Source organism: Streptomyces sulfonofaciens (assembly GCF_014656295.1).
In the GTDB taxonomy this organism is placed as follows: domain Bacteria; phylum Actinomycetota; class Actinomycetes; order Streptomycetales; family Streptomycetaceae; genus Streptomyces; species Streptomyces sulfonofaciens.
In genome coordinates, this window is sequence record NZ_BNCD01000007.1 from 230,687 (window position 1) to 288,357 (window position 57,671).

Below are 57,671 nucleotides of genomic sequence, written 5' to 3' on the forward strand. Positions count from 1 at the left end.
GGATGGCATCGGCCGAGCGGAGGACGCACGCCTCATGAAGAGACCGCCGTGGATCATCAGCCTGGTGGTGGCAGGGCTCCTGGGCAGCGCACCTTTCGCGAGGGCCGGCGGCGCGCCGGACGGCGCCGCGACGGCGGTCGCGGCCGAGGGGGCCCAAGGGGTCCAGGGTGCCGAGGGGGCCGCCGCCACGGCACCGCACTGGGTGCACACCTGGACCGCGATGCCCCAGTTGACCGAGCCCGCCAACATGCCGCCGGCGCCGTTCACCCAGGACGGCCGGGTACTCGCCGACGCCACGCTCCGGCAGACGGTGCACGTCTCGGCCGGCGGGCCGCGCATACGGCTGGACCTGTCCAACGTGTTCGGCGGTGCCCCGCTGCCGGTCACCGCCGTCTCGGTGGCGCTGCCGCGCGACGGGCGCGCCGGGTCGGCCGCGATCGAGCCCGGCAGCGCCCACCCCCTGACCTTCCGCGGCCGGGCCTCGGTGACGGTGCCGGCCGGAGCGCAGATGGTGTCCGACCCACTGGACCTCACGGTGCGGCCGGGTGCCAACCTGACGGTGACGATGTACCTCGCCGAAGGCCAGGCGTCGAACGACATCACCTCGCACCCGGGCTCCCGCACCACCTCGTACCTGCTGGCGGGCGACCACACCGGCGACCCGGACCTGCCGGGCGCGGCCACCGCCGACCACTGGTACTTCCTCAGCGGCGTCGAAGTGCTCGGCCGTAGCGCCGCCGGCGCCGCCGTGGTGCTCGGCGACTCGCTCTCCGACGGCCGCGGCTCCACCACCAACGCCAACGACCGCTGGCCCGACCAACTGCTGGCCCGCCTCCAGGCGCACGGGGCCACCGCCGCCACCGCGGTGCTCAATGAGGCCGCGGGCGGCAACCAGGTGCTCAGCAACGGGCTCGGCCCCACCGCGCTGTCCCGCTTCGACCGCGACGTCCTCGCGCGGAGCGGTGTCACCTCACTGGTCGTCTTCGAGGGTGTGAACGACATCGGCACCGCACCGGCCACCGCGTCCGCCCAGCACACCGTCGCCGAGGACCTCGTCACGGCCTACGACCAGATGGTGCTGCGCGCCCACGCCCAGGGCATCCGGGTCTACGGGGCGACCCTCACGCCGTTCGGCGGCAACACCGCCTACGACGACCCCGACGGGTACCGCGAGGCGGCCAGGCAGGAGGTCAACCACTGGATCCGCACCGGTGGCCGGTTCGACGCGGTCGTCGACCTGGACCGCGCGGCTCGCGACCCCGACCTGCCGCGCGCCCTCCGTCCGGCCTTCGACGTCGGCGACCACCTGCACATGAACCCGACGGGGTACGCGGCGCTGGCCGGGGCCTTCCCTCTGGGGCTCTTCGCCTAGACCGCCGGTGGTCCGGTGGTCCGGTGGTCCGGTGGTCCGGTGGGGCGGCGGTCCGGTGGGACGGCGGCGCGGCGGTCCGGTGTTGCGGCGTCCAGCGGTCCGGTTGCCCGGCGGTGCGGTCGTGCACTCGTGCGCTCGTGCGGTCGTGCGGAGCCTCGGTGGTCCTGCGGTCCGGTGGTCCTGCGGTTCGCCCGGGGAGGCCGCGCGGTCCTCGCGTCGCGTCCCGGCGGACCGCGCACTGCCGGGGCGCGGGCCCGGCGGCGCGCGTTGTCCGCGGACGGCCTCCGCGACCTCCGCGGCACCGGTGCGGGAGACTCGTCGTATGCGGAGTGCGTACAGCGTGGAAACGGTAAGGGCGGCCGAGCGCGAGCTCATGGCGCGGCTGCCGGAGGGTGCCCTGATGCAGCGTGCCGCGAGCGGGCTCGCGGCCGCCTGCGCCGAACTGCTCGGCAGGGTCTACGGATCCCGTGTCGTGCTGCTCGTCGGCAGCGGGGACAACGGCGGTGACGCCCTGTACGCGGGCGCCCGGCTGGCGCGCCGCGGCGCGGGTGTCACCGCGCTGCTGCTCGCGCCGGAGCGCACCCACCCCGGCGGTCTCGCGGCGCTGCGCGCCGCGGGCGGCAGCGCACGCGAGGCGGCGGGCGGCGCCTTGGACGGCCGTGCGGCCGAGGACGGTGCGGTGGCCGCCGGTGTGGCGGAGCTGATCCGGCGGGCCGACCTGGTCGTGGACGGCATCGTGGGCATCGGCGGAAGCGGGGGCCTGCGGCCCGCCGCCGTCCCGCTCGCCGTGCTCGCCCGCGCCTCCGACGCGGTGGTCGTCGCCGTCGACCTGCCCAGCGGTGTGGAGGCGGACAGCGGCGAGGTGCGCGGCGAGGCGGTGCGCGCCGATGCGACCGTCACCTTCGGCACCCACAAGCCCGGGCTGCTCATCGACCCCGCACGCGAGTACGCGGGCGCCACCCGGCTGGTCGACATCGGCCTGCGGCCGCATCTGCCGCCCACTGCCGACCTGGAGGCGCTCCAGCACGCGGACGTCGCCGCGCTGCTGCCGAGCCCGGCCGCCGAGAGCGACAAGTACCGGCGCGGTGTCGTGGGCGTGGCCGCGGGCTCGGCGCGCTACCCGGGCGCGGCGGTGCTCGCGGTCTCCGGTGCGCTGCACGGCGGCGCGGGGGCCGTGCGGTACGTCGGGCCGGCCGGGGACGCGGTGATCGCGCGGTTCCCGGAGACGCTGGTGTCGGCGGGGCCGCCGTCGAAGGCGGGCCGGGTGCAGGCATGGGTGGTGGGCCCCGGCGTCGGGGACGACGCCGGGGTGGTGGACGAGGTGCTGGCCTCCGACGTGCCCGTGCTGGTCGATGCGGACGGGCTGCGGCTGGCTGACCGTGCGGCCGTGCGGGCGCGCACCGCGCCGACCCTGCTGACCCCGCACGCCGGCGAGGCCGCCGCGCTGCTGGGCACCTCCCGCGAGGAGGTGGAGGCCGCCCGCCTCCCGGCGGTGCGCGAACTCGCCGCGCGCTACGGTGCGACGGCCCTCCTCAAGGGGTCGACCACGCTGGTCGCCGGGCCGGACGGCGGCCCCGTGCGGGTGAACCCGACCGGTACGCCCTGGCTGGCCACGGCCGGCAGCGGCGACGTTCTGTCCGGCCTGGCGGGTTCGCTGCTCGCCGGGGGCCTCGACGCGCTGGACGCGGCGTCCGTCGCCGCCTACCTGCACGGCCTCGCCGGCCGGGTGGCGGCCGGCGAGGGGGCGCCCGTCGGCGCCTCGGAGGTGGCCGCGACGGTGGCGCGGGTGTGGCGTGACGTGGTCGGAGGCGGCTGGGCGGCCCCGTCCGCCGGCTACTGACCGGCCTCTCCCGCCGATCACCGACCGGAGCCGCGTCCGGCGCCGCCGGAGCGTGCCGCACAGCCGCACAGCCGCACAGTCGCACAGCCGCACACAGCCGTCCGTCGCCGGTGTGCCCGTCGCCCGAAGGGCCCGCACCGCACGCCGGCCCGTGTGCACTCCGGCACGCGACCCGGCCCCGCTGCTCCGTCCCCCACACACCACCACCGCGGGGGGCCGGGGGCGGACGGCAGACAACCGCGGCCCGCGCCCGTGCCCCCGCCGCCCATGACCTCGTGCCCGTGCCGCCGCGCCCGTATCTCCGCCCGGCGTACGCACCGGCGAACGCGCCCCCGCGCCCGCACGCTCGCAGCGCGCCGGCCGGCGTGGCCTCTGAGAGACTGGTGGGCGATGAGTGAAAGTGCAACGGTACGTGCGCGTGCCGAGATCGATCTTGCGGCCCTGCGCGACAACGTCCGGGCCCTGCGCGCCCGTGCGCCGCGCGCCGCCTTCATGGCCGTGGTGAAGGCCGACGGCTACGGGCACGGGATGGTGCCGGTCGCCCGGGCTGCGCTCGACGCCGGGGCCACCTGGCTGGGCACGGCCATGCCGGAGGAGGCTCTGGCGCTGCGCGCCGCCGGCATCGGTCCGGACCGGGCCCGTGTCCTGTGCTGGCTGTGGGCGCCCGGCGGGCCCTGGCGGGAGGGCGTCGAGGCCGGTCTCGACATGTCCGTCAGCGGGTCCAGGGCGCTGCGCGAGGCGGTGGCCGCCGCACGCGGCGCGGGGCTGCCGGCCCGCATCCAGCTCAAGGCGGACACCGGCCTCGGCCGGGGCGGCTGCCAACCGGCGGACTGGCCCGCCCTGGTCGGAGAGGCGCTCGCCGCCGAGGGCGAGGGGCTGGTGCGCGTGACCGGCCTGTGGTCGCACCTCGCCTGCGCCGACGAGCCAGGCCACCCCTCCATCGCCCCGCAGCTCGCCCGCTTCCGCGACATGGTCCGCTACGCCGAGCAGCGCGGCGCCCGTCCGGAGGTCCGGCACATCGCCAACTCCCCGGCCACCCTCGCCCTCCCCGAGTCGCACTTCGACCTGGTGCGCCCGGGCATCGCCATGTACGGCATCTCGCCGAGCCCCGAGCTGGGCACTCCCGCCGACTTCGGCCTGCGCCCCGTGATGCGGCTGTCCGCGTCGATGGTGCTGGTCAAGCGGGTACCGGGCGGCCACGGTGTGAGCTACGGCCACACCTACGTCACCCCGGGGGCGACCACCCTCGGCCTGGTGCCCCTCGGCTACGGCGACGGCATACCCCGGCACGCGTCCGGCAGCGGCCCCGTCCTCGTCGACGGCAAGTGGCGCACGATCGCGGGCCGGGTGGCGATGGACCAGTTCGTGGTCGACCTGGGCGGGGACGAGCCGCCGGAGGGCACGCAGGCGGTGCTGTTCGGCCCGGGGGACCTGGGCGAGCCGACCGCCGAGGACTGGGCCCAGGCCGCCGGCACCATCGCGTACGAGATCGTCACCCGCATCGGGGCGCGGGTACCGCGGGTCCACCTCCACGAGAGGTCCTAGGGCCACTTCTGGCGACTCCCGCAGAGGCCGCAGAGGCCGCAGAGGCCCGGGGTTCCCGCCGGGCCCCGTGGCCCCGTGGCCCCGCGGCCCCTGGCACCGCACCTCGCGGCGTTGTCGGGCACGCCCGCGTACACCCGGTACGGGGGCGACCCTCCGCCTTGCGACGCACGGCACCGGCCGCCGCGGGCCGATCCGGCGCGGATTGTCGGACAGGCCCTGGCCGCGGGTAGCCTCCGCCGTGATCCGGGCCACCCGCGGGTGAGGGACCGGGGCACCGGGGAACACCAGGTGGGAGGGGAGAGGAGCGGTACGTGAGCGAAAGCAGCGCGGAAGCCGTCGCGGGGGCGGTCACGGGCACCTGGCGCAGAGCCGGGTTCGCCGGTGCCGCCCTCGGCATCATCGCGGCCGGCGCCGCCGCCTCGGTGGCCATGGAACGCCTCACGGTCAGCCGCGGCATACGCAGGAAGGCCCAGCTCGACCTGGACTCCACGGGCCCCTACGGCACCCTGCGCGGCACCCCGGGCAAGGCCCGCGCCGACGACGGCACCGAGCTGTACTACGAGGTCGACGAGACCGAGCCGGACGGCGGCCCGTTGCCGCGCCGCCGGCGGCTGTTCGGACGCAGGTCCCCGGCACCCGTCACCGTCGTCTTCAGCCACGGCTACTGCCTCACCCAGGACTCCTGGCACTTCCAGCGGGCGGCGCTGCGCGGCGTGGTCCGCACCGTCTACTGGGACCAGCGCAGCCACGGCCGCTCGGGACGGGGTGTCACCCAGCGCGAGCAGCGCACCCCGGTCTCCCTGGACCAGCTCGGCCGGGACCTCAAGGCGGTCGTCGACGCGGCCGCCCCCGAGGGGCCGCTGGTACTCGTCGGCCACTCGATGGGCGGTATGACGGTGATGGCGCTGGCCGACCAGTACCCGGAGCTGGTCCGCGAACGGGTCGCCGCCGTGGCGCTCGTGGGCACCTCGGCCGGCCGGCTCGACGAGGTCAGCTTCGGGCTGCCGGTGATGGGCGCCAACGCGGTACGGCGGGTGCTGCCGGGGGTGTTGCGGGCGCTGGGGCAGCGCGCCGAGCTGGTGGAACGCGGCAGGCGGGCCACCGCGGACCTGTTCGCGGGCATCATCAAGCGCTATTCGTTCGCGTCGAAGGACGTCGACCCGGCCGTGGCCAGGTTCGCCGAACGGATGATCGAGAGCACGCCGATCGACGTGGTCGCCGAGTTCTACCCGGGCTTCTCGGCGCACGACAAGACGGCCGCGCTCGCCCACTTCGCGCAGTTGTCCGTGCTCGTGCTCGCCGGCGACAAGGACCTGGTCACGCCCAGCTCGCACAGCGAGGCGATCGCCGACGCGCTGCCCGGCGCCGAACTCGTCCTGGTGCCCGACGCCGGCCACCTCGTGATGCTGGAGCACCCCGAGGCGGTCACCGACCGGCTGGCCGACCTGCTGGCCCGCGTCGGCGTGGCACGGCGGGCGGCTACCGTGGGCGGCTATGGACCCCACACCCGTACCGGCCGCCCCTCCGGCGGCACCAGCCGCACCGGCCGCGGGCGGCCGCCCCGCAGCGGATCCGCGCAGTCCGGTGGCTGAGCCCGGCCCCGGTTCCGGCCCGACCGGCTCCGGCGGCGGCCCGGCCGACGAGGCCGTCAGCATCCGCATCAGCGTGTCCTCCCCCGAACGCATGCGGGAACTCGGCCGGCGGCTCGCCCGGTTGCTGCGCGCGGGCGACCTGGTGCTCCTCACCGGTCAACTGGGCGCAGGCAAGACGACGCTGACCCGCGGGCTCGGCGAGGGCCTGGGTGTGCGCGGTGCGGTCACCTCGCCCACCTTCGTCATCGCCCGTGTGCACCCGCCGCTCGGCGACGGGCCGCCGCTGGTACACGCGGACGCGTACCGGCTGGGCGGCGGGCTCGACGAGATGGAGGACCTCGATCTCGACGTCTCCCTGCCCGAGTCCGTGGTCGTCGTGGAGTGGGGCGAGGGGAAGGTCGAGGAACTGTCGGAGGAGCGGCTGCACATCGTGATCGACCGGGCGGCCGGCGACACGACGGACGAGGTCCGCGAGGTGACACTGCTCGGGATCGGCCCGCGCTGGGCCGGCGTCGCACTCGGCCGGCTCGCCGAGGGGTGACGGGCCGGGGCCGCGTCGCGTGCGGGAAGCCCCCTGGGGCGACGGTCCCCCGAGGGGGTGACGGTCCCCTGAGAGTGGCAGCCCCCTTGGGGTGACTGGCCGGGGCGGCGCACGGTGTCCGTAGTCGGGCGCCCGTGACCTGCGGCGCGGGTACCGCAGCGCCGGGCGCGGGCCGCACGCCACGTGCCGCGCGGGCACGGCGTGCCGGGCCGCCGACCGTGGTGCCGACACCCTGTCGGGAAGATGTTGCGCGGGGTGGTCGGCGCATGGTCCCATGGGAACGGGATCAGGTTAGGTCTACCTAACCAGCCGGCGTACGGCAGGCCCCCGGAGCCCCAGGAGGCGTCCATGTCCGCTGTAGAACGCGAGGACCGGCCGCCGCGCCCGCCCGCGGCACCGCGGACGTCCGGGGCGCCGCCGGTGCGGGGCACGGGCGCGGGCCGGGTGCCGATGGGGGAGCTGCTGGCGTCCTGCGCCGCGGCGCGCGCGGTCTCCACGCCGCCCGGGCCGCCCGTTGTCCCGGCCCCCGGCCGTGCGGGCCGCCCCGGGAGCGTCGGCCGCGGCGAGGGCGCGGGCCCGCCGGGCACCGCCGGCCGCACCGACCCGGCCGGCGCCGTGGCCCCCACCGCGCCCGCGGACGACGACGGCACGCGCGGGGCGGCGGCGTAGTACCGCGGACGTGCCCGAGGAGCCGGGCGGACCGCCCGGACCCCCTGAACGCGCGACGGTTCCGCACCCCGCGCCCCGGACGCCGGCACTCGAACCGCATGTCCACGGCCGCGAACCTCCGGGCCGCGGGGAGCGCGGAGCCGCCCCCGGGACCCCGGCCCCCGGGACCCCGGGACCTGTGGCCGTGAGCCTGCGGAGCCGACTCCGAGACCGCGGGACCCGCTGGCTGCGAGGCTCCGGGCCCCGGGGCCGCGGGGGCCGCCGATTCGCGAACGCCCGGGCCACCGGGCCCCGCACGTCCTACGGAACCACCACGACCCGCGCGCCGATGTCCGCGAAATCCCACAGTGCCGTGCCGTCCGCGCGCGTCTCGCGGATGCCGCCCGTCTTCCTGGCCGGGTCGGGCTCGGGAGTGGAGCCGTCCACCGCCGCGCTGAAGCCGATCGTCACGCCGTCGACGGCGGTGAAGCGCACGACGTGCTCGATCGGCACGCCGTCGGATCCGGTGACCACCGCGGAGCGCGACGTGACCGTGAAGGTGCCGGGTGCCGGGTCGACGGTGCTCGGCCGCACGGTGAACGTGCGCTGCACGTGGTCGCCCGCGCCGACCAGCCAGACCCGGTCGGCGCGCAGCCCGTACACGATCCGCTCGCCACTGCCCGAGTGGGCCGGCAGGGCCGCGGGGTCCTTCCTGTGCCGGGGCGCGTGGTGCGCCGTGGCGCCCGGGGACGCATGGGCGCCGGGGCCCGGCGCGCCGAAGTGGTCCGGGGCGTTGGCCGAGGCCTGGTACGCGAGGAAGCCCACCCCCGCGACGGCCGCCACCGTCAGCCCGGCCACGAATCCCGAGCTGCTCCTAGACACCTGCGCCCACCTCTCGACCCGTCCTGGCGCCCGAGCCGGAACCCTGCCCGCCGGTGCCCGGCATACTGTTATATGCCCGGTACGCCGTGTATACCCCGTACATACGACCTGTACGTACGCCTAGACGGTGACGGTAGCAGCAGGCGTGCACCCGGTCGGGGCGGGCGCCCGAGGGGCGTCGGAGCCGTAGGCTGTTGGTGTGTTGTTGCTCGCCCTGGATACCGCAACCCCAGCCGTGACCGTCGCCCTGCACGACGGCGTCTCGGTCGTCGCCGCATCGAGCCAGGTGGACGCCCGGCGGCACGGGGAGCTGCTGCTGCCCGCCGTCGACCGGGTGCTCGCCGAAGCGGGGGTGAAGCTCGCCGAGGTCACGGACATCGCCGTCGGCGTGGGCCCCGGCCCCTACACCGGACTGCGGGTCGGCCTGACGACCGCCGACACCTTCGGCTTCGCCCTCGGAGTCCCCGTGCACGGCGTCTGCACCCTCGACGCCCTCGGCTACGCCTTCGGCACCTCCGCCGCCGCCCCGGACGGCCCCTTCGTGGTGGCCACCGACGCGCGGCGCAAGGAGGTGTACTGGGCCCGGTACGAGGACGCCCGCACCCGCACCACGGCGCCCGCCGTCGACCGGCCCGCGGACATCGCGGACCGGGTGGCCGGGCTGCCCTCGGCGGGCGCGGGCGCCTTCCTGTACCCGGAGGTCTTCGCGGACGCCAGGGAGCCGCGGCACGTCCCGGCCGCCGCGCTCGCGGCGTTCGCGGCGGAGCGGCTCGCGGCCGGCGAGGGACTGCCGGCCGGCGGCGGCCGCGCGGCGTCCCCGGCGTCCGCGGCGGACGAGGACGGCCCGGCCGGTCACGGCCTGCTGCCGCCCCGCCCGCTGTACCTGCGGCGCCCGGACGCCCAGGTGCCCAAGAACTACAAGGTGGTCACCCCGCGGTGACCGCCTCGGCCCCGTCCACCCCGCCCGCCCCACGGGCGTCGACACCCCCGCACGGCGCACCGAACGGCGCACCGGGCGCCGCCGGCGCCGTACTGCGCGAGATGCGCTGGTGGGACATCGACGCCCTGATGGACCTCGAACGCGCACTGTTCCCGGCCGACGCGTGGTCGCGCGGCATGTTCTGGTCGGAGCTGGCGCACGCCCGCGGCCCGGGCGCCACCCGGCGCTACGTGGTCGCGGAGGCCGACGGGCGGCTGCTCGGCTACGCGGGCCTCGCGGTCTCCGGCGACCTGGCGGACGTCCAGACCATCGCCGTGGTCCGCGACCAGTGGGGCACCGGGCTCGGCGCGCGGCTGCTCACCGACCTGCTGCGGCACGCGACGGCGGCCGAGTGCGCGGAGGTGATGCTCGAAGTGCGCGTGGACAACACCCGGGCGCAGCGGCTGTACCAGCGCTTCGGCTTCGAGCCGATCGGCTTCCGGCGCGGCTACTACCAGCCCGGCAACGTGGACGCGCTCGTCATGCGGCTGCTGACCAGGACGGCCGAGGGCCCGGACGGCTCCGGTGCCGCGCCGCGGGGCGCCACCGACAGCTCCGCCGCCCCCGCTCGCCCAGCACCCCCCGCTCCCCCCGTCCCTCCCGTTTTCGACGTGCCACCCGTACCCGGCGCACAAGGGCAGCCCGGCGTACAAGGACAGCAAGGAACCGAGACCCATGGCTGACTCCCGCGACGAGCCGCTCGTCCTCGGCATCGAGACCTCGTGCGACGAGACCGGTGTCGGTGTCGTGCGCGGTACGACGCTGCTCGCGGACGCGATCGCCTCCAGCGTCGACGAGCACGCGCGCTTCGGCGGTGTGGTGCCCGAGGTGGCGTCCCGGGCGCATCTGGAGGCGATGGTGCCCACCATCGAGCGGGCCCTGAAGGAGGCCGGTGTCGCGGCCTCCGACCTGGACGGCATCGCGGTCACCGCGGGCCCCGGTCTCGCGGGTGCGCTGCTGGTGGGCGTCTCCGCCGCGAAGGCGTACGCGTACGCCCTCGGCAAGCCGCTGTACGGCGTCAACCACCTCGCCTCGCACATCTGCGTCGACCAGTTGGAACACGGTGCGCTGCCGGAGCCGACGATGGCACTGCTGGTCTCCGGCGGGCACTCGTCCCTGCTGCTGGCCACCGACATCACCTCGGACGTCCGGCCGCTCGGCGCGACCATCGACGACGCCGCCGGCGAGGCGTTCGACAAGATCGCGCGGGTCCTCGACCTCGGCTTCCCCGGTGGCCCGGTCATCGACCGGTACGCCCGTGAGGGCGACCCGGGGGCCATCGCCTTCCCGCGCGGCCTCACCGGACCGCGCGACGCCCCGTACGACTTCTCCTTCTCCGGCCTGAAGACGTCCGTGGCCCGCTGGATCGAGGCCAAGCGGGCCGCGGGCGAGGACGTGCCGGTACGGGACGTCGCGGCGTCCTTCCAGGAGGCGGTCGCCGACGTCCTGACCCGCAAGGCGGTCCGCGCCTGCCGGGACGAGGGCGTGGACCACCTCATGATCGGCGGGGGAGTGGCCGCCAACTCCCGGCTGCGCGCGCTCGCCCAGGAGCGATGCGAGGCCGCGGGCATCCGGCTGCGCGTGCCGCGCCCCAAGCTGTGCACGGACAACGGCGCGATGGTCGCCGCGCTCGGCGCCGAGATGGTCGCCCGGGACCGCGCCGCCTCCGACTGGGACCTGTCCGCCGACTCGTCCCTGCCGGTCACCGACCCCCACGTGCCCGGCCGCTCCGCACACGTCCCGGCCCCCGCCGCCGCGCACCACCACCACGACCACGACCACGTGCACGAGGTCGCGAAGGACAACCTGTACTCGTGACGCACCGCGCCCAGGACTGACACGGGAGGCCCGATGACGATCGCCCTGATGTGGGAGGCCCGGGCCCTGCCAGGCCGCGGCCCCGACCTGCTCGCCTGGGCCCGCGCCCAGCCCCTCGTCCCCGAACCCGCCCGCCGTGAGACCCTCACGGCCCCCGAGGACCGCGTCCTCGTCATCACCTGGTGGCACGCGGCCCCCGACACGGAACTGCCGGAACTCCCGGAACCGGGCCCGGACCTGATCGGCAGGGCGGTGCACCGGTGGCGCTTCGAGACGGTGGAGTGAGCACCGGCCGGGGCGAGCACCGCCCGGAGTGAAAACCGCCGGGAGTGAGTCCGCCGAACTGGGCACGGGACGGGCGGAACGCCCCCGACCCGGCCCCAGGCCAAGGCGGGCGCGGCGGCAGCGCCGTCAGACGGCGGGGGCCGGCAGAGCCACGCCGGTGAGCCGCTCGGACTCGCTCCACAGCCGGGCGCCCACGGCCCCGTCGAGCGCCCTGCGGGTCACCTTGGCCTCGGTGGTCGGTCCGGTCAGGCCGAAGCGCCCGCCGGGGCCGTAGTAGCCGCCTGCGACGGCATCGGGGCTGGTCGCGGCGTACAGAAGCGGCTCGGTGCCCTGCTCGACCTCCTGGAACGGGACGACGTTCACGCTCGCCATCATCCGGTACAGCGGCGACGGCCTGCCGCCTCCCAGTCCGGGTCCCGCGGTCTGCAGGTTCGTCCTGGTGGCCCCCGGATGCGCGGCGTTGCTCATCAGCCGCCAGCCGCGCTCGGCGGCCGTGTCCGCGAGGCGCCGGGCGAGTATGAGGTCCGCGAGCTTGGACTGCGCGTACGACAGGCCCGGGCTGTAGCGGCGGCGCTCCCACTGGAGGTCGTCGAAGCGGATCCGGCCGAAGTCGGCCATCTTGCTGCTCATCGTCGTCACCCGCGCCGCCTCGGCGGAGAGCAGCAGCGGGAGCAGGCGGACGGTCAGGGCGAAGGGGCCGAGGTAGTTGCTGCCCATCTGCAGCTCGAAGCCGTCCGCGGTGGCCATCCGGCGCGGCGGGGCCATCACTCCCGCGTTGTTGACCAGCAGGTCGACGGGGGTCCCCGCGGCGAGCAGACCGTCGGCGAAATCCCGTACGGAGGAAAGGTCGGCCAGGTCGATCCGGCGCACCTCCAGCGCGGCGCCCGGGTGTGCGGCCAGGATCTCGTCCCTGGCCTGCTCGCCCTTGGCGACGGTGCGGACGGCCAGCACCACCCGTGCGCCGGCCGCCGCCAGACGCCTGGCGGCCTCCTTGCCAATGCCGCTGTTGGCGCCGGTGACGACGGCGAACTTCCCGGTCTGGTCGGGGACTCGGTACATCGTGGTTCCTCCCGGGATCGTTATCAGACCGGCGGTCTGTTGTCTTCTGTTGCGCACGCTAGCAGACCGCTGGTCTGATAACAACAGACCGGCGGTCTGTAGCATGGGTCACATGCCCGCACACTTCCAGCGCGCCCGCAACGAGGAGCAGCGCGCCGTACGCAGACAGGCGATCCTGGACACCGCGGCCGCGATGCTGACGGACATGCCCGTGGCGGAGGTGAGCCTCAACGCGCTGAGCAGGCGGGTCTGCCTGGCGAAGTCGAACGTGCTGCGCTACTTCGAGTCGCGCGAGGAGATCCTGCTGGAACTGCTCGACGCTGAGTCCCGGGCCTGGCTCGACCACCTGGCGAGGGAACTGCCCACGGCGGTCGGCGCGGACGCGCCGCCGGCGACCCGCGGCGACGGTCTCGCGGCGGTGCTCGCACGCTCCCTGGCGACCCGGCCCGTGCTCTGCGACCTGATCAGTGCCCAGGCCGCCGTCCTGGAGCGGAACGTCTCGCCGGCGGTGGCCCTCACCTACAAGCGGGCCGCCCTCGCGAACGCGGAGGTGCTGGCCGGCCTGGTGCGCGGCTGTGTTCCGGAACTGGACGAGCGCGGGGCGCTGCGCCTCGCGGGAGCCGTCTTCCTGACGGCCGGATCCGTCTGGACCCATGCCCATCCGTCTTCGGCCGTGCGGGCGGCCTATGAGGCGGACCCCGCGCTGGCGGAGATGCGCCTGGACTTCACGGAGACCCTTCAGGAGGTGCTGGAGGTCTTCGCGGCGGGGTTGCTGGCACGTCGTAGGGTCGACTGACCGCACTGAGCGCGTGCGGACGGCTCCGCGCTGAGTGTGTGCGGATGACTTCGCACTGAGCGCGTGCGGGCGGCTCGCGCTGGGCATGCCACCGCTGCCGGACGGATGGGCACGGTGGTGACGGGTGTGTACCGGGGGATGCCGAGAGGCGCGGCTGGGTCGGGCGCCGTGACGGCCGACGAGTGCTGTGGCGGACCAGGGCCCTGGTCTTCGTCATCCGCGTGCCGAGGTGGCACGCGCGTGTGCTCTCGCATGGTGGAACGGTGGCGGACCAACCGGAGTCGGCAGGCCGCCGACCTGCCGCGGTGCGGTGTTCCGCCCGTGCTGCGGCCACTGGGTCTGGCCGGAGAACCGGACGGTTCCGCCGCGGGCCGTCACGCCCCTTCAGGGCGCCGGTCCTTCGGGGTGCCGATCGCGTGCCGGGCGCCGTGCGGGTGACGTCGGCCGCGTGGGAGACGTCATGCGCCTGACGTCAGGTACGGGTCCGGTGCGCAGGTCCTCGTATGTCGGACGTCCTGTGCGGGACGCCCGGTGCGGGATGTGCACCATGGTCGAGATCCAGCCGTGCGCGTCCGGTCAGACGAGCCACAGTTGGCGCACCGACTTCCCGTCCCGGGACTTGAGCAGCACCTCGTTGCCGCTGGCGGACTCCCGCTCCACCAGGTCCAGCAGCGCGACGGCACGACGGATCGTCTCGGTGATCGAGATGCCCTTGTTCTCCTTGTACCAACGGAGCTTCGCGGCGGTTTCCGCGTTGATGTTCACACTGAGGCGAGTGACTTGTGTGTCCGCCCCGTTGGCCGCGCTCGGCGTCTCGGTCGAGTTTTCAGCAGGCATGCCAGAACTCCCCTCTCCACAGTTCGACAATGTCGCAAAAGAGGTCCGGACACACGGCGATCGGGGACGGCCTCCCGCAAGCGCCTCTCGACGGCTCCCCCGAGCCTCGAAGACTCCCCGAGCGGATGTGTGCGCACGAACCACCGATCACGGTGCCTGCGCGGCGATGCCACACCCTGTGGCTGCACCGACCGGAGCGCCCTCACGTCTGGAGGCGCCTCGGCGCTTGCCGGCACCGACGCTCACGCCGGCTCACATATCGGGACTTCAGCGGACTGGTAAGTGATCCACTGCTTGCTCCTCCCGGCCCGTGCCCAACGCAACGTACTGCACATGGTGACTCCATGCGCATGTGATGTCAAGCAATTACGCACAGTGTGAGGAGCCGATCCACATCTCAGGTGGATCGGATGCACATGCAATGTGGATCTTATGTTGATAGTAGGAACATGCTGTGTGGTATTCTCCCCCAATCGGTGCTTGGGGGGCTCCTGAGCTGCGTGGCCACTCCCTTGCCGTCCGAAGGCGAGCGTAGAGGGGACACCCGCGTGGAAGAGCCGGCATCTGTGCAGAAGGGGGAGGCGCTGCCCCGGCGCGTGTTCGTGCACATCTGCTGCACGGCGAAGGTGGGCCATCTCACGCCCTTCCACGACTGGAGCAACGACCGGGGCGCCGCCCGGGTTCCCGAACCCCCGGCGTGCACCGAGGAGTTCATCGGCAGTGACGAGGAGGACCCCGGCCTGCTGGGGGAAGTGCTGCTGAGGGAGGACGAGTTGCCCGGTCCGGACACCGCGGTCTGCGGCATGAGCCCGCCCATGGCGGTGCGTGCCTGCCTCCCCGGCCCGCGGGGGTGCGCCACCCATGTGTGAGCAGGTGGGAGTCCCAGGCGAAGTGATCGTCTTAGGCGGCGGCCCGGCGTCGGGGCCCGCCCCGCGCAGGTGTTCGCGCCCACGTCCGAGGGGGTGGGCCGGCCGTGGCGACGGAACCCGCGCATGACCTGACCGAGGACGAGGAGCCGTCGGCCCAGGGCCTCAACCACGACTTCCTCCGGGACCACATCCAGGGCGCCGCTTCCGCGGACGCGGCCGGCGGGCCCGCCCACGAGTCCGCGGACGAGCCCGCCGCCCCGCCGCCTGCCCTCATCGAGGACGAACCGCCCTCACCGACCGGCCTCAACACCGAGCACTGGCTGCGGATCAGCAAGCAGCGCCATATGAACGAGACCCGCACCCGGTTGGCCACGGGACTGTTCTGGCTGGTGAGCGTGCTGGCCATCGTGCCCAGCCTGGCCCTGGTCTTCGCCCGCTGGACGCATTTCACGGCCGACGCCTACCGGGAGCTGGGCCTCGTCTTCACCCCCGTGGTGGCACTGGCCAGCGCGGCGTTCGGATTCTTCTTCGCCAGCGACGAGCGCAACCGCGACCTCTGACGCTCCGACCGGGCGGCCCGGCGCGACCGGGGCGGCCCGGCGCGACCCGGGCTGCTCGTGCCCGGACCGGTGGCTCGTGTCCGCAGCGGTGGCCCGGACCTGGACCGGCGGTCCGTGCTCAGACCGGGCGGCCGATGAGCATGGCCGGAGCGCCCGCCGTGCGGGTCAGGAAGACCGTGGCCGCGTGCGGGCCCCGGGGCCGCACCTTGCGGCGCAGCTCCTCGGGCTCGATCGCCGAACCGCGCTTCTTCACCGTGAGGATGCCGACCGCCCTCTCGCGCACCAGCGCCCTGAGCCTCTTCAGGTTGAACGGCAGCGCGTCGGTGATCTCGTAGGCCGTGGCGTAGGGGGTGGGCCGCAGCTCGTCGGCCGTGATGTAGGCGATGCTGGCGTCCAGCAGCCCGCCGTCCAGCTCCCGCGCCACCTGGGCGACCAGGTGGGCGCGGATGACGGCGCCGTCGGGCTCGTACAGGAAGCGCCCTGGCCGCCGTACGTCCACCTGTGGCGGTGGTGCGGACGACGGGGCGCTCAGGGAGACGGGCGGCGCACCGGGCGGCGCGGGCAGAAGCGTGGCGCGGCGGCCGGGCGGTGCTCCGGTGCCGAACCAGAGCACCGCCTCCTTCACCTCGCCGCCGTCCGAGATCCACTCGGTCTCGACGCCCTCGGGGATCGCCTCGTACGGGATTCCGGGCGCTGCCTTCAGCGCCGCGCACGGCGCCCGGCGCGCCGTTTCGACGGCCCAGGAGAGCGGCGGGGAGTAGTCCTCGGGCCGGAAGATCCTGCCCCGTCCGCCGCGGCGCGCGGGATCGGCGAAGACCGCGTCGTAGTGCGCGGTGTCCACCTCGGCGACGTCCGCCTCGACGACCTCGATGCGGTCGGCGAGGCCCAGCGCCTCCGCGTTGGCCCGGACCACGGCGCAGGTCAGCGGCGAGCGGTCGACGGCGAGCACGTTGATGCCGGCGCGCGCCAACGCGATGGCGTCGCCGCCGATCCCGCAGCACAGGTCGGCCACGGACCGTACGCCCAGCGCGCGGAACCGCTCCGCGCGGTGGGCGCCCACGCTCCGGCGCGTCGCCTGCTCCACGCCGTCCGCGGTGAAGAACATCCGGCGGGCGTCCTCGGCCCCGAACTTCGCCTCCGCCCGCTGCCGCAGCCGCGCCTGGGTCAGCGCCGCGGAGACCAGGTCCGGCGGGTGCGTACGGCGCAGCCGGGTGGCCGCGGCCAGCTCCTGGCCGGGCCGGACGTCGCCCACCTCGTCGAGCAGGGCGCGGCCCTCGGCAGTGCGCAGGGCGGCGAGGCTGCTCGCCGCGTGGTTCACCTCGTCGCTCACCCGGCCCATTGTGGGCCAGTCGGGCGACGGCCTACGCCCGGTGGCCCGGCCGGCGGGTGGGGGCGGCATGACGCTGGCAGGATCAGAAGCCATGCGACTTATACGACAAATAGACTACGGGTGGGGAAAGTGGTCGTGGCGGACGCGCAGCGCCATGAGCGTCCTTGCTCTGGCGGCCCTGGCCGCCCTCTCCTCGGGCTGGACAGGCCCGGGCGCCCCCTGCGCCACGGCAGGCACCGACGGTACGGCCGCCGCGCGCGCCCCGGGCGGCGGCCGTCCCGCGTGGGCCGCGGAGCGCCGGGAAGGCGTCCGGGCGCCGGTCCGGGACGCTGACGGGAGCCGGGCCCCGCACCGGGACACCGGACCGGGCCAAGTACCGGACGGGCGGGTTCCGGACGGGCGGCTGCCGGCCGGTGCGGTCACGGAGGGGCGGGCGCGGGCGCCGGTGTCCGGTCCGGCGGAGCAGGGCGGCGGGGCCGCGGCCGGCCGGTCCGCGCGGGGGCAGGAGGCCGGCGCGGTCACCGCGGCGGGCGCGGGATCCGGACGACCCGCGGGCGGCTGGGCGGCCATCAAGGCACAGCACGCCGGTGGCGCCCGGGGCGGACCGTCGGTCAGGGGAGCCTCGGGGGAGCGCGCGCGGCGAGCCCAGCGCGCGGCTGATGCGGCCCGCGAGGCCCGCGAGGCCCGGGCGGCGCGCACGGCCACGGCCCGGCACTGGCGCCTGGCGTCCGTCCCCCTTGCCGCCCCGCCGCCCCCGGCCGCAGAACCGCGCCTGCGCACGCCGGCGGATCTGCGCGTCCCCGGCCCGCAGCAGGGCCTGCCGCCGGTCGTCACCCGCATCCCCACCAGGGACAAGGTCGTCTTCCTGACCATCGACGACGGCCAGGACAAGGACCCGGACCTGATCCGGATGATGGCCGACCTGAAGGTGCCCTACACGGCGTTCCTCACCGACGACCTGATCTCCGGCGACTACCGGTACTTCGCGGCCATGCGCGAGCACGGGGTCGTGCTCGACAACCACACGCTCCACCACGGCTATCTGCGGGGCATGGGCCGGGTCCGGCAGCAGCGCGAGATCTGCGGCATGCAGGACGTCCTGGAGCGCCGGTACGGCAGCCGGCCCGAGCTGTTCCGGCCCCCGTACGGCAGCTACGACCGCACCACGCTGGAGGCCGCCGAGAGCTGCGGGATCAAGGCCGTCCTGCTCTGGAGCGAGGAGGCGTTCGCCGACCGCATGGAGTACCGGGGCAAGGGCGGCGTACTGCATCCGGGTGACATCATCCTCACCCACTTCCGCGGCCGCCGCGAGTGGCGCGGGACCATGCCCGACATGGTCAGGAACCTGCTGCGGACGGTGACCGCCCAGGGATACGCGGTGGCCAGGCTGGAGGACTACCTCTGAGCGGCTCCGGGCGCGCTGTGAGCGTGCGGACCGCGTCCGAACGGGAGGACGAGGAGGGCGCGCACCGCGTGGCGTTGGCACTCCGCTTGACCGAGTGCTAATCGCGGTCATAGTCTCGGCTCTGGCACTCCCCAATGGAGAGTGCCAATGAAGCGACGGGCAGGTCCGGCACCCGCGACGACGGATCCACCTGGTCGCCACCTCAGACAGTCAACCCCGTGAGATCTCCGAAGGGGGAGGTCGGATCGTGACGACCGCCAGCACCAAGGTTGCCATCAAGCCGCTCGAGGACCGCATTGTGGTCCAGCCGCTGGACGCCGAGCAGACCACGGCCTCGGGCCTGGTCATCCCGGACACCGCCAAGGAGAAGCCCCAGGAGGGCGTCGTCCTGGCCGTCGGCCCGGGCCGTTTCGAGAACGGCGAGCGCCTGCCGCTCGACGTGAAGGACGGCGATGTCGTGCTGTACAGCAAGTACGGCGGCACCGAAGTCAAGTACAACGGCGAGGACTACCTCGTCCTCTCGGCGCGCGACGTCCTCGCGATCGTCGAGAAGTAAGACGACACACAGCGTCGACGTGACGGAGTAACGGGACTGCTCGGTCCGGTGAGCACGAGGGCCCGGACCCGTTACTCACGCTTCCGCTTGGTGAACTGCGCCCCTGGCCCCCGTGACCATGAGAACCGGGCGCCCGGGGCGCAGTTCGTACAACCGTTTCCGAGAGGGCTGAAACGCTCCCATGGCGAAGATTCTGAAGTTCGACGAGGACGCCCGTCGCGCCCTTGAGCGCGGCGTCAACAAGCTGGCCGACACCGTCAAGGTGACGATCGGCCCCAAGGGCCGCAACGTGGTCATCGACAAGAAGTTCGGTGCGCCCACCATCACCAACGACGGCGTGACCATCGCCCGTGAGGTGGAGATCGACGACCCGTACGAGAACCTCGGCGCCCAGTTGGTGAAGGAGGTGGCGACCAAGACCAACGACATCGCGGGTGACGGCACCACCACCGCCACCGTGCTCGCCCAGGCGCTGGTCAAGGAGGGTCTGCGCAACGTCGCCGCGGGCGCTTCCCCGGCCGCCCTGAAGAAGGGCATCGACGCGGCCGTCAAGGCGGTCTCGGACGACCTGCTGGCCTCGGCCCGCCCGATCGACGAGAAGTCCGACATCGCCGCCGTCGCCGCGCTGTCCGCGCAGGACCAGCAGGTCGGCGAGCTGATCGCCGAGGCGATGGACAAGGTCGGCAAGGACGGTGTCATCACCGTCGAGGAGTCCAACACCTTCGGACTCGAACTGGACTTCACCGAGGGCATGGCCTTCGACAAGGGCTACCTGTCGCCGTACTTCGTGACGGACCAGGAGCGCATGGAAGCCGTCCTCGACGACCCGTACATCCTGATCCACCAGGGCAAGATCGCCTCGATCCAGGACCTGCTCCCGCTGCTGGAGAAGGTCATCCAGTCGAACTCCTCCAAGCCGCTGCTGATCGTCGCGGAGGACGTCGAGGGCGAGGCCCTGTCCACCCTGGTCGTCAACAAGATCCGCGGCACCTTCAACGCCGTCGCGGTGAAGGCCCCCGGCTTCGGCGACCGCCGCAAGGCGATGCTCGGCGACATGGCCACCCTCACCGGTGCCACCGTGATCGCCGAGGAGGTCGGCCTCAAGCTCGACCAGGTCGGTCTCGACGTGCTGGGCTCCGCCCGCCGCGTGACCGTCACCAAGGACGACACCACCATCGTCGACGGTGGCGGCAAGTCCGAGGACGTCGCGGGCCGGATCGGCCAGATCAAGGCCGAGATCGAGACCACGGACTCCGACTGGGACCGCGAGAAGCTCCAGGAGCGCCTCGCGAAGCTCGCCGGCGGCGTGTGCGTGATCAAGGTCGGCGCCGCGACCGAGGTGGAGCTCAAGGAGAAGAAGCACCGCCTGGAGGACGCCATCTCCGCGACCCGCGCCGCGGTCGAGGAGGGCATCGTCTCCGGTGGCGGTTCCGCGCTGGTGCACGCGGCCAAGGTGCTCGAGAACGGCCTCGGCAAGGAGGGCGACGAGGCCACCGGTGTCGCCGTCGTCCGCCGCGCCGCGGTCGAGCCGCTGCGCTGGATCGCCGAGAACGCCGGCCTGGAGGGCTACGTCATCGCCTCCAAGGTGGCCGAGCTGGACAAGGGCGAGGGCTACAACGCCGCGAGCGGTGAGTACGGCGACCTGATCAAGCAGGGCGTCATCGACCCGGTCAAGGTCACCCGCTCCGCGCTGGAGAACGCCGCGTCCATCGCCTCCCTGCTCCTCACGACCGAGACCCTGGTCGTCGAGAAGCCGGCGGAGGAGGAGGCCGAGGCGGCCGGCCACAGCCACGGGCACTCCCACTGAGCCCGCTGACGCGTAGCTGACCGAAGGCCCGGCCCCCGGCATCCGGGGGCCGGGCCTTCGGCCGTCGCACCACTCCTTCTCGCCCCGCCCGCGGACCCGCCCGGGAACCGGCGCCGCACGCCGAAAACGGGTGGCCCGCACGGCCCCGCGGACGGCCGTCGGACGGCTGCGGCCGCCGAGGCGCGGGTCAGACGGTCGCGTTCATCGCCTGGTACAGCGCGTAGAGAATCGCGGGGAGTGCCCCGACGAGGCCGGTGACCGCGGCGATCACCGCCGGCAGCCGACGGATCGACCGCAACGCCCTGATCACATAGGCGACCAGGACGAAGTAGGCCAAGGTGACGATAACCCCGGCAAGCAGCAACGCCGTGGGGCTGATGGTGTGCACAACACTGTTCTCCCTTGAGACTTTCCCAGTCCGGACATGGCGTACGGGCGCAGGGCACGGCTCGCTGCGGGTCTTGGCGGGACCCGGCCGTACCGGCGACACGTGGACATGACGGTAGCCCAAACGGATGTGGCAGGGCCAGAGTTGGCTGCGGACAGCAAGAAGGCAGGGGCCTCGGGAAGCCACTCCCGAGGATCACCCTGCTGTAGCTCGCACCCGGACTGGGAAGGTCTACGGGAGGCGATTTACCAAGACTCGCAGAGTTCGCTGGACGGTTGATATACGATCGATGGTCGTAGTCGTCAATCTCGTTTAGTCAGATGTTCCGGCCGCCGTGTCCCGGCCGCCGTGTCCCGGAAGGGGCGGCCCACATGATGTCGAGCGCCAGTGGAGAGCCGCGGTCCCGCACCGCCGCTCCCTCGCTGCGCTTTTCGGTCCTCGGTCCCGTCCGCGCCTGGCGCGACGACGAGCAGGTGTCCACAGGCTCCCCGCAGCAACGAGCCCTCCTGGCGGCTCTCCTGCTCCAGCGGGGCAGATCGTCCACGGCGGCCGAACTGGTCGACGCGATGTGGGGGCAGGAGCCGCCGGCGCAGAGCCTGGCCGCGCTGCGGACCTATGCCTCCCGCCTCCGCAAGGCCCTCGGGACGGATGCGCTGGTCAGCGCGGCGGGCGGATACGCGCTGCGCCTCCCGCCGGGGGCGCTCGACCTACAGGTCGTCGACGAACTGGGCGCCTCTGCCGAGAAGTCCCGCCTGGCGGGCGACATGCGCTCGGCGCGTGCACTGTTCCAGCAGGCGCTGGCCCACTGGGAGGGCGAGCCGCTGTCCGGTGTCCCGGGTCCCTTCGCCGCCACCCACAGGGTCAGGCTCGAAGAGAAGCGCCTCCAACTCCTCGAAGCCAGGCTGGAGGCCGACCTCGAAATCGGCGACCACCGCACGGCGGCCGGCGAGCTGACCGCCCTCACCGCCGTGCATCCGCTGCGGGAGCGGTTGCGCAGCCTCCTGATGACGGCCCTGTACCGCAGCGGCCGCCAGGCGGAGGCCCTGGCCGTCTACGAGGACACCCGGCGCCTCCTGACCGATGAGCTCGGCGTCGAACCGGGGGCCGAGCTGCAACAGCTCCACCAGCGCATCCTGCAGGCCGACCCGGTGCTCGCGGCGGCCGTGGAGCCGTCCGCCGCACGCCGGCACCCGGGCCCGGGCGTGCCCGGACAGCTCCCGGCCCCGGTGGCGGACTTCACGGGACGCGCGCAGGAAAGGGCAAGACTCAGGCAGACGCTCCTCGAAGCGCGCCGGGACCGGATGCCGGTGGCCGTCGTCTCCGGGCTTCCCGGGGTCGGCAAGACGGCGCTCGCCGTCCGGGTGGCCCAGGACCTGCGGGCGGAGTTCCCCGACGGCCAGCTCTACGGCCGTCTTGGACCCGACGGGGCACGGAGCCCCGGGCGCGTGCTCGCGGGCTTCCTCAGGGCTTTCGGCACGAGCGACTCCGACATCCCGGACGACGTGGAGGAGCGGGCCGCGCTGTGGCGGTCCACCCTGGTGGGTCGCCGTGTCCTGGTCCTGTTGGACGATGCCGCGGACATGGAGCAGGTGGTTCCGCTCCTGCCGGGCGAAGCGGGCTGCGCGGTTCTCCTCACCAGCCGTTCCCCGCTGTCGGGGGCCGGGACGCGGTTGCTCGCCCTGGACGTGCTCACGCACGAGGAGTCGGTGGACCTGTTCACCTCGGTCGCCGGCCGGGAACGCACGGCCGGCGAAGCGGCCGCGGTGCGTGACGTCGTCCGGGCCTGCGGCCATCTGCCGCTGGCCATCTGCCTCGCGGCATCCCGCTTCGCCGCCCGCCCTTCGTGGAACGTCGCCGACCTGGCGTCGCTGCTCCAGGACGGCCGCAGCACGGAACTGCGGATGGGAAGCCTGGTGGAACGCGTACTGCGCACGGCGCACCGCGCGTTGCCGCCGGCCGAGGCGCACGCCTTCGTACAACTGGGCCGCCTGGCGGACCCGGTGTTCTCCGTGGAGCACGGGGCGGCGGTCCTCCGCGTGCCGGACGAGGAGGCCGAACGGCTTCTGGAGGCGCTCGTCCACAGCTCCCTGCTCGGTTCACCCGCTCCGGGGCGCTACGCCTACCACCCGCTCGTCGGGCGGTACGCCCGGGAGCTGGCCGAGCGGGTCGGGCGCCCGGAGGGCGGAGGTCAGACGGGGGCCGGTGCGGAAGGGCGACCGGCTTCTAGCGCGGCCCGTACGAGCGGCCCGTCTTCGCGGTGATACCGCCCAGCAGCCGGCGGGGCGTGACCTTGACCAGGCCCATCAGGGTCTTGTAGCGCGCGTCGGGGATCGACACGGTCCTGCCCCTGCCGAGGTCGGCGAGTGCCGTGGCGACGACCTTGTCCGCGTCCAGCCACATCCAGTTCGGGATGCTGTCGACGCCCATCCCGGCCCGCTCGTGGAACTCCGTGCGGACGAACCCCGGGCACAGCGCCATCAGCCTGACGCCCGTACCGGACAGGTCGCGCGCCGCACCCTCGGTGAACTGCACGACCCACGCCTTGGACGCGCCGTAGGTGCCGCGCGGGACGAAGGCGCCGACCGAGGCGACGTTGACGACGGCGCCGCGGCCCCGCTCCCGCATCGGCTCGACGGCCGCGGACGTCAGCCGCAGCACCGCCTCGCAGTGCACCTTGAGCATCGTCAGCTCGTCCACGACGGGCACCTGGAGGTAGCGGCCCTTGTGGCCGAACCCGGCGTTGTTCACCAGCAGGTCGATCGGGCTCGTGAGATCGGACAACCGCGCCACGACCGTCTCGATGCCCCGGTCCGTGGCCAGGTCGGCGGTCAGCACCTGGGCCTCGATGCCGTGTCTGTCGTGCAGTTCGGTGGCCTGCTCCTGCAGCCGCTCGGTGGTGCGCGCCGCCAGCACCAGATTGTGCCCGTTCGCAGCGAGACGCCGCGCGAACGCGGCGCCGATGCCCGAGGTGGATCCCGTAATCAGAGCCGTTGTCATGCACCAAGGTTAGTGACCGTCGAGCGACCCCGCCCCCGGCGCACGCCCCCCTGGCCCAACGCCCTGCTCCACCGCCACGTACTTCCTGGCCTGCTCGATCGCCTCCGGATGCAGTGCGTCGCCCGCCGCGAGCAGCCGGGGCAGCAACCGCCGCTCCAGGGTGACCGCGCGGAACTGGAGGGCGACCGTCACCTCGTGGTCGGGGCGGTGCACGATCTCGATGGGGTCGCCGGTACGGATCTCGCCCGGCTCGATCACCCGCAGATAGGCGCCCGGCGCCGCCTCCCGGGTGAAGCGTTTGATCCAGTTCTCCGTACGCCCGTCCGGTACCCGTGCCTCCAGCTCGCCCGCGAACGTTTGGCAGGGGATGCGTCCGCTGGTCACCTCCAGGACCAGCGACGGGCCGATCCGCCAGCGCTCACCGATCCGCGCGCCGGACACGTCCAACCCCTCGGTCGTGAGGTTCTCACCGAAGACGCCGTTGGCCAGCGGCGCGCCCACCGCGTCCTGCCAGCGGTCCAGGTCCTCGCGGGCGAAGGCGTACACGGCCTGGTCGTTACCGCCGTGGTGCCGGGTGTCGCAGACGGCATCACCGGCCACGCCGCTCGTCCCGACCCCCTTGGGCCCCGGTGGCGCCACCCGGACCGGCCCGGTCACCGGCCGCTTGTCGATGCCGGTCAACCCCTCCGGCTGGCCCGTGTACGAAACGGTCTTGGCGCGGCCCACGTTCAGGGACAGAAGCTTCATGGCGGCACGCTATTGGATGCGTGTCGCGCGCATCCATACCGCGGTGTGTGGACGCCTGCTGTGCAGAAACGTTCCGTCAGAAAGGGTCGACTGAAGGGCCGGGCATACGGGGCGAGCTGGGCGGGGCTGGAGCGGCGGAGGAGACGGGAGCGGCTGCGGGAGGGGCGGGGGAGGGAGCTGCGGAAGGGGGCGACGGGCTCGGGGAGGCGGTGGTCGTGCCGGTGGCGGGCGGGTCGCAGGCAGCGGGCGGGGCGACATGGGTGCCACGGTCGGGATCATCGTCGGGGGCGGTTTCAGGGGCGGTATCGGGGGTGGCGGAAGAGGCCGACGCCGTCTTCGTCTGTACGTCGAGCGGGGCGGTGGGGGCGGCCGGGGCGGCGGAGATGGCTGGGTCGGCCGAGGCGGCTGGGTCGGCGGAGATGGCTGAGTCGGCCGAGGGGGTTGGGTCGGCTGGGTCGGCCGAGGGGGCCGGGGGGATCGGGGCGGCCGGAGTGGCTTGGCGGGCCGGGTCGGCTCGGGGGGCCGGGTGGGGCGGGACCTGAGTGAGGGGTGGGGCGGCCGGGATGACGGGGATGGCCCGCGTCCGCCAGTCGAGTGAGGTTGTGGTGTTGAACGGGGTCCGTGTGCCGCGCGGGATCGCCGTGCCGGGTGCGGCTTGCATATCGGGCGGGGGTTCGGGCGGGGACGTGGCGTCCGACGGCGGGGTGGGCAAGGCTCCCGTTGAACCCGTTGAACCCGTTGAACCCGTTGAACCCGTTGAACCCGTTGAACCCGTTGAACCCGTTGAACCCGGGCTGTCCGGGGCCCCTTCCGGTGCCGGCGGCCGGCCGCCCGGTGGCGGGGCCCCGGGGGACGCTCCCGGGGAACCGCCGCCCGCGGAGCCGGAACCGCCCGCGGATGTCGACACCAGGCGGTTGCGGGCACGCCCCATGAGCTCCTCCCGCTCGTCCTCCGTCAGTCCGCCCCACACCCCGTACGGCTCCCGGACGGCCAGGGCGTGTGCGGCGCACTCCGCGCGCACCGGGCACCGCATGCAGACTTCCTTGGCCGAGTTCTCACGCGCGCTGCGCGCCGCCCCCCGCTCGCCCTCCGGGTGGAAGAAGAGCGAGCTGTCGACCCCGCGGCAGGCCGCGAGCAGCTGCCAGTCCCACAGATCCGCGTTGGGTCCGGGAAGGCGGGAGAAGTCTGCCATTAGCTGTCCCCTTATAGCCGTTTCTGCGGCCGCTGTTGTGCGGGCGGTGTGCGCACGTGCATCTCTACTGTCTAAGGAGATGAAAATATGACTCTTTATGAATCTAGCCGCAGACACTAGCAATGGTGAAGAAAACCAGCTAAATGGGTCATGACTCTTCGTGAAGGAATTGCCAGGGAAGAGGTGGGGCCCGGTGAAGGGTCGGGTGCCGGATCGACGGGTGTATCAGGGCGGATGCCGTCCGCTGCGTCGTGTCCGCGCCCTCACGTAGAGTGCCGAACATGCCTGCCTGACCCGTAACTCTTTCGAGTGACCGTCGTTGAGAGTGCGGAAGCGGTTGAAAGAACAGAAGCGCTCGGGCAGGCGTCCGAGGGCTCAACCGCAGAGGTGACGACTCGTACCAGCCTGGAGGCTCAAGGTGACGCGCATCAGCTGCGAGAGCCGCGGAGGTCAGCCATGACATCCGTCCTCGTCTGTGATGACTCCCCGCTTGCCCGAGAGGCGCTGCGCCGTGCGGTGGCGACCGTACCCGGTGTCGAGCGCGTGACGACGGCGGCCAACGGCGAGGAAGTCCTCCGCCGCTGGGGCGCCGATCGCTCGGATCTGATTCTGATGGACGTGCGCATGCCGGGCCTCGGCGGCGTGGAGACCGTCCGGCGGCTGCTCTCGGCGGACCCCGGCGCGCGCATCATCATGCTCACCGTCGCCGAGGACCTGGACGGTGTGGCGCTCGCGGTGGCCGCCGGGGCCCGCGGCTATCTCCACAAGGACGCCTCCCGCGCGGAGCTGCGCGCCACGGTGACACAGGCCCTGGCCGATCCGACTTGGCGGCTGGCCCCGCGCCGCCTGCGGTCCGCCGAGATGGGCGCCGCGCCCACTCTCACGGCCCGTGAGATCCAGGTCCTGGAGGGCATGAGCCACGGCCGGTCCAACGCCGAGATCGGCCGCGAGCTCTTCCTCTCCGAAGACACGGTCAAGACGCACGCCAGACGCCTCTTCAAGAAGCTCGGCGCCTCGGACCGGGCGCATGCGGTAGCGCTCGGCTTCCGCTGGGGCCTGGTCCGCTGAGTGCGCCGCGGCGGGGATACGGCGTCCCCGTCCGCCTTTCGGTGGACGGGGCGACGGATGCCCGCTGCTCGTTTCGCGGCCGATGCCGCATCCTTGAGGGGTGGAGTTCCTCAGGGACCAGTCGGCCGAGCGGAACGAGCGTGAGGGGAGGGCGCAGGAGATGAGTTCCAGTGCACCTGCTCATAACGCTTCGGTGCACAACTACGGACGGGGTGCCGCGGACCAGCCGGCGCCAAGGCACCATGGACCGATGCGCGACGACGGGACGACGGGGATCGGGGCACTCGTCCACCGCGCCGTGGACGGCGACGAGCAGGCCACACACGATCTGCTGGCCCATGTGCATCCCCTGGCGCTGCGGTACTGCCGCACCCGTCTGTCCCGGCTGCCGGGTGACGCACGGCACTTCGTGGAGGACCTCGCCCAGGAAGTGTGTGTCGCGGTGCTGCTCGCCCTGCCGCGCTACCGCGACACCGGCCGCCCCTTCGAGGCCTTCGTCTTCGCCATCGCCTCGCACAAGGTCGCCGACCTGCAACGCGCCGCCATGCGCCACCCCGGCTCGACGGCCGTGCCCTCCGACGAGATGCCCGAGCGCCCCGACGACTCGCTCGGGCCCGAGGAGCGCGCCCTGCTCAGCAGCGACGCGGAACGTGCCAAGGAACTCCTGGCCAACCTCCCCGACAACCAGCGCGAACTACTGCTGCTGCGCATCGCCATGGGACTGACCGCCGAGGAGACCGGCCAGGTCCTCGGCATGTCACCCGGAGCGGTCCGGGTCGCCCAGCACCGGGCCCTCAGCCGGCTCCGGGCCCTCGCCGAGCAGTAGTCCCTGCCGAGCAGCAGACCTCACCGGGCCGGGGCCCCCGCCGAGCCGTAACCCCCGCCGGGGACGGCTTCCACCGTGCTGGAGTCCCCGCCGGCAGCGGCGTGCCCCCGCCGGCAACGGCGCCCCGGACGGCGGCGGCGCCCCTCGCGCCGCGGCACCCCGCCCCCCGCCCTCGTGGCGCGAGCCTTCTGCGGCACCCCCCTCATGCGGGTCGTCCCTCCCCTGACGCACGCCTCGTGCGGTGCGTCTGTTCCGCGGCGCACGCCCTATGGGGCCGCGCCCCTCTTGTGCACCCGCCCCATCCGCGTGCACAGGCGCGCCCGCGCACCCCGTCTGTCCCGCGTGCATCCGCAACCCCGGATGCACATCCGCCCCCGGTCGCGCACCGGCTTGCCGACGCACCCGGTGCACATCTATGCAACCCCGTCGCACCCCTGTCTGCCTCCGTCCGACGCCGCCGCCCGGCGGAGTCGGGTCGAGGGCGGCTCGGCACACAGCCCGGCTTATGCGTAGGAATACCAGTGCCCGTATGGATAACCGCACGAAGACGTCGGGTGAATACAGGATGGGTAAGTGGTGAGTACGTAGGGGTTGCGTTTACGTACGAAACTACGAAGCCCGATGATGGCTTGCACCATGGAATGAGACGGCCGCCGTGCCCGTTAGCATGGACATCCGCACCGATCAAGGCTATTGGGGAAGGTGTCATGACGTCCGACATCGACGGAGTGCCCGAGAAATTCGCGACACTCGGGCTGACCTACGACGATGTGCTGCTGCTGCCGGGCGCCTCGGAAGTGCTGCCGAACCAGGTGGACACCTCCTCTCGTGTCTCGCGCTCCGTCAAGGTGACCATCCCGCTGCTGTCGGCCGCCATGGACAAGGTGACCGAGGCCAGGATGGCGATCGCCATGGCGCGGCAGGGCGGCGTCGGCGTGCTGCACCGCAATCTCTCCATCGCCGACCAGGCCAACCAGGTCGACCTGGTCAAGCGGTCCGAGTCCGGGATGGTCACCGACCCCATCACGGTCCGGCCCGACGCCACCCTGGCCGAGGCGGACGAGCTGTGCGCCAAGTTCCGGATCAGCGGTGTCCCGGTCACCGACGCGAGCGGCAAGCTGCTCGGCATCGTCACCAACCGTGACATGGCCTTCGAGTCCGACCGCACGCGCCAGGTGCGCGAGGTCATGACGCCGATGCCGCTGGTCACCGGCAAGGTCGGCATCTCGGGTGTGGACGCCATGCAACTGCTGCGCCGCCACAAGATCGAGAAGCTGCCGCTGGTGGACGAGGCCGGCGTGCTCAAGGGCCTGATCACCGTCAAGGACTTCGTCAAGGCCGAGCAGTACCCGAACGCCGCCAAGGACGCCGAGGGCAGGCTGCTGGTCGGGGCCGCGGTGGGCGCCAGCCCGGAGGCGCTGGAGCGCTCGCAGGCGCTGGTGGAGGCGGGGGTCGACTTCCTCGTCGTGGACACCTCGCACGGCCACAACAGCAACGCCCTGAGCTGGATGTCCAAGATCAAGTCGTCGGTGCCGGTGGACGTCATCGGCGGCAACGTCGCCACCCGCGACGGCGCCCGTGCCCTGCTCGACGCCGGGGTGGACGGCGTCAAGGTGGGCGTCGGACCCGGCTCGATCTGCACCACGCGTGTGGTCGCCGGCATCGGAGTCCCGCAGGTCACGGCCATCTACGAGGCCGCGGAGGCATGCCGGGACGCCGGGGTCCCGGTGATCGGCGACGGCGGTCTGCAGTACTCGGGCGACATCGGCAAGGCGCTCGCCGCCGGTGCGAGCACGGTCATGCTGGGCAGCCTCCTCGCCGGTTGCGAGGAGTCCCCGGGCGAGCTGCTGTTCATCAACGGCAAGCAGTTCAAGTCCTACCGCGGCATGGGCTCGCTGGGCGCCATGCAGTCCCGTGGCCAGGGCCGCTCGTACTCGAAGGACCGCTACTTCCAGTCCGACGTCGCCTCCGACGACAAGCTGGTGCCGGAGGGCATCGAGGGCCAGGTGCCCTACCGCGGCCCCCTCGCCGCCGTGCTGCACCAGCTCGTGGGCGGTCTGCGCCAGACCATGGGGTACGTGGGCGCGGCGACCGTCGACGAGATGGAGCACAAGGGCCGCTTCGTACGGATCACGTCCGCGGGCCTCAAGGAGAGCCACCCGCACGACATCCAGATGACGGTCGAGGCGCCGAACTACACCACCCGCGGCTGACACCGCCCCGGCCCCGTCCGGGCGGGCCCCTTCCGGGCCGGGCCCCTTTCGGGCCGGGCCGCCTCCGGGCCAGGGCAGGCCCTGACAGGGCCAGGGTCCACCCGGGCCCATCCGGGCCCACCCAGGTCGGGTCCCCCCAGGGCGCCCGGGGCATGTTCTTCCCGGTCGTCCGGGCAGGCCGGTGGCCCTCGGGGGAGGTTCCAGGACGTTTCCTGGGCAGGCTCCTCCTCGGACGGCCCGGCTGCCTCGGCCGCGCTGCCCGGGAGCAGACGTCCCGGCGTGGCGGACCGGGGCTGCACGCGCGCGTGGCGGGCCCTCCGGAGCACGCTCCCTGGGCGGCCCTTTCCGTGCGGCGGCGGCCGGTCGGGGGATACTGGACGGCGCCGAGACGCAGAGGGAAAGGCCACACACGTGACTGAGATCGAAATCGGGCGCGGCAAGCGCGGCCGCAGGGCGTACGCCTTCGACGACATCGCCGTCGTCCCCAGTCGCCGCACGCGCGACCCGAAAGAGGTCTCGATCGCCTGGCAGATCGACGCCTACCGCTTCGAGCTGCCGTTCCTCGCCGCGCCCATGGACTCGGTCGTCTCCCCGGCGACCGCCATCCGCATCGGTGAGCTGGGCGGCCTCGGCGTGCTGAACCTGGAGGGCCTCTGGACGCGGTACGAGGACCCGCAGCCGCTGCTCGACGAGATCGCGGACCTGCCGGGGCACAAGGCCACCCGCCGGCTCCAGGAGATCTACGCCGCGCCCATCAAGGAGGAGCTGATCGGGCAGCGCATCAAGGAGGTGCGCGACTCCGGTGTGGTCACCGCGGCCGCGCTCTCACCGCAGCGCACCGCCCAGTTCTCCAAGGCCGTGGTGGACGCCGGCGTCGACATCTTCGTGATCCGCGGCACCACCGTCTCCGCGGAGCACGTGTCGAGCGCGGCCGAGCCGCTGAACCTGAAGCAGTTCATCTACGAACTCGACGTGCCCGTGATCGTCGGCGGCTGCGCCACGTACACCGCGGCACTGCACCTGATGCGCACCGGCGCGGCGGGCGTGCTGGTCGGCTTCGGCGGCGGTGCCGCCCACACCACCCGCAATGTCCTGGGCATCCAGGTCCCCATGGCGACCGCGGTCGCGGACGTCGCCGCCGCCCGGCGGGACTACATGGACGAGTCCGGCGGACGCTACGTGCACGTCATCGCGGACGGCGGTGTGGGCTGGTCGGGCGACCTCCCCAAGGCCATCGCCTGCGGCGCGGACTCCGTGATGATGGGCTCCCCGCTGGCGCGCGCCAGTGACGCGCCGGGCCGCGGCCACCACTGGGGCATGGAGGCCGTGCACGAGGAGGTGCCGCGCGGCGTGAAGGTCGACCTCGGCACCGTGGGCTCCATCGAGGAGGTCCTGACCGGCCCCGCGCACTCCCCGGACGGTTCGATGAACTTCTTCGGCGCGCTGCGCCGCGCGATGGCGACGACCGGCTACAGCGAGCTCAAGGAGTTCCAGCGGGTCGAGGTCACGGTCGCGGACTCCCAGCACAAGCGCTGAGGCGGTACCGCGGTTGCCCCGGGCGGGCCCCTGCGCCGCCCGGGGCCGTGGGCGCCTGAGGGGCGCGGTCGCGGCCCGTGCACGGGCAGCCCGGTCGGGCGGCTGGCGGAGGGCCTTGGTGCTCCCGGCGCGCCGCCCGCGGGCCACACCGGGCGCACCGGGCGGCCGGCCTCAGAGCCGCTCTGCCGCGCCCGCCGGTGTCGCGCCGCGGGTGTCCAGCAGGAGCTGGGCCTTCACCGACAGGCCCTGGAGGTCGTACGTGCGGTGGTGCTGGAGCAGCAGGGTGAGGTCCGCGCGGGTGGCGGCCTCGTAGAGCGCGTCGGCACGCGGCACAGGGCGTCCGAGGACGTCCCAGGCGGGTACATGGGGATCGTGGTAGCTGACGGCCGCGCCCAGTTCCATCAGCCGTACCGCGATCTCCTCGGCGGGTGAGCCCTGACGGTCGGCCAGGTCCGGTTTGTAGGTGACACCCAGCAGCAGGACGCGTGCGCCGCGTGCGGACTTCCCGTGCTCGTTGAGGAGCGCCGCCGCGCGCTGGACGACGTACAGGGGCATGTGGTTGTTGACCTGCTGCGCGAGCTCCACCATGCGCAGGGTGCGAACCGTGTGCGGCGGTCCGGGCGGACGCGGCGGCGCGGTGTGCCCCGACAGGTCCTGCGGGACGGTGTGGCCGCCCACGCCGGGTCCCGGCCGGAAGGCCTGGAACCCGAACGGCTTGGTCTCCGCGCAGCGGATCACGTCCCAGATGTCGACGCCGAGATCGTGGCAGAGCACCGCCATCTCGTTGACGAGGGCGATGTTGACGTGCCGGTAGTTGGTCTCCAGGAGCTGTACCGTCTCCGCCTCGCGGGGCCCACGCGCGCGTACCACCTTCTCCGTCAGCCGTCCGTAGAACGCCGCCGCGGACTCCGTGCAGGCCGGGGTGAGGCCGCCGATCACCTTGGGCGTGGTCCGGTAGCCCTCGCCGCGGTGGCCCGGGTCGGTGCGCACGGGGGAGTAGGCGAGGTGGAAGTCGCGGCCCGCGCGCAGTCCGGAACCCTCTTGGAGCAGCGGCAGCAGGAAGTCCTCCGTGGTGCCGGGGGGCACCGGGGACTCCAGGATCACCGTGGTGTGCGGACGCAGCCGGGCCGCCAGGGCGCGGCCCGCCTCGGCGACCCGGCCGAGCCCGGGGCCGCCGTCGGGCCCGGGCGGGGTGGGGACGCAGATCACCGCGGTGCGCACCCGGCCGAGCTGCGCCGGGTCGGCGCCCGGCCGCAGGCCGCCCGAGACGATGCGGCGCAGGTCGGCCGCGGTGAGGGTGCCGCATGCGCCCGTACCGCCGCCCTCCGCCGGATCCGCGGGGAAGCGGCCGCAGGCGGGTTCGGCAGGGGCGCGGCAGGGCACCGGGTCCGGGAGGAGGTCGTAGCCGAGGGTGGGGATGCCGGCGGCCACGGCGGCCTGGGCGAGGGGCAGACCGAAGGGGCCGAGACCGATGACGGCGAGATCAGCGGGCATGGGAGCGGCGTCCTTCCCGATAGCCGGAGCGGGCGGATCACGCAAGTCCTGTGGACAGAGTGGACCAGCGCAATGTCACACTAGGAGTAAATATGACCGTTGTGTCGCATTGACTGCCCGGAAATTGGGGCGTGTTGGCCGCGCGGGAGCCGGGGGTTGTCCACAGGCCGCGGATTGGTGGTGGCTGAAGTCGGGGAACGCGGTGAGACTGGACGTGGGGGATGTGAGTGCGGGCACGGTTGATGCCGTGCCGGCCGCGAGAGGTGACGGGAGGCAGCGGTGAGGACAGCGACACTGGGACCGGCGCGACGCGCCGAGTCCCTGGCGGCAATGGCCGATCACGAGCTGGACGTGCTGGTCGTCGGCGCAGGAGTGGTCGGCGCGGGCACGGCACTCGACGCGGCGACCCGTGGCCTGTCCACCGGTCTCGTCGAGGCCCGCGACTGGGCGTCGGGCACCTCCAGCCGCTCCAGCAAGCTGATCCACGGCGGCCTGCGATATCTGGAGATGCTGGACTTCGCCCTGGTCAGGGAGGCACTCAAGGAGCGCGGCCTGCTCCTGGAGCGCATCGCGCCGCACCTCGTGAAGCCGGTGCCGTTCCTGTATCCGCTCCAGCACCCGGGCTGGGAGCGGGTCTACGCGGGCACCGGCGTCGCCCTGTACGACCTGATGTCCATGGCCCGCGGCCACGGCCGCGGCCTGCCCGGGCACCGGCACCTGACCCGGCGCCACGCCCTGCGCGTCGCCCCCTGCCTGAAGAAGGACGCCCTCGTCGGCGCCCTCCAGTACTACGACGCCCAGATGGACGACGCCCGCTACGTCGCCACCCTGGTGCGCACCGCCGCCGCGTACGGCGCGCACGTCGCCAACCGCGCGCGTGTGACGGGCTTCCTGCGCGAGGGCGAGCGCGTCGTCGGCGTCCGGGTGCACGACCTGGAGACCGACGGCGAGTACGAGATCCGCGCCAAGCAGGTGGTCAACGCCACCGGCGTCTGGACCGACGACACCCAGGCCATGGTCGGCGAGCGCGGCCAGTTCCACGTCCGGGCCTCCAAGGGCATCCACCTCGTCGTGCCGAAGGACCGCATCAATTCCCGCACCGGCCTGATCCTGCGCACCGAGAAGAGCGTGCTGTTCGTCATCCCCTGGGGCCGGCACTGGATCGTCGGCACCACCGACACCGACTGGGACCTGGACAAGGCCCACCCGGCGGCCTCCAGCGCCGACATCGACTACGTCCTGCGGCATGTGAACGCCGTCCTGGCCGTCCCCCTGACCCGGGACGACGTCCAAGGGGTGTACGCGGGCCTGCGGCCCCTGCTCGCCGGCGAGTCCGAGGCCACCAGCAAGCTGTCGCGCGAGCACACCGTCGCGCACGCAGCGCCCGGGCTCGTGGTGGTGGCCGGCGGGAAGTACACCACGTACCGCGTGATGGCCAAGGACGCCGTGGACGAGGCGGTGCACGGCCTCGACCAGCGAGTCGCCGACTGCGTCACGGAGGACATCCCGCTCGTCGGAGCCGAGGGCTACAGGGCGCTGTGGAACGCCCGCGCCCGCATCGCCGCCGACACCGGCCTGCACGTCGCCCGGGTGGAGCACCTGCTGAACAGGTACGGGTCGCTCAGCGAGGAACTGCTCGGCCTGATCGCCGACGACCCCACCCTCGCCGCACCCCTCCAGGGCGCCGACGACTACCTCCGCGCCGAGATCGTCTACGCCGCCTCCCACGAGGGGGCCCGCCACCTCGACGACGCCCTCACCCGCCGCACCCGCATCTCCATCGAGACCTTCGACCGCGGTACCCGCTGCGCCCGCGAGGCCGCCCTGTTGATGGCCCCGGTCCTCGGCTGGGACACCGACCGCGTCGACCGCGAGGTGGAGCACTACGAGAAGCGCGTCCAGGCGGAGCGCGAGTCCCAGCTCCAGCCCGACGACCTCACGGCGGACGCCGCCCGGCTGGGCGCCCCGGACATAGTGGCGGGCTGACCCCAGGCCCCGCCCCTGCCCCGAGCTCCCCGCCCAGGTCCACCACCGCGCGGGACCGGCCGCCCGCTCACCGCGGACAGAACTCCGCGGTGAGCAGGGCCCGTTCCGCCGCGGCAGGCGGCACCGCGTCCGCGTCCACCCGGTAGGTCAGCACCCGCTCCCCGCCCCGGACCGCGGCGCTGCGCACATAGCTGCCCCGGATGCGGCCGTTGTGCCCCCACACCGTCACCCCGCACGGCAGCCGCTGCGGATAGATCCCCAACCCGTAGGCCCCCCCCGTGCCACCGGTGTCCAGCATCCTGGCCAGTTCGGCGGCGGGAAGCAGCCGACCGCCGAGCAGGGCCGAGTAGAAGCGGTCCAGGTCGGTGAGGGTGGAGACCACTTCGCCCGCCGCGCCCGCCACCCGGGGGTCCAGGTCGGTGACCTCCCGTCCGCCGGCGGTGTACGCGCGCCCGTGCGGTTCGGGCAGGTCCCGCCGGGCACCGGGGAAGGAGGTGCCGGCGAGATGCAGCGGCCCGATGATCCGCTGCCTCGCCTCTGCCGCGTACGACTCGCCGGTGACCGCCTCGATCACCATGCCGAGCAGCACGTAGTCGGTGTTGGAGTACGCGAAGACACCCCGTGCGGACGGCCGGTGGGACAGCGCGAGGCGGACCGCGCCGGCCGCCGCGAGCGGCACGGTGCCACCGGTGTCCGCGGTGAAGTCATGCAGCCCGCTGGTGTGGTCGAGCAACTCGCGCAGGGTGAGCAGGCGCCCGTCGTTGCCCCGGCCCCGCACCAGGCCCGGCAGGTGCTGCTCCACCGTGTCGGAGAGCGAGAGCCGGCCCTCCGCGGCGAGTTGGAGCACCACCGTGGCGAGGAACGTCTTCGTGATGCTGCCGGCCCTGAAGTGGTCGGCGCGCCGGATGCCCGGCCCGCTGCGGGCGAACCGTGTGCCCGTTTCGTCACGGACGAGCAGCGCGGCGGTCCTGCCCTTGCCCTCGCCGGCGAGCAGGGGAAGAGTGGCGACCGGGACCGCGGGCCCGGCGGCCGGGAGGCTGCCGGGGGCCAGGCCCAGCAGCACCGCGGCCAGCGAAAGGGCCCGCAGTGTCCGGGACACGGGCATCAGGGTCCTCCATCGTCGTCCCACCGGGCCCGGCCCATCATGCGGGACCCGGGCCTTCCCCGCAGCCGGGGGTGGAGACCCTGCGAAGGGAGTGGTCACGGCGTGGGGGACAATGGAGGCTCTGTCAGGGCGGGTTGCAGAGGGGACACATGTCGGAGGCTGAGCAGGCGGGAGAGACGCGCAAGGCCACGGGGACACGTCTCCTCGCCGGACGGTACCGGCTGGGGAAGGTACTCGGCCGCGGTGGCATGGGCACGGTCTGGCGGGCGGAGGACGAGGTGCTGGGCCGCACGGTCGCGGTCAAGGAACTGCGCTTCCCCTCCAGCGACGAGGACGAGAACCGCCGCCTGATCACCCGCACGCTGCGCGAGGCCAAGGCCATCGCCCGGATCCGCAACAACAGCGCGGTGACCGTCTTCGACGTCGTCGACGAGGACGACCGGCCCTGGATCGTGATGGAGCTGGTCGAGGGCAAGTCCCTCGCCGAGGTCATCCGCGAGGACGGCGTCCTCACACCGAGGCGCGCCGCCGAGGTGGGCCTCGCCGTGCTCGACGTGCTGCGCGCCGCCCACCGCGAGGGCATCCTGCACCGCGACGTGAAGCCGTCCAACGTGCTCATCGCCGACGACGGCCGCGTCGTGCTGACCGACTTCGGCATCGCCCAGGTCGAGGGCGACCCGTCCATCACCTCCACCGGCATGCTCGTCGGAGCGCCCTCCTACATCTCCCCGGAGCGCGCCCGCGGCTACCGCCCCGGCCCCGCCGCCGACATGTGGTCCCTCGGCGGGCTGCTCTACGCGTGCGTGGAGGGCACCCCGCCGTACGACAAGGGCTCCGCCATCGCGACCCTGACCGCGGTGATGACCGAGCCCCTGGAGCGTCCGAAGAACGCCGGCCCGCTGGAGCCGGTCATCTACGGCCTGCTGGCCAAGGACGTCGAGCAGCGGCTGGACGACGCCGGTGCCCGGGCGATGCTCATGGACGTCGTCCACGCTCCCGAGCCGAAGGCACCCGCCTCCGACAGGACGACCACCTTGGTGCTGCCCGGCGAGGAGCGGCGGCCGGCGGCCGGGGAGCGCCCCGACGCCCCGACCGTGCAGGAGCCGGACGCCGCCGGGCCGTCCTCGGGCGCGGCGGACAGCGGAGCCCGGAGCGCGCCGGCGGGAGAGTCGGGCAAGGCGACTGGAGACGCGCCGGAGCGCGGTCTGCGCGGTGCACTGCGGTCCGTGCGCAAAGCGGCCGCGGCGGCGACCGGGGCGGCCGCGACCGCCGTCCAGGGGAAGTCGGCGGCGGCCTCGCCGGGATCGGGCGCGGCGGCAGGACCTGCCTCGGGTGGGCCCGCTTCCCACGGGTCCGGCGCGGGTGCGCCAGGTGCGGGCGGGGCGTCCGCCGAGCGGGCCGCGACGGGGGCAGCCGCGGCGGCGCCCGGCACCGGCCCGGCGAAGGGCGCGGACCGCCGGGCGGCCCCCGGATCCACCGGCGCGCAGGGCACCGCGGCCGAGGCGGCGCGTGCGCGGCCGGGCAAGGCGGCTGCCGAGCCCTCCGGTTCCGAAGCCGCCGGGCGCTCCGGTGCCGCCCCGGCGGCACCGTCCTCCGCTTCCTCCGCGCCCCCCAGGCCCTCCTCCGGCCGCGGGCCGGACGCCCCGTCGGCTGCCGGCTCCACGGCAGCCGACGCCCTGCCCCCCGACGCCGCGCCTCCGGCCGACCGGTCCGCCCCCGGGGCGGCTCTTGCCGGTTGGCGCAAGCGCTCCTCGACGGGCGGCGCCGGGAGCGGCGGTGCCGGGACGCCCGGCGAGCAGAAGGCCACCGCGCCCGGCTCCGACGGCCGGGCGGCGCCTTCCGGGACACCGGCCGGAACCGGGGCCTCCGGTCCCGGCGCCCGCGACACGGCGTCCGCGGGCCTCGGGTCGGCGGCCCACGGCCCCGCCGCCACGGCACCGCCCGGAACGTTCGGCCCCGCCGGGCCACCCCCGTCCGGCACGGCGCAGCGCAGACGGTTCGGGCCGGTGAGGAATCCCCGCCGCGCCCTGCTGATCGCCGCGATCGTCATCGCGCTGGTCGTGCTCGGCACCGTCCTGGCCCTGACCCTGCCCGGCGACGACGGCACCCCGCGCGGCGGCAGGGACACCGGTGGCGGCACCGCGGCATCCGGCGGCGGCACGTCCGGTGGCAAGGGCGACCGGGACGGCAGCGGTGGCGGCGGCCGGAGCGACGACGGCAAGCCGGACGAGGGCCGGGGGGCGGCCAAGGGCTCGGGAGGTGGCGCGGGCGACGACGGCAAGCAGAGCGGCGGCTCCTCCGGCGGTACCGGAACCGGCACCGGCACCGGCCAGGATGCGCCCGCCACCACGTACACGGACCCGCAGGGCTTCTCGATCGGCCTGCCCAAGGGCTGGCAGCGCACCACCACGGACCGCACCGGCGTCCATTTCACCGGCCCCGACGGACAGGCGCTGCTGCTCGCGTGGACGACCTCGCCCAAGCCCAGCCCGGTGCTCGACTGGCACGAGCAGGAGCACTACATGGTCCTCTCCCAGTACAAGCGCATCCGCATCGACGGTCTGGAGTACCGCGGCTGGCCCGCGGCCGACTGGGAGTTCACCTTCGTCTCGCACGGCACGCAGCGGCGCAGGATCGACCGCGGGTTCGTCGTCGGCCCCAAGCTGGGCTACGGGATGATGTACACGGCCAAGGCCGGCACGTGGGACAGCGACCTGCGCCGCAGCACATGGGACACCTTCACCCGCACCTTCCAGCCCAAGAAGTGACCCGTCGCAGAGCCCGGAAGGCGTGTGCCGCGGTCCGCGGGCCCGTGCCGTCCGCGGCCCTGCGCCCGGTGCCCCCCGTCCCGGCGCCGCCCCGGCGCCGGGACGGGGACCGCGGGCCTGTGAACGCCGGCCGCTGCGGTACCCGGGGCGGGGGCGGCGCGGGGCCCGTGGAGCCGTGTGGGCCTGCACAACCCGTGGTGCATATGGGGCGAACGGGGCGCAAGAGGTCAAGAGGTCAAGAGCTGCAAGGAGTTGCGGGGGCCGGTCGGCCGACTGGTTCGAGGAGTTATCCACATCCCCTCGATACGGCTGGACTCCGGCACGTATCGTGAGTGCGTGCGGACCGTACGCAGTCGCATCAACACTGCGCTCGGACCACACGGCGAGCGGATGTGACCACCGATCGGAAGGGGGCGGCGCCAGTGGACGACTACGCGGGTCGGGTACTCGCCGACCGCTACCGCCTGCCCCTCCCCCCGTCCGACGAGTACGAGCTCGCCCAGACGCGCGCCTTCGACACCTACAGCGGCCAGGAAGTCCTCGTACGGCAGGTGCCGTTGCCGGAGGTGGTCGAGGCGGAGGTGCTGGACGCGGAGGGCCTGCCCGAGGGCTTCACCGGCCGCGGGCCCGCGGGCGCGCGGCGGATCGGCGGCCGGGGCGTCACCGGCGGCGCCACCCGCACCCCGTCGGACCCCGCGGTGCGCAGGGCCATCGAGGCCGCCCAGGCCGCCGCCCAGATCCCCGACCACCCGCGGCTCGACCAGGTCTTCGACGTGTTCGCGGAGGGCGGCTCGCTGTGGATAGTCAGCGAGGTGGTCGCCGCCAGCCCGCTCGCGGCACTGCTGGCCGAGGCACCCCTGTCCCCGTACCGCGCGGCCGAGGTCGCCGCCGACGTGCTCACCGCCCTGCGCGCCCTGCATGCGCACGGCTGGGTCCACCGCAACATCACCACCCGTACGGTCCTGGTCTGCGAGGACGGCCGCGTACTGCTCACCGGTCTGGCCGCCGGTGCCGCCGAGGAGGCGCTGTGCGGCTACGACCCCCGGCCCGACCCCGCCGCGGCCCTCCAGCCCACCGGCGACCTGCCTGACCCCCAGCAGGGGGCGGCCACCGGTGCCTCGGCCGAGGCGCTCTCCGGCCCCGGCGACCGCCCGGCCCTCGGCGCCCCGCCCGGCCACCCGGAGGGCCGCTTCGGCTCTCCCCCCGCCGTGGGCCCCGCCCGCCCCGCGGGCGAGCTGGGCCCCGGGCAGGGCCTGTCCGATGCCGCACCCGGCGCCCCCGCCCCCCACCCGGGGTCGAACGGCACCGATGCCAGAGCCGCCCGCGCCGGAGCCATCGCGGCCTACCGGGCGGGCGCCAGGGCCGCCGCACGGATCGGCGAGGACCAGCACTCCGACCCGCGCGGCCTGCCCGCCGCCCGCCCGGGCGACGGTGCCCAACCCCAGGACGCCGGCTCCCATCCGCCCGGTCGGATCGTCGACCCGTACGGGGTGCGCCGCCCGGGGCCCCCCGCGCCCCGCCCCGCCCAGGACAACCACCCCGATGCCTACGCCCACCGGGAGCCCGCCACCGCACGGCCCCCGGCGGACGACGAGGCGACCGGTACCACCGTCAGTTGGGGCGAGGTCGTCGGCTGGGGCGCTGCGGGCGGTGCGCGGCGCGGACCGGCCACGCCGCTGGCCGCCGAGCGCGCCCGCCAGGCCAGGATGGCCGTGGTCGGCCCGGTCACCGAGCGCTGGGCCCCGGAGCAGGCCGGCCCCGTGCACGAGAACTGGCAGCTCGCCCCGCCCATCGGCCCCGCCACCGATCTGTGGGCGCTGGGCGCGCTGCTGTACCGGGCGGTGCAGGGCCATGCCCCGTACCCGGAGGACAGCACCCCCGAGCTGGTCGACATGGTGTGCTCGGAGCCGCCCGCGTTCGCCGAGGAGTGCGGTCCGCTGCGTCCCGTCGTCGAGTCGCTGCTGCGCCAGGACCCGTCCGAGCGGCCCGACTTCGAGGAGCTGCGGGGCTGGCTGCGCTCACTCATCAGATCGGCCCCCGAGCCCGACGCGGGCGCCCACGTCGTCGCCGTCCCGCCGGCCGACGCGGAGCGGCTGCCCATCGTGCGGCGCCGCGGGGAGCTGGTCCGCCGCCGCAGGGGCGCCCTCGCGACCACCGGGAGAGGGCGGCACAAGGCCGGCCGTGAAGGGGCACCGAGACGGCTCGGCAGAACACTCCTCGTGGTGATCATGCTGGGTCTCGCGGCGGCCGTGGCGTACGCGATGCTCTTCATGCCCAAGGTGGGTACAGGGGGCAGGGAGGCGGGCGCCGGAGCGACCAGCGGCCCGGCTCCGGGCCGGTCCTCGGACCCGGGCGCGCCGGAGGGCACCACCACCGGTCAGGACGGCCGGGGCGGCAGCTCGCCGGACCAGAACTCCGGCTCCCACCAGCCGCAGACCAGCCCGCTCGACCTGCCTCCGGGCTTCACCCTGAAGAAGGACGCCGCCGGTTTCCGGATAGCCGTGGCCGACGGCTGGCACCGGCAGGGCAGGAACAGCCTCGGCCAGGTCGTCTACAGCAAGGACGGCTTCCAGCTCATAGTCGTGCCCGGCCGGGACACCGCCAAGAAGTTCGGCACCGACCCGATGGTGTACGAGCGCGAGAAGGAGCACGAGCTCCAGCCCTTCCGCGACTCGAGCTGGGCGACCAGCAGCGGGATGCGCACCACCGAGGTAGGCGACCGGGTCATGGCGGAGGGCCAGTTCACCTGGCAGGGCAACGGGGGCGAGCTGTACGTGCGCAACCTCGCGCTCCTGCTCGACGGCCGCTACCACATCGTCCAGGTCCGGGGCCCCGAGTCGCAGCGCGACAAGGTGGACGGCTACTACACGCAGGCGTCGGCCACCTACCAGTACACGGGCTGACGGCCTGTACAGCGGCTGACGCCCCGTGCCGAGGCCGACGACCGGCGTACGGGCCGGCGGCCCGTACGGGGGCCGGCGACCCGGCACGGGGTGCCCGGGGCCAGGCTCAAGGCGTGTGCGGAGGGCTCGTCACGGGCCGGGGGAGCCCGTGAGGAAGCCGTGGGGCGGGGCTTCGGGCGCGGGTGGGGAGGCCGAGGGGGCAGGGCTGCAGGGGCCGGTGGGGCCCGCCGTGGCAGCGGTACCGTGCGGGCGCCGCGGGCACGTCCCACGCGTCACAGTGCGGTCTTCTTGCCACCCGCGTGTTCCCTGTGCGCTACGGCGTCCTTAACCTGGTTCTGTCAAGACCACTGCGGGGGAACGTGAATCAGATGCAAGGGCTGCTCCTCGCGGGCCGCTACCGGCTCGGTGAGACCATCGGCCGGGGCGGCATGGGACGTGTATGGCGCGCTCACGACGAGCTGCTGCACCGTGCCGTCGCGGTCAAGGAACTGACCGCCGCGCAGTACGTGTCCGAGGCCGACCGCACGGTGATGCTCGCGCGCACCCAGACGGAGGCGCGGGCCGCCGCCCGGATCAACCACCCCGCCGTCGTCACCATCCACGACGTACTGGAGCACGACGACCGGCCGTGGATCGTGATGGAGCTGGTCGAGGGCGGTTCCCTCGCCGATGCCGTCAAGGAGTCAGGGGGGCTCGAACCCCGGTATGCGGCCCGGGTCGGCCTCTGGGTGCTCCGTGCGCTGCGCGCCGCGCACGCCGCCGGTGTGCTGCACCGGGACGTCAAGCCCGGCAACGTCCTGCTCGCCACCGACGGCCGGGTGCTGCTCACCGACTTCGGCATCGCCCAGATGGAGGGCGACACCACCCTCACCAAGACCGGCGAGGTCGTCGGCTCCGTGGACTACCTGGCACCGGAGCGGGTGCGCGGCGCCGATCCGGGGCACGCCTCCGACCTGTGGGCGCTCGGAGCGACGCTCTACACGGCGGTGGACGGCCGGTCGCCGTTCCGGCGCACCACACCGCTGGCCACCATGCAGGCCGTGGTCGAGGAGGAGATGCCCCCGCCGGCCGGCGGCGGGCCGCTCGGGCCCGTCATAGCGGCACTGCTGCGCAAGGACCCGGACGCCCGGCCCGGCGCGGAGGACGCCGAGGCGATGCTCCTCGAAGCCTCCGAAGGGCGCAGCCCCGCCGCCGCGCAGGAGTACCTGGCCACCACCGCACACCCTTACGGGCCCCCCGAACCCCACGGGACCCCCCAGCCCCAGGGGGCCGTTCAGCCTCCCGGGGCACCGCACCCCCAGGAGGACCCGACGCGGGACTACCGGTCCGTGCGGGAGGGCCACCCCCACGACGCGTCCGGCGGACAGCGGTACGGGCCGTACCCGTCGTACGGGGCTCACGGGCCCTCCGGCGCCGGGACGGGCGGCCAGGGGCGGTACGGCCCCGGCCCGCAGCCGGAGCTGATGACGTCCACGCAGCCGCCGGCGGCCCACTCCGCCCCGCCCCTCACGCCCACCCCGTCCGCTGCGCGCGGAAGGCGCGGATGGAACGTCGTGGCGATCGTCGTCGCCGCCGCCGCGCTGGTCGGCGGCGGTACCGCCCTCGGGCTGCACTACGCCGAGGGCCACGGCCAGGCGGCGTCGCTGCCCAGTCACACGGCCCCGGCCCCGGCCCCGTCCGTCTCGCCCCCGCACTCCGCAGGACCCACGCACCGGGCGGGTGAGATACCGGCGGACTGGAAGCGGGTGGACGACGTCGAGGGCTTCAGTCTGATGCTGCCGCAGGGCTGGCAGCGGGAGGCGAACGGCACGCAGGTCGACTACACCCCGGACCACGGCAACCACTTCGTACGGATCAGCGTCGACCACGCGCCCGACTGGGACAACCCGTACATGCACCAGCTTGATCTGGAGAAGCAGCTCAGGGACCTGCCGGACTACCGCAGGGGCGAGCTGACGCAGAACAGCTTCCGCGACCAGCCCGGATCGCTCTGGGAGTTCCGCTGGACCGCCGTCCCCGACGACTCCTTCCCCGGCCCGCGGCACGCCATAGAGCAGACGTACGTCGACGGGGCCGGCACCGAGTACGCCATCTACATGTCCTCGCCGGCGGACGACTGGGCGACCACTCGCGAGCAGTTCGACATCGTGCTGCGGGGCTGGCGCCCCGGCGACAGCGGGTCCATGGCCGGATCCAATGGGTCGGACGACTCGGAGGACGACGGCGGCAACGGGGACGGCGGCGGCGACGAGTGAGGCACGATCCGGCGGGCCGACCGCACGCGGGGGAGCCAAGGGCGGTACGGGGCGGGCGTGGGGGAACAGTGACGTTGCGGTGACGGGGTGGTGCGCAAGGCGTTGACGGCGCAGTCCCGGCGCACGCCCGGTGGCCGAGAGGCGATCTTCGGACAACCCGTGTCACCTGGCCGGACGCACCACCTCCGGGTCGGTGACCCTGGGGCATCATGGCCGTATGGTGACCGACGGAGCCGCGGGGGGCGGGGGGCGCCCGGGCGGCGGCAACACCCGTGTCCTGGCGGACCGGTACCGCCTGGAGGCACAACTCGGCCGGGGCGGCATGGGCGTGGTGTGGCGCGCCACCGACCAACTGCTGGGGCGTCAGGTCGCCGTCAAGGAGGTCGCACTCGACCTCGGTGACGCCCTGTCCGCCGACGATGCGCGGGTGCAGCGGGAACGCGCCCTGCGTGAGGCGCGTGCGCTGGCCCAGCTCGGCCATCCGCACATCATCAGCGTGCACGACGTGGTGGAGGCCGACGACCGGCCGTACATCGTCATGGAGTTGGTCGACGGCCCTTCGCTCGCCGAGCGGATCGCCCGGACGGGCCCCGTCGACACCCGCGAGGCCGCGCGGATCGGTATCGCGCTGCTGGGCGCGCTGCGCAAGGCCCATGAGTCCGGAGTGCTGCACCGGGATCTGAAACCGGCCAATGTCCTGCTGGAGTCCGGCACCGGCCGCGTGGTGCTCACCGACTTCGGCACGGCACACCTCACCGGGGCCACCACGTTGACCGAGGCCGGGTCGTTCATGGGCTCGCCGGAGTACACGGCGCCGGAGCGGATGTCCGGGGTGCGTACGGGCCCGGAGTCGGACCTGTGGTCGCTGGGCGCGCTGTTGTGCGCGGCGGTCAGCGGGATCTCGCCGTTCCACCGCGACTCACTGGGCGGCGTGCTGCACGCGGTGGTCTCCGACGAGATCAGGACACCGGCGCAGGCCGGCCCGCTGCTGCCGGTGATCTGGGGGCTGCTGGAGCGCGACCCGGACCGGCGGCTCGACGCGGCCGAGGCCGAGCGGATGCTGCGCGGGTACGCCGACACGGGCCGTGTTCCGGCGCCGCGCGGTGCCTCGGTGCCGGGTGGCACCGGTGCGGCGCGGACGCGCTGGGCGCCGCGGGTCGCCCGGCTTCCGCACCTGCCGAGCCGAGGGGCGGCGCGACTGCCGCGCGTACCACGGCTGCCGCACCGGGCCTCCCGCCGCGGTACGCCGCGGTCCCCCGCGCCCGCGCCTCCGGACCGGCCGTCCCCCGGCCGGCCGCCCTCGGAGCAGCCGCCCTCGGAGCAGCCGCCCCTGAGCCCCCCGCCTGCCGACCAGGTCCCCCCGGCCCAGGACCGGCGGACCGGGGCCCCCGATCCGGCGCCGTCCCCCCGGGGCCCGGCGGCGCCGGGCGCGGAGCAGCCGCCCGAGGCGGCAGGCCGTGACGGCGGGTCCGTGGGCGGCGGGGGCGGAGCCGCCGGTCCGGGGGCCGTCCGCCCGGCGGGCGGAGGCGCCGGCCAGGGCCCTGGTGCGGGGAGCGCGGGCCGGACGGGCGGCGAGCGGCCCGACCACACCTTCGCGCCGCACGACCGGCCCCCCGCCCCTGCCGATCACCCCGTACCGCTTCCCGACCGCACCTCCGCGCCGGCCGACCACACCTCCGCGCCGGCCGGCCGCGGCCCCGCCCCGGCGGGCGGCACGCCGTCCGCCGACGGAGGGACGTCCGGGCCCACGGAGCACCCCTCCGGTGAGCACTGGCCCTCCGCCGAGACGGGTCCCTGGCCACCGGCCGAGGCGGAACCCTGGTCGGCGCCGGCGGCCGACACCGGCTCCGGGCGCCCCGGGGGCGGGAGGACCGGCCGCCGTGCCGGGCCCTTCGAACCGCGACCGCCGGCCGTGCCGTGGACGCGGTCGCGCACGTCCGCCGACACCGGCCCGAGGACCTCTCCCGGCGCCGTGCCCGGGTCGGGTCCGGTTGCCCGAGCGTGGTCAGGACGGCCCTACGCGCCGGGGTCCGGAGCGTCCGCCGGAGCCGACGGGGGCACGTCGGCGACCGGGGCGCCGCCGTGGCCGGCGGGCTCGAAGCGGCGCCTGCGCACCCTGCTGATCGTCATCGCCCTGGTCGCGGGTGTGGCGGGTGCCGGGATGTCCGCGGTCGCCCTGCTGGCGAAGGGAAGCGGCACCGGGCAGCACGGGCCGGTGAGTCCGGCACCGGCGACCCCCGTGCCCGGCCCGACCTCGCCCGGGCCCGCCCCGAGCGGATCCGCACCGGCCCCGAGCAGGTCCACCCCGCCGCCGCCCCCCTCGTCCCGGCCCGGCGCGACGACCGGGTCCAGGCCCGCGTCCCCGCCGTTCCACCCGCCCGGCACGGCGTCCTAAGGCACCGCGTCCCGCCCGGCCGCCGTTCCCGGCCCGCGGTGTCCACGCGACGGCCCCGATGGCCGTTCCCCGCCCGTGTCCGATCCGGCCCGTGTCGATCCGGCCCGTGTCCGATCCGGTGTGTCCGGTCCGGCCCGTGTGCGGTTCCGGCCCGTGTCTGTTCCCGGCCTGTTCCCGGCCGTGTCCGTTCCCGGCCGTGTCCGTTCCCGATGGGTGCTCGCCCCGGCGGTCCGCCGCGCCGCTTCCCACGCCGACCGTCGCCGTGTGCCCGTCGTACCCCTCGCGCACCATCGGCTGCCTCGTTCCGGACGAGCGCCGTCCCGCCGCCACGAGCCGCGGTTCCGTGCACGCCGTGGCACTTCGCTGCCTCCGTTGGTCGGTCCCGCGCCGTCGTGGCTTGCCGCCGTTCGTGGCTTCGTCCGCGTGGTGGTGTCCCGCCCCGTTCGCCGCTCCGGCCGCGCCGTTGGGCCCCGGCCCGTTCTTTGTCACGGTGTTGCATCTGCTCAGGGGCCGGGTGGAAATCCGCAGGTGCCGATCGCCAGGATGTGACCATGACGAACGATGGGGGACAGCCGAACGAGCCCACCAGCTACGGGCTCAGGCCGCCGCAGACCCCGCCTGGACCGTCGGTGCCGGGCCAGGGCGCGTACGAGCCCACGCAGGCTGTGACCGGCAGGGCCGACGGGGTCGGCGACGACCAGGGCGCCCCCGCACAAGATCCCTCACAACGTCCCGCACGAGGCCCCGTGCAAATTCCCGCACAAGGCCCCGTGCAAATTCCCGCGCGGGACCACGCCGGTCACCCGGGCACCCACGGCCAGGGGGCGGCCAACCGCGGCGCAGTCCCGCCGGCCCCGGGCGCGCGGCCCGGGAATCCCGCGCCCTTCGCCCCGTTCGCGCCGGACAGCCCGTCCCCCTCCGCCCCGGCGCCCGCCGGCGGCCCTCTCATCGGCGGCCGCTACCAACTGCTGTCCCGCCTCGGCCACGGCGGCATGGGCACCGTCTGGCACGCCCGTGACGTCGTCGTGGACCGCGAGGTGGCGATCAAGGAGCCGCGGTTGCCCGCCGAGCTGCACGAGGCCGAGCGGCGGACCGCGTACGAGCGTATGCAGCGCGAGGCGCGCGCGGCGGCGAGGATCGACCACCCGTCCGTGGTCACCGTGCACGACGTGGTGGTCGAGGACGGCAGGCCGTGGGTGGTCATGGAGCTGGTGCGGGGGCAGTCGCTCGGTGCCCGGTTGCAGGAGGGCACCCTTGACCCGCGCGAGGCCGCCCGGATCGGCCTCGCGGTGGTCGGCGCGCTCCGGGCCGCCCACGACGCGGGTGTCCTGCACCGCGACGTCAAGCCCGAGAACATCCTCCTCGGCCGCGGCGACCGGGTCGTGCTGACCGACTTCGGCATCGCGCAGGTGGAGGGGGAGCAGCGGCTCACCGAGACGGGCGCCTTCGTCGGCTCGCCGGAGTTCATCTCGCCGGAGCGGGTGCTCGGCCAGCGACCCGGTCCCGCCGCCGACCTGTGGTCCCTGGGCGTCGTGCTGTACGCGGCCGTGGAGGGGATGTCGCCGTTCCGCCGCTCGCACACCCCGGCCACGCTCCAGGCGGTGCTCTCCGCCGAGCCGCAGGCGCCCGCGCGGGCGGCCGGACCGCTGGCCATGGTGATCATGCAACTGCTCCGCAAGGACCCGATGGCCCGCCCGCCGGCCGCCGAGGTCCGCCAGGCCCTCGATGCCGTGGCGCACCCGGCGCAGGCGCCGACCCGCCCGCTCCTCCCGGACGGCGGGGCCGGAAACCGCTGGGTGCCGCCGGTGCTCCAGGGCAGCCGCAGGGCCCGGTACGGCCTGGGCGCGGGCGTCCTCGTCGTGGCGCTCGCGCTCGTCCTGCTGCTGGTGGACCCGTTCCGGGGCAACGAGTTGCCCAAGGGGTGGGAGGTGCGGCCGGAGCGGGAGGTCGTGGGGGCGTCGCTCGCGGTGCCCTCGGACTACCGGCGCGTCGAGAACGACGACGGCGACGGCGTCTCGTTCCACGACCCCAGCGCCGTCTTCGACGTCTCCCTCACGCGGACCGACAACGCGGAGTCCGACGACCCCGTCGCGCCCACGGGCGACGCCTGGACGAAGTACTACGAGGCCGGCGGCAAGGACGGCACGGAGTTCAAGCCCGTGCGGGTGTCGAGCTCGAAGACCGCCTACCGCGGGCAGAAGGCGTACGAGACGACGCTGACCTACACGGACTACGTGGCCACCGGCGACGACCCCGTGCGGCACTACCGCCACCAGCTCGTCGTGCCGCGGGGCGGGAACAGCCGGGAGTACTGGCGGCTCGAGGTCGACATGCCCGCGGACGGCTGGGCGCACCCGATCGGCGAGCAGTTGTACCGGGACGTCGTCGCGCACCTGGACCTCGACGGGCTCTAGACGGCACACGGTCGCGATCCCCCAGATCAGGCCCTTTGCTGCCAGTGATCACTGGCGGAGTGTGGGTGGATGGTGAAACGTCGTTACCGACGGGTACCCAAACACATGTCCCAGGACCTACCCTCACGCCCATGACGGACTCGAAGGCCCCTGCCGCCACCCCGGATGACAAGGGCGCCCGGGGGGTCCCCGGCGCGCCGTCGCCGTCCGGGTCCGGCACCAACCCGCTCGCACCGGTGCCCGCGGGCACCAGGACGCCCGCCGACGTGGTCACGCCCGATCTCGTCGCCCGGCTCACGCGGGGCGTCGTCGGGTCGGGCAGGACGGCCTGCCACGCGCCGTTCACCGGTGAGAAGCTGGCCGATCTGCCCGAGTCCACGCCCGAGGACGTCGCGGAGGCGTTCGAGCGGGCCCGCGCCGCCCAGGCGGCCTGGGCCGCCACGCCGGTCCGCCGCCGTGCCGCCGTCCTGCTGCGCTTCCACGACCTGGTGCTGGAGCGTCAGGCCGAGGTGCTCGACCTGATCCAACTGGAGACCGGCAAGGCCAGGCTGCACGCCCACGAGGAGGTGCAGGGCGTGCTCGTCACCGCCCGGCACTACGGCCGCAAGGCCGCCTCCTACCTGCGTCCGAAGCGGCACACGGGCGCCGTGCCGACCCTGACCCGGGTCACGGAGCTGCGCCATCCACGCGGTGTGGTCGGTCAGATCGTGCCCTGGAACTATCCGTTGGAGCTCGCCGTCGACGATGCCCTGCCCGCCTTCGTCGCGGGCAACGCCGTCGTGATGAAGCCCGACACGGAGACCGCCCTGACCGTGCTGTGGGCCCGCGAACTGCTCGTCGAGGCCGGACTGCCCGCAGAGGTGTGCCAGGTCGTGGTCGGCGAAGGGCCCGTGGTCGGGCCCGCGGTGGTGGAGCACGCGGACTACGTGTCGTTCACCGGCTCCACCCGCACCGGACGCGACGTCGCACGGCAGGCCGCGGGCCGGCTGGTCGGCGCCTCGCTCGAACTGGGCGGCAAGAACCCGATGCTGGTCCTGCACGACGCGGACGTGGAGAAGGCCGCCGCGGGCGCCGTGCGCGCCTGCTTCTCCTCGGCCGGGCAGCTCTGCATCTCCGTCGAGCGGCTCTATGTGCACGAGGCCGTCGCGGACGCCTTCCTGGAGCGCTTCGCGGCCCGTACGAGGGCGCTGCGGCTCGGAGCCGCCCTCGCCTACGGCGCCGACATGGGATCGCTGGTGGGCGAGCGCCAGTTGGAGACGGTGACGCGGCACGTCGAGGAGGCGGTCGCCAAGGGCGCGAAGGTCGTCGCCGGGGGCGTGGCCAGGCCGGACATCGGGCCCTACTTCTACGAGCCGACCATACTCGACGGGGTCGAGGCCCCGATGGAGGTGTGCGGCGAGGAGACCTTCGGCCCGGTCGTCTCCGTCTACCGCTTCGGCGACGAGGACCAGGCTGTCGCCCTCGCCAACGCCACACCGTACGGGCTCAACGCCTCGGTGTGGACCAGGGACGGCGCCCGCGCCCGCCGGATCGCCGCCCGGCTGCGGTGCGGCAGCGTCAACATCAACGAGGGCTACGCCGCCGCGTACGGCAGCGTCCAGTCGCCGATGGGCGGGATGAAGGACTCCGGCCTCGGCCGCCGGCACGGCGCGGAGGGCATCCACAAGTACACGGAGGCCCAGACCGTGGCCCACCAGCGCATCCTGCCCATGGCACCGTCCTTCGGCATGGACGACGCCGGCTACGCGGCCTTCATGAACCGGAGCCTGCGCGTCATGAAGGCGCTCCGCCTGCGGTGAGCCGTTCCGCCTGGGGTGAGCCCTTCCGTGCGACCAGGCCCGCCCCCCGACCCACGGAGGTGCCCGATGCCCCCGGTGCCAGCCGAAGGCGCGCCCACGGGCGTTGACGCCGATGCCGATGCCGATGCCGATGCCGATGCCGACGCCGACGCACGAGCCGCGGACGCCGGAGAACCGGTCCCGGACTATGACGTCATCGTCATAGGCTCCGGCTTCGGCGGCTCGGTCAGCGCGCTCCGCCTGACCGAGAAGGGCTACCGGGTCGGCGTCCTCGAAGCCGGCCGCCGCTTCACCCCGAGCACCCTGCCCCGCAGCTCATGGGACCTCAGGAACTACCTCTGGGCGCCGTCCCTCGGCCTGTACGGCATCCAGCGCATCCACCTGCTGGGCAAGGTGATGGTGCTGGCCGGCGCGGGCGTCGGCGGCGGCTCGCTGAACTACGCCAACACCCTCTACGTGCCCCCCAGGGCGTTCTTCGACGACCCGCAGTGGAAGGACATCACGGACTGGCAGGACGAGCTACGGCCGTACTACGACCAGGCGCAGCGGATGCTCGGCGCCCGCCTCAACCCGACGATGACGCCCTCGGACGTGCACCTGAAGGCGGTGGCCGAGGCGATGGGCGTCGGCGACTCGTTCCACATGGCCCCGGTCGGCGTGTTCTTCGGCGACGGCGACGACGCGGACGGCACGGTTGAGGCGGCGCCGGGCCGCGAGGTCCCCGACCCGTACTTCGGCGGCGCCGGCCCCGCCCGGCGGGCGTGCAGCGAGTGCGGCGAGTGCATGACGGGCTGCCGGCACGGCGCGAAGAACACCCTCACCGAGAACTACCTCTTCCTGGCGGAGCGGGCGGGCGCCGTCATCCACCCGATGACGTCGGTGGTCGCCGTCACCGAGGACACCCGCGGCGGGCTCGTCGTGCGGACCGTGCCGACGAACCGCCGCCGCAAGGGCGCGGTGCGCACCTTCCGCGCCCCGCGGGTGGTGGTCGCTGCGGGCACCTACGGCACGGGGACCCTGTTGCACCGCATGCGCGACGAGGGCCTGCTGCCAGGCGTCTCCGAGCGCCTCGGCACGCTCACCCGCACCAACTCCGAGGCCCTGGTGGGCGCGCAGACGGACGACCGCCGCTACCGCAGACGGCACCGCGGGGAGAGGGCCGACTTCACCAGGGGCGTGGCGATCACCTCGTCGATGCACCCGGACGAGCACACCCACATCGAGCCGGTCCGGTACGGCAGGGGATCGAACGCCATGGGCAGCCTGACGATCCTGCAGGTCCCGTACCGGCCCGGCGGGCGGGTGCGGGGCTGGCTGGGGAACCTGGCGCGGCACCCGTGGCTCGCGGTGCGCTCGCTGTCGAACCGGCGCTGGTCGGAGCGGACCATCATCGGACTGGTCATGCAGTCCCTCGACAACTCCCTGACCACCTACCGCAAGCCGAAGGGCCTCGGCAGAGGGCTGCTGACGGCACGCCAGGGCCATGGCGCGCCCAACCCCGGCCAGATCCCCGAGGCGACCCGTGCCGCCTCGCTGCTCGCGGAGGAGATCAACGGCTTCGCCGGCTCCAACATTGGCGAACTGATGGGCACTCCGCTCACCGCGCACTTCCTCGGCGGCTGCCCGATCGGCGACTCGGCGGAGACCGGCGTGATCGACCCGTACCACCGCCTCTGGGGGCATCCGGGCATCTCGGTCGTGGACGGTGCCGCCGTCTCGGCGAACCTGGGCGTCAACCCGTCGCTGACCATCACGGCCCAGGCCGAGCGCGCGATGGCGTACTGGCCGAACAAGGGCGAGGACGATCCGCGCCCCGTCCAGGGCGAGCCCTACCGGCGGCTCGCACCGGTCGCTCCCGGGTCCCCGGTCGTCCCGGCGGACGCGTTCGGCGCGCTGAAGCTGCCGTTTCTGGGGATGCCGAAGGTACCGCGCAAGGGGGAGTGAGGGAGTGGCCTCGGCCCTGGCTATGGCCGCGGCTATGGCTTCGGGCTGGCTATGGCTTCTACTCGGCTATGGCTATGGCTTCGGCCACCGGCCGAGGGGGCAGTCGGGGCCGTTCGGACCGTTCGGCGCCGTTCGGGATGTTCGGGCCGTTCGGGGCCCAAGGAACCGGGGGAGGCAAGGGGCGAGTGGGGGCACGGGCGGGGTGACATGGGAAGGACCTGCGCCCCCCTCCTGGCGCAGGTCCTTCCGTGTACCGCCGTGGGGCGGTGGTCTCTCAGCGGCGGTCCGGACGTCCGGCGGTACCTGGGTCGCCCGGATCGCCCGGCTCGTCCTGGCGGTTCGGCCTGTCCGAGTCGTCCGCGCCATCCGAGTCATCGGGGTTGTTCGTGCCGTTCGTGCCGCTCGGATTGTCCGGGCCGCTCGTGCCGCTCCTGCCGCTCGGGTTGTCCGGGCCGCTCGGGTCATCCGGGCGGGTTTCCGCGTCCGCGGCCTCCTCGGCGTCCCCGGTGCCCCCGGTGCCCCGGGCCTCCTCGGCGCCCCGGCCGTGCGGAGCCCCGGCTCCGTTCCCGGTTTGCCGGGTCTCGTCGGCCGCCGGGCCGGCTCCGGTGCTCCGGGCGTCCTCGGTGGTGTCGGGAGCCTCGGCGTGCGCGGTCTCCGGTGCCGCGGAGCCCTTCGAACCGGCGGTGCCCGTGACGCCGTCCGCGCCCTGCGCGCCCTGCGCGCCCTGCGCGCCCTGCGCGCCCTGCGCGCCCTTCACGCCCTGCACGCCCTTCGGGTCCTGTGGGCTCTGGCGCCCCGCGGGGCCGTTCGGGCCGTTCGGCCTGTTCGGATCGTTCGGATCGTCCGGGTTCTGCGGGTGGCCCATGGCGGTCGAGGGGGTGTCTGCGGCGTCCTCGATGCCGTCGTTCCCCCGGCCCTCCACCTGGCCCTCCCCCTCCGCGTCCGTCCCGTCCGCCCCCTTGCCGTGCGGCACGGCTGCGGTGCGGGCGGCTGCCTGCGCGGCGGCCTGGGCTACTGCCTGGCGGCGTGAGAAGAAGAGCGTGACCACACCGATGACGACGGCGAGGGCGCCGATGAGGCCGATGACGGGAACGGCCTCGGAGGTGCCGGTCGCGGCCAGGCTTCCGGTGACCGGGCGGGCGAAGACACCGCCTTGCGGGTGGCTGCCGTCGTCATGGCGGGGAACCGGCTTCTCGCCGGTGGGCTTGGCGTCGTCCACTCCGTGCGGGTGGCTGCCGGCCTTGAGCACGGTGAAGTCGTAGGTGTCGCCGTTGAGGTTGCAGGTGGTGCCGTGGCCCGCGTAGACGGCGGTGCTCAGGGCGAAGGCGGCACCGGGCGATGCTTTCGCGGCCACGTCGACACGGAGTTGGAGGTCGACACGGGCGTCCTCGCCGAGGCGGGGGACGAGGGCGACGAAGGTGCCCGAGTACGGGTGCCGGTCGCCGCCGTCCTGGTAGAAGTCCTGGTAGGCGTCGGACCACCGGCCCGTGGCGGGGTCCTTGAACTGGAGCCTGGCCAGGTCGAGTTGCAGCGAGTCGCCCTCGTTCACACCCGTCGCGTACTCGGTGAAGCTCTGGACGTAGATGTTCCGCAGCCGGGTGCCGGTGTGGTTGGTCACGGAGAAGACGAAGGGGTGCCAGCCGGAGCCGGCGACGATCTTGCCAGGGAGGCCGGTGACATCGACGGACAGGCCGTCGTCCGGGACGAAGTCCGTGCACTGGCCCGGTGACCAGCCGACGCCCGGTTTGGCCTCGGCGCCGTGCCCCCCGGGGTCGCCGCCGCCCGGGTCCTGGGTGCCTGGGTCCTGGGTCCCCGGCTCTCCCGGGGACCCCGTGGGGCTCCCGCCGGGGCTGCCGGTGCCGGTGCCGGTGCCCGCGTCGGGGGCTTCGGGGGTGGGGTCGGCGGACTCCGCGGGCGGGTCGGCGGGTGGGCTCGTGGTCGGGGTGGCGCCGGGGTCGGCGGGGTCGGGGGGACTGCCGCTCGGTTCGGCCGGGGGCGTGGTGCCGGGGGTGGCCGGGGGAGTGTCCGTGCTCGGGGCGGGGGCCGTGCCGTCCGCCGCGGTGCCGGCCGTTGCTGCCGGTGCGGCCACCGACAACCCCGCGAGCGGGCCCAACCCGGCCAGCGCGGCCACGGTGGCCGTGGCGGCGATGGCTCGGCGAAGCTTCATCAGGACCTCGGAAATGTCCGGCGCGCTGCGTTTGCTCAGCACGCGGGTGGGGGGTGCCTCCGCGGTGGGAGCGGGTGCGGCCGTCGATTATGCATTCATGACCTGCAGTTCCTGTGAATGGTTGCCCATGAACTCACGTATTTCTTATGTGACATACGTCACTTAGGACAGTCGACTCGCATCATCATGATGGCTGAAAATCGCCGCTCTCCCCGCGGTGGACGGGAAGGGGCCCGGGGGCGTGGCGCGGGGTTCTCGGGGACGGAGGAGCCGATGCGGGTGGCACGGGTGGGTGCGGGTGGCGCGGGTGGTGGAGTGGTGCCTGAACGGCGGTGCGCGGATGCGTCGTTGTGCGGCGGCCCAGCGGGCGCTTCGCGCCGCCGTCCTGGGAGGGCCGGGCGGGTGCGGCTCTCGGGCGCTGCGCTCCGGAGGGGGATCCGCGGCGCTGGGGGAGTGCGCGGCGCTCGGGGAGTCCACGGCCGCCCGGCCGGCTCCGGGCGTCCCCGGAGCCGGCCGTTCTCCAGGGTGACCGGGCTGCTGTCCCCTGCCGCCCGGTCACCTTCGTCCGGAACGAGGTCCCACGGTGCACGGCACGACCCGTGCCTCCCTCTCGTTCCGGAAGAGCCGAATGCCCCGCGCCGGAAGGGCCGTACGCGGTTCTCGCGGGTCGCCCGGCCGGCGCGGACACCACCACCAACGAGGCCCGGGCGCGGGGGGTCACGGGCCGTACGGGTGAGGGGCTCCCGTCCTTCCGGGATGTGTTCCCGGGTGCCTTACGAGCGGCCTCGGGGACATCGGGGAGCCCTCCTGGGGAGTGTGTCCCGCGAGGCCCGGGGCCGGTTCAGATGCGGCCGCGGCAGAGTTCGAGCAGGGTCATGGCGAGCGCGGTGCCGGGCTTGCCGAGCGCGTCCCTGTAGCGGCTGAGGACGGCCATCTCGCGGGACAGGTTCACCCTGCGACCGCCGGAGGCGATGCGGGACTCCTGGATGACGGTGGAGACGGCCATGCGTTCCTGGACCAGGCCCATGATCCGGTCGTCGAGCGTGTCGATCCTGTCGCGCGCGTCGTCGATCAGCTCGGCTGCCTCGGTGGTACGGGCTCCGGTGGGGTCGCCGGCCTCGGTGGTGCTGCTCATCTGCTGGGCTCCTCTGCGGACGGTCTGGGAAGGCTCCCCGGGCGGAGGGTCCCGGACCACGCACAGGCGCCCCGGACCTTTCGGCCCGGGGCGCCTGGGAAGTCGCTTGTCAGTGGATCAAGCAGCACGACCACGGCAGCCGGCGGGCCGGTTGCCATAGGTAAAGAGGAAGGTGCGCTGCTCGGTCACGGGCCCAGTATGCCCGTACGCTCCCGCTCCCGGTCAAGGCGGACCCTCCGGCCGGTCGGGGCGAGCGTTCCCCTCGGCCGGGGCGGGCTTCCGGTCGGCCGTGACGAGTGCTCCTGCCGGTCGTGACGGGTGTGGGTTCGGTCGTTCACGAGGACCCCTCCGGCCGTCGCCGTCGCCGTCGCCGTCGCCGTCGCCGCCGTCGCCGACACCGGCGGCCGGGCGGGTGTCCCCGGCGCCCCGCCGTGGGCCGAGCTGTCCGACGGCCCACCCGGCCTCCGCGAGGCGGCCCAACTCGCCGTACGTCTGGCTCTGGCCGGCCACACGTGGGCGAGCGAGGTGTCGAACGGTTTTCATCAGGTCGTACCCGCTGGCGGACCGGTCGGCGAGGAGGCCGAGCAGGGCGTGGCGAAGGCTCAGGGCGCCAGTCCGTCTCCACACTCTCCGCACGGCATGCAGGAGTGACCTGACATGTTGATCCTTACCTGTCATGAGGGAATGTGGTGCCCGGGGCTTCCCTGCCCCACTCCAGGCGGCTCCGGCCGCGGCACGTGACCGGCCGGCCACGCCCCGCGCCCGCCCCCGCGACGTGCGCCGCGCCGGTCCGCTGACGTGCGCCGAAGCGGTCCGCGGGGAGTTGTCCACAGGCTCGGGGGGCGGCCGGCGGGCCCCGTTAGAATCGAGGCACAGATCTTTCGCAGCGTCCGGTCCCGCACCGTCGGTGGCCGGGCTGCGTCCGTTGCCCCATGCCGGAAGGCCGCACCCGTGCCCTCAGCATCCCCCGCCGCCCCCGACACCGTCCTGGTCGTCGATTTCGGTGCGCAGTACGCCCAGCTCATCGCCCGCCGCGTACGCGAGGCGAGGGTGTACAGCGAGATCGTGCCCAGCACCATGCCGGTAGCCGAGATGCTCGCCAGGAAACCCGCGGCGATCATCCTCTCCGGCGGCCCCTCGTCGGTCTACGCGGAGGGCGCCCCCGGCATCGACCGGTCGCTCTTCGAGGCCGGCGTCCCCGTCTTCGGCATGTGCTACGGCTTCCAGCTCATGGCCACCACCCTGGGCGGCACGGTCGACAACACCGGCGCGCGGGAGTACGGCAGCACCTCCCTCGCCGTCTCCAGGCCCGGCTCCACCCTCTTCGAAGGCACCCCCGCCGAGCAGACGGTCTGGATGTCGCACGGCGACGCGTGCAGCGCTGCCCCCGCCGGCTTCACGGTCACCGCCGCCACGGAACTCGTCCCGGTCGCCGCCTTCGAGAACGACGAGCGGCGGCTCTACGGCGTCCAGCACCACCCCGAGGTGATGCACTCCACCTATGGGCAGCAGGTCCTGGAGCACTTCCTGTACCGCGGCGCCGGCATCGAGCCGTCCTGGACCACCGGCAGCGTCATCGAGGAGCAGGTGGCGGAGATCCGGGCCAGGGTCGGCAGCA

Annotated in this window: 41 protein-coding genes and 1 pseudogene (1 of these 42 cut by a window edge); 30 read left to right on the forward strand and 12 right to left on the reverse strand. The window is 74.1% G+C overall.

All coding sequences use genetic code 11. The features are described from left to right. The first annotated feature begins 34 nt into the window (after nucleotides 1-34). The 6 genes from IE313_RS14370 (at nucleotide 35) to IE313_RS14395 (ending at nucleotide 7,559) form a co-directional block, all read left to right on the forward strand. Nucleotides 35-1,372, forward strand: a complete 1,338-nt coding sequence (locus IE313_RS14370) for an SGNH/GDSL hydrolase family protein (protein ID WP_189931962.1) — start codon at nucleotides 35-37, stop codon at nucleotides 1,370-1,372. Nucleotides 1,373-1,694: 322 nt separating this feature from the next. Next, entirely contained in the window at nucleotides 1,695-3,212 is a 1,518-nt protein-coding gene (locus tag IE313_RS14375) for an NAD(P)H-hydrate dehydratase (RefSeq protein ID WP_189931964.1), read from the forward strand. 390 nt (nucleotides 3,213-3,602) lie between these two features. Further along, nucleotides 3,603-4,757: an alanine racemase gene (gene alr, locus IE313_RS14380; protein WP_189931966.1), complete on the forward strand. Its 1,155-nt coding sequence runs from the start codon at nucleotides 3,603-3,605 to the stop codon at nucleotides 4,755-4,757. Nucleotides 4,758-5,068: 311 nt separating this feature from the next. After that, nucleotides 5,069-6,349 carry an alpha/beta fold hydrolase gene (locus IE313_RS14385; protein WP_189931968.1) on the forward strand — a complete coding sequence of 427 codons (1,281 nt, stop codon included), beginning with the start codon at nucleotides 5,069-5,071 and terminating at the stop codon, nucleotides 6,347-6,349. Continuing rightward, complete coding sequence (tsaE, locus tag IE313_RS14390) at nucleotides 6,252-6,890, forward strand: tRNA (adenosine(37)-N6)-threonylcarbamoyltransferase complex ATPase subunit type 1 TsaE (protein ID WP_189931976.1); 639 nt, start codon at nucleotides 6,252-6,254, stop codon at nucleotides 6,888-6,890. The genes IE313_RS14385 and tsaE overlap by 98 nt, the downstream gene beginning before the upstream one ends. 348 nt (nucleotides 6,891-7,238) lie before the next feature. Further along, on the forward strand, nucleotides 7,239-7,559 hold the full coding sequence (locus tag IE313_RS14395) for a hypothetical protein (RefSeq protein ID WP_189931978.1): 321 nt from the start codon (nucleotides 7,239-7,241) through the stop codon (nucleotides 7,557-7,559). A 300-nt stretch (nucleotides 7,560-7,859) separates the two neighbouring features. Here IE313_RS14395 and IE313_RS14400 read toward each other — a convergent pair whose 3' ends face one another. After that, nucleotides 7,860-8,420, reverse strand: a complete 561-nt coding sequence (locus IE313_RS14400; RefSeq protein WP_189931980.1) for a hypothetical protein — start codon at nucleotides 8,418-8,420, stop codon at nucleotides 7,860-7,862. Between the two features lie 199 nt (nucleotides 8,421-8,619). Here IE313_RS14400 and tsaB point away from each other — a divergent pair, with 199 nt between their 5' ends. From tsaB to IE313_RS14420, 4 genes are read left to right on the forward strand one after another with little or no spacing between them, the layout of a single operon-like run. Beyond that, complete coding sequence (gene tsaB / locus IE313_RS14405) at nucleotides 8,620-9,360, forward strand: tRNA (adenosine(37)-N6)-threonylcarbamoyltransferase complex dimerization subunit type 1 TsaB (RefSeq protein WP_189931982.1); 741 nt, start codon at nucleotides 8,620-8,622, stop codon at nucleotides 9,358-9,360. After that, on the forward strand, nucleotides 9,357-10,082 hold the full coding sequence (gene rimI / locus IE313_RS14410; RefSeq protein WP_373316984.1) for a ribosomal protein S18-alanine N-acetyltransferase: 726 nt from the start codon (nucleotides 9,357-9,359) through the stop codon (nucleotides 10,080-10,082). Before tsaB ends, rimI begins: the two co-directional genes overlap by 4 nt. Further along, entirely contained in the window at nucleotides 10,075-11,217 is a 1,143-nt protein-coding gene (tsaD, locus tag IE313_RS14415; protein WP_189931984.1) for a tRNA (adenosine(37)-N6)-threonylcarbamoyltransferase complex transferase subunit TsaD, read from the forward strand. The genes rimI and tsaD overlap by 8 nt, the downstream gene beginning before the upstream one ends. 33 nt (nucleotides 11,218-11,250) lie before the next feature. After that, on the forward strand, nucleotides 11,251-11,502 hold the full coding sequence (locus IE313_RS14420) for a hypothetical protein (protein WP_189931986.1): 252 nt from the start codon (nucleotides 11,251-11,253) through the stop codon (nucleotides 11,500-11,502). A gap of 126 nt (nucleotides 11,503-11,628) precedes the next feature. Here the strand turns inward: IE313_RS14420 and IE313_RS14425 are convergent, their stop codons facing one another. After that, nucleotides 11,629-12,561: an SDR family oxidoreductase gene (locus IE313_RS14425; RefSeq protein ID WP_189931988.1), complete on the reverse strand. Its 933-nt coding sequence runs from the start codon at nucleotides 12,559-12,561 to the stop codon at nucleotides 11,629-11,631. A gap of 112 nt (nucleotides 12,562-12,673) precedes the next feature. On the opposite strand from IE313_RS14425, the gene IE313_RS14430 reads away from it, so the two are divergent. Then, nucleotides 12,674-13,357, forward strand: a complete 684-nt coding sequence (locus IE313_RS14430) for a TetR/AcrR family transcriptional regulator (protein ID WP_189931990.1) — start codon at nucleotides 12,674-12,676, stop codon at nucleotides 13,355-13,357. 576 nt (nucleotides 13,358-13,933) lie between these two features. Here the strand turns inward: IE313_RS14430 and IE313_RS14435 are convergent. Then, nucleotides 13,934-14,194: a ribbon-helix-helix domain-containing protein gene (locus tag IE313_RS14435; RefSeq protein ID WP_189931992.1), complete on the reverse strand. Its 261-nt coding sequence runs from the start codon at nucleotides 14,192-14,194 to the stop codon at nucleotides 13,934-13,936. A gap of 566 nt (nucleotides 14,195-14,760) precedes the next feature. Between IE313_RS14435 and IE313_RS14440 the strand changes: the two genes are divergently transcribed. Further along, a complete protein-coding gene (locus IE313_RS14440) occupies nucleotides 14,761-15,063 on the forward strand; it encodes a hypothetical protein (RefSeq protein WP_189931994.1) in 303 nt (100 codons plus the stop codon). 104 nt (nucleotides 15,064-15,167) lie between these two features. Continuing rightward, nucleotides 15,168-15,623: a hypothetical protein gene (locus IE313_RS14445; protein WP_189931996.1), complete on the forward strand. Its 456-nt coding sequence runs from the start codon at nucleotides 15,168-15,170 to the stop codon at nucleotides 15,621-15,623. A 118-nt stretch (nucleotides 15,624-15,741) separates the two neighbouring features. Here the strand turns inward: IE313_RS14445 and IE313_RS14450 are convergent, their stop codons facing one another. After that, nucleotides 15,742-16,962 (reverse strand): class I SAM-dependent methyltransferase, encoded by a 1,221-nt coding sequence (locus IE313_RS14450; RefSeq protein WP_189932174.1) that lies wholly within the window; start codon nucleotides 16,960-16,962, stop codon nucleotides 15,742-15,744. A gap of 145 nt (nucleotides 16,963-17,107) precedes the next feature. On the opposite strand from IE313_RS14450, the gene IE313_RS14455 reads away from it, so the two are divergent. The 3 genes from IE313_RS14455 (at nucleotide 17,108) to groL (ending at nucleotide 20,721) form a co-directional block, all read left to right on the forward strand. Further along, nucleotides 17,108-18,358, forward strand: coding sequence for a polysaccharide deacetylase family protein (locus IE313_RS14455; RefSeq protein ID WP_189932003.1), 1,251 nt, complete (start codon nucleotides 17,108-17,110; stop codon nucleotides 18,356-18,358). Between the two features lie 247 nt (nucleotides 18,359-18,605). Beyond that, nucleotides 18,606-18,914, forward strand: a complete 309-nt coding sequence (gene groES / locus IE313_RS14460; protein WP_189932005.1) for a co-chaperone GroES — start codon at nucleotides 18,606-18,608, stop codon at nucleotides 18,912-18,914. Nucleotides 18,915-19,095: 181 nt separating this feature from the next. Continuing rightward, entirely contained in the window at nucleotides 19,096-20,721 is a 1,626-nt protein-coding gene (gene groL, locus IE313_RS14465) for a chaperonin GroEL (protein ID WP_189932007.1), read from the forward strand. A gap of 187 nt (nucleotides 20,722-20,908) precedes the next feature. On the opposite strand, the gene IE313_RS14470 is transcribed toward groL, so the two are convergent. After that, nucleotides 20,909-21,109 carry a hypothetical protein gene (locus IE313_RS14470; protein WP_189932009.1) on the reverse strand — a complete coding sequence of 67 codons (201 nt, stop codon included), beginning with the start codon at nucleotides 21,107-21,109 and terminating at the stop codon, nucleotides 20,909-20,911. A 371-nt stretch (nucleotides 21,110-21,480) separates the two neighbouring features. Here IE313_RS14470 and IE313_RS14475 point away from each other — a divergent pair, with 371 nt between their 5' ends. Beyond that, entirely contained in the window at nucleotides 21,481-23,370 is a 1,890-nt protein-coding gene (locus IE313_RS14475; RefSeq protein WP_189932011.1) for an AfsR/SARP family transcriptional regulator, read from the forward strand. On the opposite strand, the gene IE313_RS14480 is transcribed toward IE313_RS14475, so the two are convergent. The 3 genes and pseudogenes from IE313_RS14480 to IE313_RS14490 form a co-directional block, all read right to left on the reverse strand. Further along, entirely contained in the window at nucleotides 23,333-24,106 is a 774-nt protein-coding gene (locus tag IE313_RS14480) for an SDR family NAD(P)-dependent oxidoreductase (protein WP_189932013.1), read from the reverse strand. The two genes, IE313_RS14475 and IE313_RS14480, sit on opposite strands and share 38 nt — an antisense overlap. 9 nt (nucleotides 24,107-24,115) lie before the next feature. After that, on the reverse strand, nucleotides 24,116-24,853 hold the full coding sequence (locus IE313_RS14485; RefSeq protein WP_189932015.1) for an MOSC domain-containing protein: 738 nt from the start codon (nucleotides 24,851-24,853) through the stop codon (nucleotides 24,116-24,118). A gap of 856 nt (nucleotides 24,854-25,709) precedes the next feature. Beyond that, nucleotides 25,710-26,045: pseudogene (locus IE313_RS14490) on the reverse strand (WhiB family transcriptional regulator); the annotation flags it as partial. A gap of 456 nt (nucleotides 26,046-26,501) precedes the next feature. Here IE313_RS14490 and IE313_RS14495 point away from each other — a divergent pair. From IE313_RS14495 to IE313_RS14510, 4 genes are all read left to right on the forward strand, one after another. Then, nucleotides 26,502-27,113, forward strand: a complete 612-nt coding sequence (locus tag IE313_RS14495; RefSeq protein ID WP_003948568.1) for a response regulator transcription factor — start codon at nucleotides 26,502-26,504, stop codon at nucleotides 27,111-27,113. A 250-nt stretch (nucleotides 27,114-27,363) separates the two neighbouring features. After that, nucleotides 27,364-27,939: a sigma-70 family RNA polymerase sigma factor gene (locus tag IE313_RS14500; protein WP_189932017.1), complete on the forward strand. Its 576-nt coding sequence runs from the start codon at nucleotides 27,364-27,366 to the stop codon at nucleotides 27,937-27,939. 707 nt (nucleotides 27,940-28,646) lie between these two features. Further along, on the forward strand, nucleotides 28,647-30,152 hold the full coding sequence (gene guaB / locus IE313_RS14505; protein WP_189932019.1) for an IMP dehydrogenase: 1,506 nt from the start codon (nucleotides 28,647-28,649) through the stop codon (nucleotides 30,150-30,152). A gap of 411 nt (nucleotides 30,153-30,563) precedes the next feature. Further along, nucleotides 30,564-31,688 (forward strand): GuaB3 family IMP dehydrogenase-related protein, encoded by a 1,125-nt coding sequence (locus tag IE313_RS14510; RefSeq protein WP_189932021.1) that lies wholly within the window; start codon nucleotides 30,564-30,566, stop codon nucleotides 31,686-31,688. Nucleotides 31,689-31,859: 171 nt separating this feature from the next. On the opposite strand, the gene IE313_RS14515 is transcribed toward IE313_RS14510, so the two are convergent. Continuing rightward, nucleotides 31,860-33,182, reverse strand: coding sequence for a nucleotide sugar dehydrogenase (locus IE313_RS14515; RefSeq protein WP_189932029.1), 1,323 nt, complete (start codon nucleotides 33,180-33,182; stop codon nucleotides 31,860-31,862). A gap of 279 nt (nucleotides 33,183-33,461) precedes the next feature. Here IE313_RS14515 and IE313_RS14520 point away from each other — a divergent pair, with 279 nt between their 5' ends. Then, nucleotides 33,462-35,168, forward strand: a complete 1,707-nt coding sequence (locus tag IE313_RS14520; RefSeq protein ID WP_189932031.1) for a glycerol-3-phosphate dehydrogenase/oxidase — start codon at nucleotides 33,462-33,464, stop codon at nucleotides 35,166-35,168. Between the two features lie 67 nt (nucleotides 35,169-35,235). Here the strand turns inward: IE313_RS14520 and IE313_RS14525 are convergent, their stop codons facing one another. Further along, nucleotides 35,236-36,273, reverse strand: coding sequence for a serine hydrolase domain-containing protein (locus IE313_RS14525; protein WP_189932033.1), 1,038 nt, complete (start codon nucleotides 36,271-36,273; stop codon nucleotides 35,236-35,238). A 149-nt stretch (nucleotides 36,274-36,422) separates the two neighbouring features. Here IE313_RS14525 and IE313_RS14530 point away from each other — a divergent pair, with 149 nt between their 5' ends. The 7 genes from IE313_RS14530 (at nucleotide 36,423) to IE313_RS14560 (ending at nucleotide 52,751) form a co-directional block, all read left to right on the forward strand. After that, complete coding sequence (locus tag IE313_RS14530) at nucleotides 36,423-39,041, forward strand: serine/threonine-protein kinase (protein WP_189932035.1); 2,619 nt, start codon at nucleotides 36,423-36,425, stop codon at nucleotides 39,039-39,041. 422 nt (nucleotides 39,042-39,463) lie between these two features. After that, nucleotides 39,464-41,944 (forward strand): serine/threonine kinase C-terminal domain-containing protein, encoded by a 2,481-nt coding sequence (locus IE313_RS14535; protein WP_189932037.1) that lies wholly within the window; start codon nucleotides 39,464-39,466, stop codon nucleotides 41,942-41,944. A 368-nt stretch (nucleotides 41,945-42,312) separates the two neighbouring features. Then, on the forward strand, nucleotides 42,313-44,199 hold the full coding sequence (locus IE313_RS14540) for a serine/threonine-protein kinase (protein ID WP_189932039.1): 1,887 nt from the start codon (nucleotides 42,313-42,315) through the stop codon (nucleotides 44,197-44,199). Nucleotides 44,200-44,416: 217 nt separating this feature from the next. Further along, a complete protein-coding gene (locus IE313_RS14545; RefSeq protein ID WP_229924630.1) occupies nucleotides 44,417-46,594 on the forward strand; it encodes a serine/threonine-protein kinase in 2,178 nt (725 codons plus the stop codon). 551 nt (nucleotides 46,595-47,145) lie between these two features. After that, complete coding sequence (locus IE313_RS14550; RefSeq protein ID WP_189932041.1) at nucleotides 47,146-49,008, forward strand: serine/threonine-protein kinase; 1,863 nt, start codon at nucleotides 47,146-47,148, stop codon at nucleotides 49,006-49,008. A gap of 131 nt (nucleotides 49,009-49,139) precedes the next feature. Further along, nucleotides 49,140-50,807 carry a succinic semialdehyde dehydrogenase gene (locus tag IE313_RS14555; protein WP_189932043.1) on the forward strand — a complete coding sequence of 556 codons (1,668 nt, stop codon included), beginning with the start codon at nucleotides 49,140-49,142 and terminating at the stop codon, nucleotides 50,805-50,807. Between the two features lie 66 nt (nucleotides 50,808-50,873). After that, the gene (locus IE313_RS14560) at nucleotides 50,874-52,751 is read left to right on the forward strand and encodes a GMC oxidoreductase (protein WP_189932045.1); all 1,878 of its coding nucleotides are present in this window, start codon (nucleotides 50,874-50,876) and stop codon (nucleotides 52,749-52,751) included. A gap of 274 nt (nucleotides 52,752-53,025) precedes the next feature. Here IE313_RS14560 and IE313_RS14565 read toward each other — a convergent pair whose 3' ends face one another. Next, on the reverse strand, nucleotides 53,026-54,918 hold the full coding sequence (locus IE313_RS14565; protein WP_189932047.1) for a collagen-like domain-containing protein: 1,893 nt from the start codon (nucleotides 54,916-54,918) through the stop codon (nucleotides 53,026-53,028). Nucleotides 54,919-55,759: 841 nt separating this feature from the next. After that, a complete protein-coding gene (locus IE313_RS14570; protein WP_189932049.1) occupies nucleotides 55,760-56,053 on the reverse strand; it encodes a chorismate mutase in 294 nt (97 codons plus the stop codon). Between the two features lie 951 nt (nucleotides 56,054-57,004). Between IE313_RS14570 and guaA the strand changes: the two genes are divergently transcribed. Continuing rightward, a protein-coding gene (gene guaA / locus IE313_RS14575) for a glutamine-hydrolyzing GMP synthase (RefSeq protein ID WP_189932051.1) crosses the window boundary here: on the forward strand, nucleotides 57,005-57,671 show its start. Its footprint extends 914 nt past the window's final position; the window shows 667 of its 1,581 coding nt (coding positions 1-667); the start codon lies at nucleotides 57,005-57,007; its stop codon lies off the right edge, out of view.

Bases quoted from the DNA above. Each gene is read 5' to 3' on its own strand.
- IE313_RS14375 (WP_189931964.1), top strand. From the start codon at position 1,695: ATGCGGAGTGCGTACAGCGTGGAAACGGTAAGGGCGGCCGAGCGCGAG.
- IE313_RS14500 (WP_189932017.1), top strand. From the start codon at position 27,364: ATGCGCGACGACGGGACGACGGGGATCGGGGCACTCGTCCACCGCGCC.
- IE313_RS14565 (WP_189932047.1), bottom strand. From the start codon at position 54,918: ATGAAGCTTCGCCGAGCCATCGCCGCCACGGCCACCGTGGCCGCGCTG.
- IE313_RS14430 (WP_189931990.1), top strand. From the start codon at position 12,674: ATGCCCGCACACTTCCAGCGCGCCCGCAACGAGGAGCAGCGCGCCGTA.
- IE313_RS14370 (WP_189931962.1), top strand. From the start codon at position 35: ATGAAGAGACCGCCGTGGATCATCAGCCTGGTGGTGGCAGGGCTCCTG.
- IE313_RS14515 (WP_189932029.1), bottom strand. From the start codon at position 33,182: ATGCCCGCTGATCTCGCCGTCATCGGTCTCGGCCCCTTCGGTCTGCCC.
- guaB (WP_189932019.1), top strand. From the start codon at position 28,647: ATGACGTCCGACATCGACGGAGTGCCCGAGAAATTCGCGACACTCGGG.
- IE313_RS14545 (WP_229924630.1), top strand. From the start codon at position 44,417: ATGGTGACCGACGGAGCCGCGGGGGGCGGGGGGCGCCCGGGCGGCGGC.
- IE313_RS14550 (WP_189932041.1), top strand. From the start codon at position 47,146: ATGACGAACGATGGGGGACAGCCGAACGAGCCCACCAGCTACGGGCTC.
- groL (WP_189932007.1), top strand. From the start codon at position 19,096: ATGGCGAAGATTCTGAAGTTCGACGAGGACGCCCGTCGCGCCCTTGAG.
- IE313_RS14425 (WP_189931988.1), bottom strand. From the start codon at position 12,561: ATGTACCGAGTCCCCGACCAGACCGGGAAGTTCGCCGTCGTCACCGGC.
- IE313_RS14435 (WP_189931992.1), bottom strand. From the start codon at position 14,194: ATGCCTGCTGAAAACTCGACCGAGACGCCGAGCGCGGCCAACGGGGCG.
- IE313_RS14495 (WP_003948568.1), top strand. From the start codon at position 26,502: ATGACATCCGTCCTCGTCTGTGATGACTCCCCGCTTGCCCGAGAGGCG.
- IE313_RS14555 (WP_189932043.1), top strand. From the start codon at position 49,140: ATGACGGACTCGAAGGCCCCTGCCGCCACCCCGGATGACAAGGGCGCC.
- IE313_RS14475 (WP_189932011.1), top strand. From the start codon at position 21,481: ATGATGTCGAGCGCCAGTGGAGAGCCGCGGTCCCGCACCGCCGCTCCC.
- IE313_RS14395 (WP_189931978.1), top strand. From the start codon at position 7,239: ATGTCCGCTGTAGAACGCGAGGACCGGCCGCCGCGCCCGCCCGCGGCA.
- alr (WP_189931966.1), top strand. From the start codon at position 3,603: ATGAGTGAAAGTGCAACGGTACGTGCGCGTGCCGAGATCGATCTTGCG.
- IE313_RS14530 (WP_189932035.1), top strand. From the start codon at position 36,423: ATGTCGGAGGCTGAGCAGGCGGGAGAGACGCGCAAGGCCACGGGGACA.
- IE313_RS14485 (WP_189932015.1), bottom strand. From the start codon at position 24,853: ATGAAGCTTCTGTCCCTGAACGTGGGCCGCGCCAAGACCGTTTCGTAC.
- IE313_RS14525 (WP_189932033.1), bottom strand. From the start codon at position 36,273: ATGCCCGTGTCCCGGACACTGCGGGCCCTTTCGCTGGCCGCGGTGCTG.
- IE313_RS14450 (WP_189932174.1), bottom strand. From the start codon at position 16,962: ATGGGCCGGGTGAGCGACGAGGTGAACCACGCGGCGAGCAGCCTCGCC.
- tsaE (WP_189931976.1), top strand. From the start codon at position 6,252: ATGGACCCCACACCCGTACCGGCCGCCCCTCCGGCGGCACCAGCCGCA.
- IE313_RS14455 (WP_189932003.1), top strand. From the start codon at position 17,108: ATGAGCGTCCTTGCTCTGGCGGCCCTGGCCGCCCTCTCCTCGGGCTGG.
- IE313_RS14540 (WP_189932039.1), top strand. From the start codon at position 42,313: ATGCAAGGGCTGCTCCTCGCGGGCCGCTACCGGCTCGGTGAGACCATC.
- IE313_RS14570 (WP_189932049.1), bottom strand. From the start codon at position 56,053: ATGAGCAGCACCACCGAGGCCGGCGACCCCACCGGAGCCCGTACCACC.
- IE313_RS14560 (WP_189932045.1), top strand. From the start codon at position 50,874: ATGCCCCCGGTGCCAGCCGAAGGCGCGCCCACGGGCGTTGACGCCGAT.
- IE313_RS14480 (WP_189932013.1), bottom strand. From the start codon at position 24,106: ATGACAACGGCTCTGATTACGGGATCCACCTCGGGCATCGGCGCCGCG.
- tsaD (WP_189931984.1), top strand. From the start codon at position 10,075: ATGGCTGACTCCCGCGACGAGCCGCTCGTCCTCGGCATCGAGACCTCG.
- IE313_RS14420 (WP_189931986.1), top strand. From the start codon at position 11,251: ATGACGATCGCCCTGATGTGGGAGGCCCGGGCCCTGCCAGGCCGCGGC.